Origin of the sequence: Amycolatopsis azurea DSM 43854 (assembly GCF_001995215.1) — a bacterium.
GTDB classification, from domain to species: Bacteria; Actinomycetota; Actinomycetes; order Mycobacteriales; family Pseudonocardiaceae; genus Amycolatopsis; species Amycolatopsis azurea.
In genome coordinates, this window is record NZ_MUXN01000006.1 from 225,146 (window position 1) to 266,515 (window position 41,370).

At 69.5% G+C, this 41,370-nt stretch carries 42 protein-coding genes and 1 pseudogene; 15 read left to right on the forward strand and 28 right to left on the reverse strand.

All coding sequences use genetic code 11. The features are described 5' to 3' along the window. The first annotated feature begins 54 nt into the window (after window positions 1-54). Window positions 55-540 carry a carboxymuconolactone decarboxylase family protein gene (locus B0293_RS10675; RefSeq protein WP_005156380.1) on the forward strand — a complete coding sequence of 162 codons (486 nt, stop codon included), beginning with the start codon at window positions 55-57 and terminating at the stop codon, window positions 538-540. A 60-nt stretch (window positions 541-600) separates the two neighbouring features. Here the strand turns inward: B0293_RS10675 and B0293_RS10680 are convergent, their stop codons facing one another. The 4 genes from B0293_RS10680 to rimO form a co-directional block, all read right to left on the reverse strand. Then, window positions 601-1,047 (reverse strand): helix-turn-helix domain-containing protein, encoded by a 447-nt coding sequence (locus B0293_RS10680; protein WP_039917637.1) that lies wholly within the window; start codon window positions 1,045-1,047, stop codon window positions 601-603. A 101-nt stretch (window positions 1,048-1,148) separates the two neighbouring features. Further along, window positions 1,149-1,610, reverse strand: a complete 462-nt coding sequence (locus B0293_RS10685) for a CinA family protein (protein ID WP_039917635.1) — start codon at window positions 1,608-1,610, stop codon at window positions 1,149-1,151. Then, window positions 1,607-2,248 (reverse strand): CDP-diacylglycerol--glycerol-3-phosphate 3-phosphatidyltransferase, encoded by a 642-nt coding sequence (pgsA, locus tag B0293_RS10690; protein WP_005156369.1) that lies wholly within the window; start codon window positions 2,246-2,248, stop codon window positions 1,607-1,609. The genes B0293_RS10685 and pgsA overlap by 4 nt, the downstream gene beginning before the upstream one ends. Then, window positions 2,245-3,693, reverse strand: coding sequence for a 30S ribosomal protein S12 methylthiotransferase RimO (gene rimO / locus B0293_RS10695; protein ID WP_005156368.1), 1,449 nt, complete (start codon window positions 3,691-3,693; stop codon window positions 2,245-2,247). The genes pgsA and rimO overlap by 4 nt, the downstream gene beginning before the upstream one ends. An 88-nt stretch (window positions 3,694-3,781) precedes the next feature. Here rimO and B0293_RS10700 point away from each other — a divergent pair, with 88 nt between their 5' ends. Beyond that, on the forward strand, window positions 3,782-4,309 hold the full coding sequence (locus B0293_RS10700; RefSeq protein ID WP_005156367.1) for an amino-acid N-acetyltransferase: 528 nt from the start codon (window positions 3,782-3,784) through the stop codon (window positions 4,307-4,309). A 268-nt stretch (window positions 4,310-4,577) separates the two neighbouring features. Here B0293_RS10700 and B0293_RS10705 read toward each other — a convergent pair whose 3' ends face one another. Beyond that, window positions 4,578-5,111, reverse strand: coding sequence for a CGNR zinc finger domain-containing protein (locus tag B0293_RS10705; RefSeq protein WP_005156366.1), 534 nt, complete (start codon window positions 5,109-5,111; stop codon window positions 4,578-4,580). Between the two features lie 58 nt (window positions 5,112-5,169). Here B0293_RS10705 and B0293_RS10710 point away from each other — a divergent pair, with 58 nt between their 5' ends. Both B0293_RS10710 and B0293_RS10715 read left to right on the forward strand, forming a co-directional pair. After that, window positions 5,170-6,015, forward strand: a complete 846-nt coding sequence (locus B0293_RS10710; protein ID WP_005156364.1) for an alpha/beta fold hydrolase — start codon at window positions 5,170-5,172, stop codon at window positions 6,013-6,015. 10 nt (window positions 6,016-6,025) lie between these two features. Then, complete coding sequence (locus B0293_RS10715; RefSeq protein WP_005156363.1) at window positions 6,026-6,667, forward strand: nitroreductase family protein; 642 nt, start codon at window positions 6,026-6,028, stop codon at window positions 6,665-6,667. A gap of 160 nt (window positions 6,668-6,827) precedes the next feature. On the opposite strand, the gene B0293_RS10720 is transcribed toward B0293_RS10715, so the two are convergent. The 4 genes from B0293_RS10720 to B0293_RS10735 all read right to left on the reverse strand — a co-directional run bounded on the left by B0293_RS10720 (window position 6,828) and on the right by B0293_RS10735 (window position 11,584). Further along, entirely contained in the window at window positions 6,828-7,322 is a 495-nt protein-coding gene (locus B0293_RS10720; protein WP_005156362.1) for a hypothetical protein, read from the reverse strand. A gap of 43 nt (window positions 7,323-7,365) precedes the next feature. Further along, a complete protein-coding gene (locus tag B0293_RS10725; RefSeq protein WP_005156361.1) occupies window positions 7,366-7,968 on the reverse strand; it encodes an RloB family protein in 603 nt (200 codons plus the stop codon). Further along, window positions 7,937-9,172 (reverse strand): AAA family ATPase, encoded by a 1,236-nt coding sequence (locus B0293_RS10730; RefSeq protein ID WP_005156360.1) that lies wholly within the window; start codon window positions 9,170-9,172, stop codon window positions 7,937-7,939. The genes B0293_RS10725 and B0293_RS10730 overlap by 32 nt, the downstream gene beginning before the upstream one ends. Before the next feature lie 84 nt (window positions 9,173-9,256). Beyond that, window positions 9,257-11,584 (reverse strand): FtsK/SpoIIIE family DNA translocase, encoded by a 2,328-nt coding sequence (locus B0293_RS10735; RefSeq protein ID WP_005156359.1) that lies wholly within the window; start codon window positions 11,582-11,584, stop codon window positions 9,257-9,259. 298 nt (window positions 11,585-11,882) lie between these two features. On the opposite strand from B0293_RS10735, the gene B0293_RS10740 reads away from it, so the two are divergent. From B0293_RS10740 to B0293_RS10765, 6 genes are all read left to right on the forward strand, one after another. Further along, window positions 11,883-12,692, forward strand: coding sequence for a lysophospholipid acyltransferase family protein (locus tag B0293_RS10740; protein ID WP_005156358.1), 810 nt, complete (start codon window positions 11,883-11,885; stop codon window positions 12,690-12,692). 49 nt (window positions 12,693-12,741) lie between these two features. Beyond that, on the forward strand, window positions 12,742-13,356 hold the full coding sequence (gene wrbA, locus B0293_RS10745; protein ID WP_005156357.1) for an NAD(P)H:quinone oxidoreductase: 615 nt from the start codon (window positions 12,742-12,744) through the stop codon (window positions 13,354-13,356). 70 nt (window positions 13,357-13,426) lie between these two features. After that, complete coding sequence (locus tag B0293_RS10750; RefSeq protein ID WP_005156349.1) at window positions 13,427-13,717, forward strand: hypothetical protein; 291 nt, start codon at window positions 13,427-13,429, stop codon at window positions 13,715-13,717. Then, entirely contained in the window at window positions 13,717-15,255 is a 1,539-nt protein-coding gene (locus B0293_RS10755) for an alpha/beta hydrolase (RefSeq protein WP_005156346.1), read from the forward strand. Before B0293_RS10750 ends, B0293_RS10755 begins: the two co-directional genes overlap by 1 nt. A gap of 68 nt (window positions 15,256-15,323) precedes the next feature. After that, complete coding sequence (locus B0293_RS10760; protein ID WP_039917632.1) at window positions 15,324-15,878, forward strand: hypothetical protein; 555 nt, start codon at window positions 15,324-15,326, stop codon at window positions 15,876-15,878. Window positions 15,879-16,035: 157 nt separating this feature from the next. Next, window positions 16,036-17,007: an EamA family transporter gene (locus B0293_RS10765; RefSeq protein WP_005156339.1), complete on the forward strand. Its 972-nt coding sequence runs from the start codon at window positions 16,036-16,038 to the stop codon at window positions 17,005-17,007. Here the strand turns inward: B0293_RS10765 and B0293_RS10770 are convergent. After that, a complete protein-coding gene (locus B0293_RS10770) occupies window positions 16,984-17,583 on the reverse strand; it encodes a DUF305 domain-containing protein (protein WP_005156336.1) in 600 nt (199 codons plus the stop codon). The two genes, B0293_RS10765 and B0293_RS10770, sit on opposite strands and share 24 nt — an antisense overlap. Before the next feature lie 153 nt (window positions 17,584-17,736). Here B0293_RS10770 and B0293_RS10775 point away from each other — a divergent pair, with 153 nt between their 5' ends. After that, window positions 17,737-19,158: an amino acid permease gene (locus B0293_RS10775; protein WP_005156332.1), complete on the forward strand. Its 1,422-nt coding sequence runs from the start codon at window positions 17,737-17,739 to the stop codon at window positions 19,156-19,158. Here the strand turns inward: B0293_RS10775 and B0293_RS10780 are convergent. From B0293_RS10780 to thyX, 7 genes are all read right to left on the reverse strand, one after another. Next, window positions 19,088-20,647 carry a VWA domain-containing protein gene (locus tag B0293_RS10780; RefSeq protein ID WP_063936635.1) on the reverse strand — a complete coding sequence of 520 codons (1,560 nt, stop codon included), beginning with the start codon at window positions 20,645-20,647 and terminating at the stop codon, window positions 19,088-19,090. The genes B0293_RS10775 and B0293_RS10780 overlap by 71 nt on opposite strands. 274 nt (window positions 20,648-20,921) lie before the next feature. Continuing rightward, window positions 20,922-21,698, reverse strand: a complete 777-nt coding sequence (locus tag B0293_RS10785; protein WP_039917628.1) for a pentapeptide repeat-containing protein — start codon at window positions 21,696-21,698, stop codon at window positions 20,922-20,924. Between the two features lie 66 nt (window positions 21,699-21,764). Next, window positions 21,765-23,462, reverse strand: a complete 1,698-nt coding sequence (locus B0293_RS10790; protein ID WP_005156324.1) for a ribonuclease J — start codon at window positions 23,460-23,462, stop codon at window positions 21,765-21,767. Next, complete coding sequence (dapA, locus tag B0293_RS10795) at window positions 23,459-24,472, reverse strand: 4-hydroxy-tetrahydrodipicolinate synthase (RefSeq protein ID WP_039917625.1); 1,014 nt, start codon at window positions 24,470-24,472, stop codon at window positions 23,459-23,461. Before dapA ends, B0293_RS10790 begins: the two co-directional genes overlap by 4 nt. Before the next feature lie 111 nt (window positions 24,473-24,583). Then, window positions 24,584-26,083: a serine/threonine-protein kinase gene (locus B0293_RS10800; protein ID WP_005156318.1), complete on the reverse strand. Its 1,500-nt coding sequence runs from the start codon at window positions 26,081-26,083 to the stop codon at window positions 24,584-24,586. Between the two features lie 83 nt (window positions 26,084-26,166). Then, window positions 26,167-26,559: an ACT domain-containing protein gene (locus B0293_RS10805; RefSeq protein WP_005156315.1), complete on the reverse strand. Its 393-nt coding sequence runs from the start codon at window positions 26,557-26,559 to the stop codon at window positions 26,167-26,169. After that, on the reverse strand, window positions 26,559-27,311 hold the full coding sequence (gene thyX, locus B0293_RS10810; RefSeq protein WP_005156312.1) for an FAD-dependent thymidylate synthase: 753 nt from the start codon (window positions 27,309-27,311) through the stop codon (window positions 26,559-26,561). The genes B0293_RS10805 and thyX overlap by 1 nt, the downstream gene beginning before the upstream one ends. Window positions 27,312-27,444: 133 nt before the next feature. Here thyX and B0293_RS10815 point away from each other — a divergent pair, with 133 nt between their 5' ends. Continuing rightward, entirely contained in the window at window positions 27,445-27,975 is a 531-nt protein-coding gene (locus tag B0293_RS10815) for a toxin-antitoxin system HicB family antitoxin (protein WP_005156309.1), read from the forward strand. Window positions 27,976-28,162: 187 nt separating this feature from the next. After that, a complete protein-coding gene (locus B0293_RS10820) occupies window positions 28,163-29,071 on the forward strand; it encodes a DUF4097 family beta strand repeat-containing protein (protein WP_005156308.1) in 909 nt (302 codons plus the stop codon). A 593-nt stretch (window positions 29,072-29,664) separates the two neighbouring features. On the opposite strand, the gene B0293_RS10825 is transcribed toward B0293_RS10820, so the two are convergent. Further along, on the reverse strand, window positions 29,665-30,885 hold the full coding sequence (locus B0293_RS10825; protein ID WP_039917621.1) for a winged helix-turn-helix domain-containing protein: 1,221 nt from the start codon (window positions 30,883-30,885) through the stop codon (window positions 29,665-29,667). 59 nt (window positions 30,886-30,944) lie between these two features. Between B0293_RS10825 and B0293_RS10830 the strand changes: the two genes are divergently transcribed. Next, window positions 30,945-31,505 carry a GNAT family N-acetyltransferase gene (locus B0293_RS10830; protein ID WP_077241292.1) on the forward strand — a complete coding sequence of 187 codons (561 nt, stop codon included), beginning with the start codon at window positions 30,945-30,947 and terminating at the stop codon, window positions 31,503-31,505. 18 nt (window positions 31,506-31,523) lie between these two features. On the opposite strand, the pseudogene B0293_RS44235 reads toward B0293_RS10830, so the two are convergent. After that, window positions 31,524-31,979, reverse strand: a pseudogene (locus B0293_RS44235) (GtrA family protein); the annotation flags it as partial. Window positions 31,980-32,128: 149 nt separating this feature from the next. Between B0293_RS44235 and B0293_RS10840 the strand changes: the two are divergent. Further along, window positions 32,129-32,650, forward strand: a complete 522-nt coding sequence (locus B0293_RS10840) for a YqaA family protein (RefSeq protein WP_005156303.1) — start codon at window positions 32,129-32,131, stop codon at window positions 32,648-32,650. A gap of 61 nt (window positions 32,651-32,711) precedes the next feature. On the opposite strand, the gene B0293_RS10845 is transcribed toward B0293_RS10840, so the two are convergent. The 9 genes from B0293_RS10845 to truB all read right to left on the reverse strand — a co-directional run bounded on the left by B0293_RS10845 (window position 32,712) and on the right by truB (window position 41,290). After that, window positions 32,712-33,161 (reverse strand): tetratricopeptide repeat protein, encoded by a 450-nt coding sequence (locus tag B0293_RS10845; RefSeq protein WP_005156301.1) that lies wholly within the window; start codon window positions 33,159-33,161, stop codon window positions 32,712-32,714. Then, the gene (gene dapB / locus B0293_RS10850; RefSeq protein ID WP_005156299.1) at window positions 33,158-33,904 is read right to left on the reverse strand and encodes a 4-hydroxy-tetrahydrodipicolinate reductase; all 747 of its coding nucleotides are present in this window, start codon (window positions 33,902-33,904) and stop codon (window positions 33,158-33,160) included. The genes B0293_RS10845 and dapB overlap by 4 nt, the downstream gene beginning before the upstream one ends. Continuing rightward, a complete protein-coding gene (locus B0293_RS10855; RefSeq protein ID WP_005156296.1) occupies window positions 33,901-35,265 on the reverse strand; it encodes a M16 family metallopeptidase in 1,365 nt (454 codons plus the stop codon). The genes dapB and B0293_RS10855 overlap by 4 nt, the downstream gene beginning before the upstream one ends. A 97-nt stretch (window positions 35,266-35,362) precedes the next feature. Next, on the reverse strand, window positions 35,363-37,621 hold the full coding sequence (locus B0293_RS10860; protein WP_005156293.1) for a polyribonucleotide nucleotidyltransferase: 2,259 nt from the start codon (window positions 37,619-37,621) through the stop codon (window positions 35,363-35,365). Between the two features lie 237 nt (window positions 37,622-37,858). Beyond that, window positions 37,859-38,128: a 30S ribosomal protein S15 gene (gene rpsO, locus B0293_RS10865; protein ID WP_003084034.1), complete on the reverse strand. Its 270-nt coding sequence runs from the start codon at window positions 38,126-38,128 to the stop codon at window positions 37,859-37,861. A gap of 128 nt (window positions 38,129-38,256) precedes the next feature. Then, a complete protein-coding gene (gene thpR / locus B0293_RS10870; protein ID WP_005156274.1) occupies window positions 38,257-38,766 on the reverse strand; it encodes an RNA 2',3'-cyclic phosphodiesterase in 510 nt (169 codons plus the stop codon). Window positions 38,767-38,768: 2 nt separating this feature from the next. Next, window positions 38,769-39,248, reverse strand: coding sequence for a helix-turn-helix domain-containing protein (locus B0293_RS10875; RefSeq protein ID WP_005156271.1), 480 nt, complete (start codon window positions 39,246-39,248; stop codon window positions 38,769-38,771). Between the two features lie 115 nt (window positions 39,249-39,363). After that, the gene (locus B0293_RS10880; protein ID WP_077241293.1) at window positions 39,364-40,326 is read right to left on the reverse strand and encodes a bifunctional riboflavin kinase/FAD synthetase; all 963 of its coding nucleotides are present in this window, start codon (window positions 40,324-40,326) and stop codon (window positions 39,364-39,366) included. Window positions 40,327-40,366: 40 nt separating this feature from the next. Next, window positions 40,367-41,290 (reverse strand): tRNA pseudouridine(55) synthase TruB, encoded by a 924-nt coding sequence (truB, locus tag B0293_RS10885; RefSeq protein ID WP_005156258.1) that lies wholly within the window; start codon window positions 41,288-41,290, stop codon window positions 40,367-40,369. Window positions 41,291-41,370: the final 80 nt, after the last annotated feature.

The window sequence follows — 41,370 nt, forward strand, 5'->3', positions numbered from 1 at the left end:
CCGGCATCTGGTGGTCGTTCGCTTCAGCAGACGACCACGAATGAGGACGAGATCATGGATTCCCGTTTCGATCTGAACAGCAACGACCTCGGCGCCAAGCTCGGCAAGCGCTTCGCGAACGTGAGCGTGGCCATCAAGGGGTCGACGCTGCCGAAGATCACCCAGGAGCTGGTGTCGCTGCGGGCCAGCCAGCTCAACGGCTGCGGCTACTGCGTCGACGCCCACGCCAAGGACCTGGCGGCCGCCGGCGAACCCGCGGTCCGCGTCAACCTGGTCGCCGCCTGGCGCGAGTCGACCGTGTTCACCGAGGCCGAGCAGGCCGCGCTGGCCTTCGCGGAGGAAGGCAGCCGCCTCGCCGACGCGCACCAGGGCGTCTCGGACGAAACCTGGGCACTGGTGCGCGAGCACTACGACGACGATCAGCTCGCCGCGCTGATCTACCTGGTCGCGATGATCAACGCCGCCAACCGGCTGCTCGTCATCACGCACACCAAGGGCGGCTCCTACCAGGCGGGCACGTTCGACAGTGCCGCGAGCTGACCCGGCGTACGAGAGAGGCCCCAGGCGATTCGCCTGGGGCCTTTCCCGTTCGGAGCTTTGCTAGGCGGCGACCATCTTCGGGGCGGAGATCGTCGTCCGCAGGGCGGGGCTCATCCGCGGCGGCGGCGAGATCCGCAGGTCGGCCAGGTCGTTGCCGATCAGCTCGGACACCAGGTGACCGCCCTCGAGGCCCGCTTCGGCGCTTTCCCGCTCCGGAGCGCGCCGCTTGCCCGCTTCGACCTTCTCGTCCACCGGGGCGACCTCGACGTTGTCCATCGCCGAGACGTCCGCCGCGACCTTGTGCAGGAGTTCGCCCAGCGGAAGGTCCAGGGCCTCGCAAATGGACGCCAGCAGCTCGCTGGACGCCTCCTTCTGCCCGCGCTCGACCTCGGAAAGGTAACCGAGGCTCACCCTGGCGGCGCGGGAGATGTCCCGCAGCGTTCGACGCTGGTTCGTGCGGGCGTGTCGGAGCCGGTCGCCGATCGCCTCGCGCAACAGCACGGTCATCACGCGCCTCCCTTCCAGGACTGACTACCCCCTACGTTACCCAGAGCGGCGCCCCGGGCGCAGGGGTTGACACGGCAATACGCCAAGGGCGAACGCGGCGATCATGCGAGATGTTCCCCCAGCAGGGCGAACGCGCCGCGGACCGCGCCGTCCCTGACCGAGGCTCGATCACCGCTCAACCGCAGCGTACGGACGGTGAGCACGTCCGGCCCGGCGAGCCCGACGTGGACGGTGCCGGGTGCCACGCCGTCCTGTCCGGCCGGGCCCGCGACTCCGGTCAGGCCGAGACCCCAGGTGGCACCGCACCGCTCACCGGCACCCGCGGCCAACTGTGCCGCGACCTCGGGATGGACGGCGCCGTGCGCGGCGAGGAGGTCCGCGTCGACCCCGGCGAGCGACGCCTTGAGGTCGGTGGCGTAGACGATCAGCCCGCCCCGGACGGCGGCACTCGATCCGGGGACCTCGGTCAGCGTCGCGCAGACCAGCCCGGCGGTCAGCGACTCGGCCGCCGCCACCGTCTCCCCTCGCTCGATCAGGTGAGTGATCAAGGTCTCAGCGTTCATGCGCCCGCGGCACGCCTTCCGGCCGAGCGCAGCCGCACCGCACGCACGACGTAGTCGAGGCCGGTCACGACGGTCAGCACGAGCGCGAGCCCCATCAGCACCCAGCGCACCGGCTCGGCGGACCCGGGCAACGGCAGCAGGTACGCGGTGATGGCCGCGATCTGCGCGAGCGTCTTGGCCTTGCCGCCCCGGCTGGCCGGGATGACGCCGTGCCGGATCACCCAGAACCGCAGCAGCGTCACGCCGATCTCGCGGACCGCGATGACGATGGTGACCCACCAGCCCAGTTCGCCGAGCACGCTCAGCCCGACCAGCGCGGCGCCGATCAGCGCCTTGTCCGCGATCGGGTCGGCGATCTTGCCGAAGTCGGTGATCAGCCCGTACTTGCGCGCGACCCAGCCGTCGACCTGGTCGGTGAACGACGCGATCGCGAACAGCGCGGTCGCGATCGCGCGCCAGAAGGTGTCCGCCCCGTCGCCGGTGAACAGCGCCATCACGAACAGCGGCACCAGCACCAGCCGCGACATCGTGAGCAGGTTCGCCAGGTTCAGGGTCGGGACCGGGGTGGCCTCGGGTACCCGGGCGTGCTCACCGCCCGTCCCCTCACCGGCCCCGGCGTCGCTCGGGGCGGCATTCACCGGTCGGCCTCGGGCGGCGCGGGCCGCACGATCAGGTCGACACCCTCGGAGTCGACGACCTCACAGCGCACGAAGTCCCCCACCGCCAGCGCGGGCAGGTCGTCCGTCTCGATCAGGACACATTCACCGTCGACCTCGGGGGCCTGGTGGGCGGCGCGGCCGATCGGGTCCTCGCCGTCCTCGGCCTGCTCGATCAGGACGTCGACGAAGTCCCCGATGCGGTCCTCGGCCCGCTGCGAGGTCAGCTCCTCGACCAGCGCCGAGATCCGCGCGACCCGCTCGTTCACCACGGACTCGTCGAGTTTGCCGTCGAAGGTCTCGGCCTCGGTGCCGTCCTCGTCCGAGTAGCCGAAGACGCCCACCGCGTCCAGGCGCGCGCCGGTCAGGAAGCGCTCCAGCTCGGCGACGTCCTCTTCGGTCTCGCCCGGGAACCCGACGATGACGTTGGTGCGGATGCCGGCGCCGGGCGAGAACTCGCGGATCTGGTCGCACAGCGCGAGGAACGAGTCCGTGGACCCGAAGCGGCGCATGCGGCGCAGCACGGTCTCGCTGGAGTGCTGGAAGGAGAGGTCGAAGTAGTCGGCGACGCCCGGCGTGGTCGCGATGGCCTTGACCAGGCCGGGGCGCGTCTCGGCGGGCTGCAGGTAGGAGACGCGGACGCGTTCGATGCCGGGCACCTCGGCCAGGCGCGGGACCAGCAGTTCCAGCGCGCGGGCGCCGTCGCGGCCGAAGTCCTTGCCGTAGGAGGTGGAGTTCTCCGAGACGAGGAAGACCTCCTTGACGCCGTTCTCCGCGAGCCACATCGCCTCGGCGACGATCTCGTCCGGCTGCCGCGACACGAAGGAGCCGCGGAACGACGGGATCGCGCAGAACGAGCAGCGGCGGTCACAGCCGGAGGCGATCTTCAGCGCGGCCACCGGGGAGGTGTCGAGCCGTGTCCGCAGCACACGCGGGCCCCAGCCGTGCTGCGCGTGCCCCGGCACCTCGACCGACTCGGCGGCCGTCGGCCGCTGGACCGGGCTGATCGGCAGAAGCTTGCGGCGGTCGGACGGCGTGTGGGACTCGACCTTCCGGCCCGCCACGACGTCGTCCAGACGCTCGGCGAGGTCGGCGTAGTGATCGAAACCGAGGACCGCGTCGGCCTCGGGCAGGCTCTCGGCCAGCTCGTTGCCGTAGCGCTCGGCCATGCAGCCGACGGCGACGACCTTCTTGCCCGTGTCGGACGCCGCGAGCAGGGTGTCGACCGAATCCTTCTTGGCGGACTCGACGAAGCCGCAGGTGTTGACGACCACGACGTCGGAATCCTCGGGCTCGGCGGCGAGCTCCCAGCCGCCCGCCGCCAGCCGTCCGGCGAGTTCCTCGGAATCGACCTCGTTGCGGGCGCAACCGAGGGTCAGCAAGGACACGCGGCGAGTGGCGACAGGATCAGTGGTGGGAGAAGGCACGTGCCTTAGGGTAGCTGGCCTGTTCGCCGGGTCGGCGATCGCTCGCTCGGGCGAGCCCTCGACCGGTCGCGGCCGCGCGGATGGCTTAATGGTGGATGTGCCGTCAGACCCTCTCCTTCGCCGCCGTCCCACCGTCCGCCGGGCCCGGATCGCGGACGTCCGCAAGATCAAGGCGCTGGTCGACTCCGACGCGGGGACCGTGCTGCTGGAGAAGGACCTCGTCACCCTCTACGAGAACGTCCAGGAGTTCTGGGTGGTCGAGGACGGTGACGACGTGCTCGGCTGCGGCGCGCTCCACGTGCTGTGGGAGGACATCGCCGAGCTGCGCACCATCGCGGTCGACAAGGACTCGCGAGGCCGCGGGATCGGGCACGCGCTGGTCGCCCAGCTGATCGGCTTCGCCCGCGAGATCGGGCTGAAACGGCTGTTCGTGCTGACCTTCGAGACCCACTTCTTCGCCAGGCACGGCTTCGTCGAGATCGACGGCACGCCGGTCACCCAAGAGGTCTACGAGGAGATGCGGCGCTCGGCCGACCCGGGCGTCGCGGAGTTCCTCGACCTGCCGTACGTGAAGCCGAACACCCTGGGCAACAGCCGGATGCTGCTGGAGTTCTAGCTGATGGGCGCCTTCGCCGCTTAGCTGCTGCGCGGCTGGGTATCCGGGTGTCCCCAATGTGGCATTGGGGACGTTGAGCGTCTCCAATGCCACATTGGGGACACCAGGACATGCGGACCGGCCCAGACCGCGAACACGCGCCTAGCGGACACCTTCCCCGCCCAGCTGCCCTAATGATTCCGCAGCTGGGGTTCCCAATGTCGCATTTGAGACGCTCGGCGCCCCTAACGCGACATTGGGGACACCCAGGCACCGGTGAAGGGAGCCTTCAGCCCTTCTTCGCGTGGCGGGCGACCCGCACCCGGTTGCCGCACAGCGACGGCGTGCACCAGACCCGCCTGCTGTTGGCGGCCACGAACAGCATCGAGCAGTCGTGCGCGCCGCATCGCCGCAGCTGAGCGGCGCGCGGCCCGGACACGAGGTCGATCGCGGCCACCGCGACGGCGGCGAGGGCGATCTCTCCACCGTCCTCGCCGTGCCAGGACATCTCGGCACCGTCGGCGGTCAACCGCGGGCTGGTCGGCACCGCGGCCGCGGCGGCGTTGACCCGCTCGACCGCCCACGCCTCGGGCTCCCGCTTGGCCACGGCCGCCTCCAGCACCTCCCGCACCGCCGACCGCAGCCTCCGCGTCTGCTCGGCCGAGGGCGGCCGGGCGCCTTCGGGCAGCAGGGACGCCTGAGTCGCCCAGAACCTGGCATGGCCGTCGTCGAGCAGATCGATCGACGGCGAGACGGCCAGCATGACGGTGTCGGCGAGGTTCACCGCGAGATCGTCACCGGGGAGCGAGTCGAGGTCGAGCATGCCTTGACACTATCAGGTACTAATGGTTCAAGACAGTTCTAACCATTAGGGAGTGTTCATGACGACCATCCGGCACCGTTCCGTCGTACTCGGCGACGTCGAGGTCTTCTACCGCGAGGCCGGCGATCCCGGCACGCCCGTGTTGCTCCTGCTGCACGGCTTCCCGACGTCGTCGCACCAGTTCACGCGGCTGATGCGCCGTCTCGCCGGACGGTGGCGGCTCGTCGCGCCGGACCTGCCCGGGTTCGGCGAGACCGTCACGCCCGAGGGTTTCGAGTTCACCTTCGACCGGCTGGCGGAGGTGGTCGGCGAGTTCGTCGACGCGCTGGAGCTGCGCCGGTACGCGCTCTACGTCTTCGATTTCGGCGCCCCGACGGGGCTGCGGCTGGCGGTCTCGCGGCCGTCCCAGATCACCGCGCTGATCACGCAGAACGGCAACGCCTACGTCGAGGGACTCGGGCCCGCGATGCCGGACTTCCCGTCCCTGACGGACGAAACCGAGGCGCGGCGCGGGTTCGAAGCGATCCTCGACCCGGCACAGATCCGGTACCAGTACACCGGCGCTCGCGATCCCGAGGCCATCGATCCCGCGAACTACCTGCTGGACCAGTACTTCCTCGAACGCCCCGGCCGCGCGGAGGCGATGATCGACCTGTTCTGGGACTACCGGAACAACCCGCCCGAGTACCCGAAGTTCCAGGCGTGGCTGCGGGAAGCGCAGCCGCCCGTGCTCGCCGTGTGGGGCCGCAACGACCCGTTCTTCATCCCGGCGGGAGCCGAAGCGTTCCGGAATGATGTTCCCTCGGCGGAGGTTCATCTCTTCGACACCGGGCATTTCGCGCTGGAAGAGGATCTCGAACCGATCAGCGAGCTGATCGACCGCTTCCTGGCGGCGCATCACTGAAAGGCGGCACATGGACACCTCGGTCACCGATCACCTGCTCAGCACGACGCGGGCGGTCCGCCGCAAGCTCGACCTGGACCGGCCGGTGGAACCCGAGGTGCTCGAAGAGTGCCTGCGGCTCGCGTTGCAGGCGCCCACACCGGGCAACCAGCAGGCGTGGCGCTGGCTCGTCGTCCGGGATCAAGGGGTGAAGGACCAGCTGTCCGAGCTGTTCCGGCGGGTCGGGAAGGCGTACCTGGAAACGAACGCGGCCGCGCTCGGCAAGGCGATCGACGAGCCTTCCGTGGCGCGGGCGTTCGCTTCGGGGCAGCACCTGATCGACGTGATCGACCGGGTCCCGGTGTACGTCATCCCGTGCCTGACCGGCAGGCCGAGCGGCGACAACGCGACCGATGCCGCGTTCTACGGCGGGATCTTCCCCGCGGTGTGGAACTTCCAGCTGGCGCTGCGGTCGCGGGGCCTCGGCTCGACGCTCACGACGTATCACCTGACACACGAAGCGGAGGCGGCCGAAATCCTCGGCATCCCCGCCGACGTCACGCAGGTCGGGCTGCTGCCGGTCGCCTACACGACGGTGCCGGACTTCAAACCCGCGTCGCGCGTGCCGCTGTCGGAGGTCGCGTACCTCGATGGCTGGGGGAACGCGCTTTAGGTGCTGTCCTGCAAGTCTGTTCGATGGGCTTCGTGATCCAGGTGGTTCCTGGCGGTGCGGGCGGATCGGCCTCGTACCGGGTCGTACTCGGCCGCATCCGTCCGTGCCGTCAGGGACCGCCTGGGCGCGAAGACCGCGAACATGACTTGCAGGACAGCGCCTAAGCCTTGGACACCCGCAGGGTGACCTGGTCGCCCCCCGAACTCACGGCGACCAGGTCCACCCGGCAGGCGGCGAACTCGACGGACTGCTTGCCGCTCCGGCCGGTGGAGGCGACTTCCGCCGTCGTCCGCTCCCCGCGTCCCGGTTCGGCCAGGGTCAGCTCGATCACGGCCTCCCCTTCCCAGACGCAGACCGTGCCCTGAGGGCAACGGGAATCGGACACCAGGCGAGCGAAGCGGATGCTGACGTCCTTCGACGCGACCTCGGTCGTGTCACCGACCTTGAGGACGACGGTCTCCCCCAGCTCGACGGTGCCTTTGGGCTTCTCTTGCGGCTTGGGGACCGGCTGCTGCGCCGGCGCGGGCTGGACCAGCGTCGGCTGGGTCACCGTGGGCTGGTCCGCCGCGGGTTGTTCACGCGCGGCCGAGCTGCCGGCTCCGCAGGCGAGGCCGACCAGGGCGCAGAGGACGACGAGCAGCTTCTTGGGGTCCACGGAGTCAGGACGTAACGGAGGCTCCGGTCCGTTGCATCGGTTCTCAGGTGATCTTTTCGACCAGGGCCCAGACGCCGGTGGATGGGTTGCGGCCGTGCTCGGAACCCAGCTCGACGCCGTGTTTCTTCGCGCGCTCGACCGCGGATCCGATCCCGCTCTCGTAGTCCGCGAACCGCAACGCCGACTTACTGAAGCCTGGAACATGCTTGACCAGGCGTTTCGCCACGTCGCCATAGCACGTCAACGGCGCCGAACACGCCTCGAAGTGCAGTAGCAACCAGAACTCGAAGCAAGGATTCGAGATCGCCAGATCGATGCCGAGCCTGCGCGCGGTCGCGGCCGCCTTGTCGAGGTCGAACTCGTCGACGTCGACCACGCACCACACCTCGTCGTGCGTTCCTTCCGCGCGGTCGCGCATCCCCGCCGCGTACTTGACCACGGCTTCCGGGTCGCCACGCTTCGCTTTGATCTTGATCGTGATGGCGGGGTTGCGACGAGCCCGTTTGAGCCCTTCGAAGTACGAGGGCTCCGTGGCCTCGGCGCCGCAGACGACGAGAACCGACGTCCGTTGCTCTCGAAAAGCCGGCCGCTCCGGCCGCTGTTCTCCCGGCGGGTCATCTGCCCAGCACTGCCTCGGCGAAGTCACCCAGCACCGGCACAGCCCCGTAGGCACCGGCGAGATAACGCCGTTCGGTGTTCTGGTCTTTGCGCGGTTTGAAGTCCGTGAGCGGGTAAAGCTCGCTGGCGCCTTCGGCGTTCTTGTCGACGAACCAGATCTGGTCCCGGTCCAGCACATTGTCACCGAGCATGGTGCCCAAGAGGCTCGTGTCGTGCGTGGTGAAGATGAGCTGGGCGCCGTGGGGATTGGTCTCTTCGGACTGGAAAAGCGAAGCGAGCTTCGCGGTGAGCATCGGATGCAAGCTGGCGTCGATTTCGTCCACCACGAGCACGCGCCCGTCATCGAGCACGTCGATCACAGTCGGAATGAGCCCGAGCCAGTTCCTTGTTCCCGCCGACTCGTCATGCAGCTCGAAAGGGTTGTCGGCGTCGCCGTGGCGAAAGCTGAGTCGCCAACGCTGTCTGTTGCGCGCGGGTCTCGCCGGGGTCCGCAACGTCGCGTAGGAATGGAATCCGCCACTCGCGGGCTCGTCGAGCCGCTCCGCGGCGACGTCCGTGATTCCGACATCCGCGGCCGACAACAGCGACAGCAGTCGCCTGGCGTTGCGCTCGTCCCTGTTCAGGAAATCTCCTACTCGGCCTTCCACCTGATGCGTCGACCACTGGTCCTCATGGAGCCGGATGCGCAGTCCCTGCGCGAACCACCGGTACACGGGCATCAACGGGCCGAGCTCAAGCCGCGAACAGAAGTTCAGAAGAAGCACGTCGTCTCGGATCAGCTCCTCCAGGGCGGCGAACTTGCCCTTCAGATCCGAGGACGTGGAGCCGAACCTGAAAGAACCCTGGCTCCGCTCGAAGATCACGCGTCGACGCTTCTCGGGATAGGCGTACAGCCACTCCTCACGAAGCGCCTCGCCGTCGACACTGAATCCGTAGGTGTAGCGAACTCCCTCGGCGAGGAGTTCGATCACGTAGGTCGACGGTCGCACCGCGCCGGTGTCGCCGAGCCGGAAGTACGGGCGTCCAGCCGTCCCGAGAGAACCGGACGCGAGCACTGCCATGCGCATGAACGCGAGCCCGTCGATCAGGTTCGACTTCCCGGAGGCGTTCGCCCCGTAGATCGCGGCCACCGGAACCGCCGCACGCTCGTCCCCCGGCATCGCGGGCATCAGGAGCAGCTCCTGCTCGTCGCGGAACGAACGATGGTTGCCCAACCGGAAGCTTCGGAGCATCCTGACCACCTCCCTGGCAAAGTTTCAGGCCGTTCCGTGCCAGTAAACCGCACAGAACGGCCTGAAGCATCATCCAGGGCAGGTTCAGTCGTCGGAGAGATCGCCGCCGTTCGCGTCCCCGCCACCGCGGATCATGAACAGCACCGACTCCAGCTCCTCCGGCTTGATCAGCACGTCCCGCGCCTTCGAACCCTCGGACGGGCCGACGACACCGCGGCTCTCCAGCAGGTCCATCAGGCGTCCGGCCTTGGCGAAGCCGACCCGCAGCTTCCGCTGCAGCATCGACGTCGAACCGAACTGCGAAGTGACGATCAGCTCGGCGGCCTGCAAGAGCACGTCGAGGTCGTCTCCGATGTCGGAGTCGATCTCCTTCTTCTCGCCCGCCTTCGCCGCGGTGACGCCGTCCTGATAGTCCGGCTGCGCTTGCTCCTTGGCGAAGTTCACCACCGCGGCGATCTCTTCGTCTCCGACGAAGGCGCCCTGGATGCGGACCGGTTTCCCGGCACCCATCGGCAGGTAGAGGGCGTCACCCATACCGATGAGCTTCTCCGCGCCGGGCTGGTCGAGGATGACCCGCGAGTCGGTGAGCGAGGAGGTCGCGAACGCCAGCCGCGACGGCACGTTGGTCTTGATCAGGCCGGTCACGACGTCGACGGACGGGCGCTGGGTCGCCAGGACCAGGTGGATACCGGCGGCACGCGCCTTCTGGGTGATCCGGACGATCGCGTCCTCGACGTCACGCGGGGCGGTCATCATCAGGTCGGCGAGCTCGTCGACGATCGCCATGATGTACGGGTACGGCGCGTACACGCGCTCGCTGCCCGGCGGCGCGGTGATCTCGCCCGAGCGCACCTTCTTGTTGTAGTCGTCGATGTGCCGGACCTTGTTGACCTGCATGTCCTGGTACCGCTGCTCCATCTCCTCCACCAGCCAGGCCAGCGCGGCGGCGGCCTTCTTCGGCTGGGTGATGATGGGCGTGATCAGGTGCGGGATGCCCTCGTACGGGGTCAGCTCGACCATCTTCGGGTCGATCAGGATCATCCGGCACTCGTCCGGCGTCGACCGCGCGAGCAGCGACACCAACATCGAGTTCACGAAGCTCGACTTACCGGAACCGGTGGACCCCGCCACCAGCAAGTGCGGCATCTTCGTCAGGTTCGCGGTGACGAAGTGGCCTTCGATGTCCTTGCCGAGCCCGATGACCATCGGGTGGTTGTCCTTGACCGTCGACGGCGCGCGCAGCACGTCGCCGAGGCGCACCATCTCGCGGTCGGAGTTCGGCACTTCGATGCCGACCGCGGATTTGCCGGGGATCGGCGCCAGCAGCCGGACGTTGTCGGTCGCCACCGCGTAGGCGATGTTCTTGGTCAGCGCGGTGATCTTCTCGACCTTCACACCCGGGCCGAGTTCGACCTCGTACCGGGTGACCGTCGGGCCCCGCGTGAAGCCGGTGACCTGCGCGTCGACGTTGAACTGCTCCAGCACGCCGGTGATCGCCTCGATCATGGCGTCGTTGGCCTTGCTGCGGGACTTCGGCGCGTCGCCGAGCTTCAGCAGATCCGGCGGCGGCAGCTTGTAGTCGCCCTCGACGGTCCTGGTGACCGCCAGCGGCGCCTCGGCCTTCTTCGGCTTCTTCTCTTCAACGGGCTTGGGTGCGGGCTTCGGCGGACGCAGCGGCGTCGGCGCTTCGGCCAGCGCGGCCTCGATGTCGAGTTGCTCGCCTTCCTGGTCGCCCGAAGCCTGGCGGCGCCGCGACGGCTTCCGCAGGCGGACCGACTTCGGGTCGGCTTCGGTGACGGCGTTGCGTTCGTCGTGGATGGCCTGGCGCTCGGCCTCGGCCTCTTCGATCTCTTCGGGGTCGAGGCCCCAGTTGCGCAGCCGGTGCGGGATCTCCCGGACCGGGGTCCCGGTGAACACGAGCGTGCCGAACAGCAGAGCCAGCACCAGCAGCGGAATGGCGACCCACGTCGTGACGCCCATCGTCAGCAGGCCGCCGGAGAACGCGCCGATCACCCCGCCGGCGTACATCCGGCCGTCGTTGGTCTCGGGCAGCGCGGTGAAGATGTGCAGCAGGCCGAGGACGGCCAGGACGACCAGGATGGTGCCGATGACCATCCGCGGCCGGGCCTCCGGCACCGGTTCCGAACGCATCAACGCGACGGCGACGACGGTGAGCACGAGCGGCAGCGTGACCGCACCGGCTCCCAGCAGCGAGCGGGTGCCGACCTCGACCCAGCCGCCGATCGGGCCCGCGGCTCGCCACCAGACGCCGAACGCGATGACCAGCGCCAGCGCGATCAGGCCGAGCGCGAGACCGTCGCGGCGGTGTTCGGGTTCGAGTTCGCGGCCGCGGCCGACTGTCCGCGCCAGGGTCCCGAGGCCCTTCGCGAGCAGGTTCCAGGTGCCGCGCACCCCTTTGGCGAACGTGCCGGACGACTTCTTTCGGGGCGCCGGACGCCGTGGAGCGGGCTTCCTCGCAGCCGTTGACCTGGGCTTCGCCGGGGTACGCGGCTTTCGCGCCGGCCCCTTGCTGCCGCCGCTTCGCGCCGTACTCCGCTTCCTGGTCGTCGACCCGCTAGCCATGCCTCCACGGTAACCGCCTCGACCCTCCAGCCCCGGCTGCCACTCGGAGCACATCCGGAACATTCGTCTCAGGTCACAGCTTGAGCGGCCATCCGGGTGAAAAGGGGTTCATGACATGCTCTGCCCCATGTTCGCGCTGCATCAGGATGAGAATTCGGCTCGCCGCGCCCCCGCGATCTGGCGCACGATGCTGAACATCGACCGGGGGCTGGTCAACCTCGTCGGCAAGCTCACCGTGACCGGCGGTGTTTCGGCCGAACTGCGCCGGAAGCCCCTGCTCATGACCGCCAACCACATCGGCGTGTTCGACGCGTTCGTGCTGATGGCCGCCTGCAAGCGGATCGGCATCAACCCGCGGTTCATGCTGGCGGGCGGCATCCTCGACGCGCCGGTCATCGGCCCCGCGCTGCGCGTCAGCGGTCACCTTCGGGTCGACCGCAAAGAGGCTTCGACGGCCATCGGGCAGTTCGCCGAAGCCGCCGAGGCGCTGCGGACCACCCGCGACCCGCTGATCGTGTACCCCGAGGGCCGGATCAGCCACGACCCCGGGCTCTGGCCGGAGCGGGGCAAGACCGGCGCCGCGCGGCTCGCGCTGGCGGCGGGCGTCCCGGTGATCCCGATCAGCCAGTGGGGTGCGCACGAAGCCGTCTACTGGGGCACGGAGACCGTCAACGGACCCGCCGACCTGCTGCCGCTCGCCAAGTCCGGGCTGAGCGCGCCCATGCGGCGTCCCCGGTTCAAGGTGCACTTCGGCGACCCGGTGGACCTCTCGGACGTCGAACCGGAGCGCCCGGGTGCCGGGGTCCGCGCGCACGCCAAGATCATGCAGGCGATCACCGACAGCATGGTCCCGTTGCGCCGCGACGAACTGGACAAGCCGCGTTTCCATGACCCGACGCGGCCGACGGACACGGTCAGCCCCTGGAAGAAGCACTGACGTTCCGGATCATGGGACGGGTGCTCACGCTCGCCTAAGGTCGGCGGACGTGAGCACCCGCATCCTCGTCGTCTACTACAGCGCGACAGGCAACACCGCGAAACTGGCGTCGGCGCTGGCCGACGGCGCTCGCGAGGCCGAAGCCGACGTCCGCGTCCGCACGGTTCCCGAAACCGCGCCGCCCGGCGCGGTGGCGAGCAATCCACGCTGGCAGGCGTGGGTGGACGCCGGGCCGCACCACGAGACAGCGACGCTGGAAGACCTGGAGTGGGCCGACGGTTTCGCCGCCGGGAGCCCGACCCGCTTCGGCGGCCCCGCCGCCCAGCTGAAGTCCTTTTTGGACAGCACCGGCGGCCTGTGGGCCAAGGGAAAGCTGGTGAACAAGGTCGCGACGTCGTTCACCACCGCGTCCACCGCGCACGGCGGGCTCGAATCGACGGTGCTGGCGACCAACAACATCTTCTATCACTGGGGCGCCATCGTCCTGCCGCTCGGCTACACCGATCCGCACCTGCTCGAGTCGGGCAATCCGTACGGCGGCTCGTTCGTGTCGCGCAAATCCGCCGAACCCGACGACCTGGCCCTGGACGCGCTCCGTCTGCAAGGCCGACGGCTCGCCACCGTCTCGCGCTACATCGCCGCCGGTCTTTTCAAGGACGGGTGAAGGGAACCGCGCGTCCGTCTCTCGCGTCGTAGGGTGGTCACACAGCGTCACTCCACGGGGAGGAAGCGGGATGGCCGGCGGGTACGAGGTGGTCCTGGAGGCGATCGGCGCCGCGTCAGGCGCGGCGAAACGGGCTTCGGACGACGTCGGGAAGGTGGACCTCGCGGCCACGCTCGCCGACGTCGCGGCCGGGTTGCCGGGTGGCGTGTCGGGTGAAGCGGCCCGGCTGCTCGCGGACGCCTGGGGCCGTGCGGTGCCGGGCTGGGTGGCGAACACGTCGGACTACGCCGCGCGGCTCGACGAAGCGGCCGTCCGCTACCGCTCGAACGAGCAGGCGGCGTCCCGGGAACTTCCCGTCTGATGCTCACGTGGGGCGAGGTGCGCCGGTGGGATCCGGCCGCGATCGGCCGGGTGGCCGACGCGCTCAACGACGGCTGCACTCGGATCATCGCCGCGAACGACGATGTCGAAGCCATGGCCCGCTTCACGGACTGGTCCGGAGACGCAGCCACCGCCGCGTCGACGCGGGGCGGATCGCTGACCTCCACTTTGGAGCGGCTCGTCGCCGAGGCGTCCGCGGTCCGGCGGGGCGCGCACGAGGTGCAGATCGCGCTGGACCGGATCGTCGCGTTCGTGCGGGAGACCGACGAACTCGCTTCCCGGCACGGCCTGGTCATCGACGCCGGTGGCGGGATCGCGCTTTCGAGTGGTCCCGCGCGGCCGGATCAGCCTCGCGTGAAGGCGGAGCTCGCCGACCGGATCGAGCAGCTTCTGCGCCGCGCCACCGACGTCGACGCCGACTTCGCCGACATCATGCGGCGGGCCCTACACGGTGAGATCACCGAGCAGGGTGGCAGCACCCTCGCGCAGGCGGCGGACGCCGGAGCCGCGCAAAGCGGCCTGTCGATCATCGGCCCGCCGGAGAACGGCTCCCCCGGCGACAACAAGGCGTGGTGGGCGAGCCTGTCGGACACGGCGAAAGTCGCTCTGCTGCAAGGAAATCCGGGACTCGTCGGCAATCTCGACGGCATCCCGGCGACCGACCGCGACGCCGCCAACCGCGCCGTCCTCGCCCGCGAGATCGCGCGGCTCCAGGGTGATCCCAAGCTCAGGGGCCTGGAAGCCATCCAGCAGCGGCTGGACCGATCGGACCCGCAGGCGTTCCTGCTGGGGCTGGACACCGGCGGCGACGGGAAGGCGATCGTTTCGGCGGGGAATCCCGACACGGCGGTGAATGTCGCGACGTATGTGCCGGGGACGGGTTCGGAGCTGTCGAAGATCGGCGGCGATCTCAACCGTTCCGACAAGATGTGGGCCGCGGCGACGACCTCGGGCTCCCCGTCGACCGCCGTGATCACCTGGCTCGGCTACGACGCGCCGAACGAGATCACCGACGCCGCGAGCGCCAAGTACGCCGACGGCGGCAAGGCGGCACTCGCCGGATTCCAAGACGGGCTGAGGGAAACGCACCAAGGACCGCCGTCGCACAACACGGTGATGGGCCACAGTTACGGCACCACCGTCGTCGGGCACGCGGCCGGCGACGGCGGTCTCGCCGCGGACGAACTCGTCTTCGTCGCGAGCCCCGGCGTCGGCGCGCACGACGTGAGCGAGCTGCACCTCGATGGGGTGGATCCGGGCGAGACCGGCAAGCACGTGCACGCGACGGTGGCCGAACACGACATGATCAATCTGGCCAACGTCGAGATCGCCGGATACGACCCGATCCTCGGGCAGGATCCGACCGACGCGGACTTCGGCGGGCAGGTGTTCACGTCGGCGCCGGGCACGGACGGGTGGGGCGGGTACAGCACGGAGGCGCACAGCGAATACTGGGAAGACAACAACCCGTCGTTGAACAACCTCGGCCAGATCATCGCCGGGAAACCGACGACGTGAAGCGCCGGGCACTTGCCTCGACCCTCGCCCTGCTGATGTTCTCGGCGGCCTGTTCATCTGGAGACGACATGAAAGCGACGATCACCGAACAGCAGGCTCGCGACAAGGTCGAGCAGTACATCCAGGGCGCGCTGTCGGCGTTGCCCGCCGCTGCCGAGCTGAAACCGTTCACACGCAACCGTTCGGAGTGCACGGACCCGACCGACAAGGGGCCGCAGGGCAGGTTCGAGATCTCCGCGACCTACGAGATCACCGGCCTGGACCCGGCGCACTTCCCCGAGAACTTCACGGCGGTCATCCAGTGGTGGGAGTCGCACGAGTTCAAGGTCCTCACCGACTCCCGGCCGACGGATCAGTACGTCTTCGCACGCAATACCGGTGACGCCTTCGACATGTCGATCAAGGCGAACGATCTCGGCAAGTTCTACGTCGGCGCGACCTCACCCTGCGTCTGGCCGAACGGCACCCCCGAACCCCAGGCGCTCGAAGCCGAGGAGCCCGAGCAGCAGATCGCCGCTCCCCCGGAGCCCGAACCGGAACCGGCGCGCAAGCCGCGTCGCGCCCCCGTCGACGACGAGGACTTCGCCCAGACCGACTGGACCGACGGCGGCACCTCCTACTGACCCCGGACTCGGACGGGCGCCAGACCGTGTCCGTCACGTGGGTCGTGAGTGGTAAGTCGCGTTCTAACGACACTTACCACTCACGACCACCCCGCGCGGGACCCAGCTGCTGGGAAAAGCGGTCGACCGGCAGGTAATCGGCCTCTACCCTCCGGCCGTGACCGCCGAACTCGCCGCCGCCCCCACGCACCACGTCGCGCATCGCGGACGGGGCATCACGCTGATCCTGCTCGCCGCGCTGTTCTTCGGAACCTCAGGCGTGCTGGGCAAACCGGCGATGCAGGCGGGACTGTCGCCGGAGCAGGTGGCGGCGATCCGCATCGGGCTGTCGGCGCTCGTGCTCCTCGGTCTGGTCGCGGTCTTCCGGCCGAAGCTGCTCAGGGTGACGAAGCGCGAGTGGCCGTTGCTGCTGGCATACGGCTCGCTCGGCGTGGCCGGCGTCCAGCTCATGTACTTCCTCGCGGCGGGCCGGATCCCGGTCGGGATCGCGATCCTGCTCGAGTTCACCTCACCGGTGCTGATCGCGCTGTGGGTGCGGTTCGTAAGGCGGGTGCGGTTGCCGAAGGCGATGTGGGCGGGGATCGCGCTCGCGATGACGGGGCTCGTGCTGGTCGCGCAGGTCTGGGAAGGCCTCAGCCTGGACGTCGTCGGGCTGATCGCCGGGCTGGGCGCGGCCGTCTGTTCGGCCGGCTACTTCCTGCTCGGGGAACGCGGCGTCGCGGACCGGGATCCGCTCGGCATGGTCACCTGGGGGATGACGATCGGCGCGGTCCTGGTCTGCGCGGTCGCCCCGCCGTGGACGATTCCGTGGGGCGTCCTCGGCGAAGCGACGGCGTTCGGGCCGTGGCAGCCGCCGGTGTGGTCGCTGCTGGTCGCGCTGGTGCTGATCGCGACCGTCCTCGCCTACGCGACGGGGATGGCGGCGCTGCGTCATCTCCCGGCGTCGGTGGCGAGCGTGGTGGGGCTGGTGGAGCCGTTGATCGCCGCCGCCGCGGCGTGGCTGCTGCTCGGCGAGGCGCTCAGCTGGGTTCAGGCCGCGGGCGCGGTCGTGCTGCTGACCGGCGCGTACATCGTCCAGTTGACCACGAACGTGGTCCAGACGGACTCAACCGTTCTGGAGGCCCCGTAGGTCGCTGATCTCCTGCTGCTGCGACCGCGAGGTCGTCGCGGCGAGATCGCGGGCGTCGGGGTTGCGGCCGTGCTGGGTTTCGGCGTCGGCGATGCGGACGCCCGCCTCGCGCTGGCGCAGCAGCCGGGTGACGAACTGACGGTCGAAGTCCTTTCCGGACAGTCCGGCCAGGTCCGCCATGTCCTCCGGGCCGATGTACCCGTCGCGCTGGACGTGCTCCATGTTCGGGTCGTCCGGCGCGGGCTGGGCCCAGGACTCGATGAGCCCGGACAGCCGCGCGATCTCCGGCTCGTGCGTGTCGATGATCCGCTTCGCGAGCACCTTCAGCCGGTCGTTCCCCGCGCGGGTTTCCGCCAGTGAAGCCAGATCCACGCCCTGCTGGTGATGCGCGAGGGCCTGCCTCGCGAACGTGAGGTCGGCGTCGTTGAACGGAACCGCCGCCTGCTGTGCCACGGGTGACGTCCCGGGAGGCGCCGTCTGCGACTGGGGTGCCTCGTCCGAACAGCCCGCGAGCACGACGGCGGCCAAGGCGGTGGCCAGAGCGACGGGCAGGGATCGGAGGACGGCGTGCGGCATCGAAGAGCTCCTCGGAACGCGCGGTGGAGGGACATAGGTTCGCAGAGTCCACTTCGGCCTGTTCACCGGGGGTTGCGCAAACACTTTTCCTCACGCCCTTGCGGTGCGACAATCCCGCGATCCGCCGTCACTCCGACAGGAGGTCACCGCGAAATGGGCGCAGAAACCACCCCCGAACGGACGACCGAGCGGGCGGGCCTGCGCCCGGACCTGCGACAACGCCACGTCCGGATGATCGCGCTCGGCGGGATCATCGGCGCGAGCCTGTTCATCGGCAGCGGCGCGGTCATCCACACCGTCGGCCCGGCGGCCGTCCTCTCCTACGCCATCGGCGGATTGATCGTCGTCCTGGTGATGCGGATGCTCGGCGAAATGGCGACAGCGGCGCCGTCGCAGGGTTCCTTCATGGAATACGCGCGGACTTCGCTCGGCGGCTGGGCGGGGTTCACCGTCGGCTGGTTGTACTGGTACTTCTGGGTCGGCGTGGTCGCGTTCGAGGCCGTCGCCGGGGCGAAGATCCTCCAGACCTGGATTCCCGTTGTACCGCAATGGATCTTCTCGCTGGTGCTGATGCTGCTGCTGACCGCGACCAACCTCGCCTCGGCCAAGTCGTTCGGGGAGACGGAGTTCTGGCTCGCGTCGGTCAAGATCGCCACGATCGTGGTGTTCCTCGTGGTGGGCATCCTGTTCGTGCTCGGGGCCTGGCCCGGCGGATCGTTCTCGGTCGGCAACATCGCGCAGGACGGCTTCCTGGCCAACGGCCCGTTTTCGGTCGTGCACGGGGTCGTGATCGTGATCTTCTCCTATTTCGGCGCGGAGATCGTCACCATCGCCGCCGCCGAATCACGGGAGCCCGAAACGGCCGTGCGCAAGGCGACCTCGTCGATCGTCTGGCGCGTCATCGTGTTCTACGTCGGTTCCGTGACGCTGCTGGTGATGATCACCGGCTGGCGGGACATCCCGACCACGACGAGCCCGTTCGCCGCCGCGTTCGGCCGGTTCGGCATCCCCGCCGCCGAGACGATCGTCAGCGCGGTGGTGCTGACCGCGGTGCTGTCGGTGCTGAATTCGGGGCTGTACACCGCTTCCCGCATGTTGTTCGCGTTGCACGGCAACGGCTGGGCACCGAAGTGGATCGCGGACACGAACCGGCGCGGTGTGCCGTGGAAGGCGATCCTGGTGTCCACTTCGGTCGGCTACGTGGCCGTGGTGATGAATTTCGTGTCACCGGACAAGATCTTCTACTTCATCATCAACTCCGCCGGCGCGGTCGCGTTGTTCGTCTACGCGATCATCGCGGGCTCGCAGCTGCGGATGCGGCACCGTCTGGAGGCCGAGGCACCGGAACGGCTGAAGCTGCGCATGTGGGGCTATCCGTGGCTGAGCCGGCTCACCCTCGCCGGGACGCTGGCCGTGGTCGCGTCGATGCTGTTCGTGGACGCGGACACCCGCGCCCAGCTGTACCTGAGCCTGATCAGCCTGGCGGTGATCCTCGGCGTCTACTTCATCCAGCGCCGGCGATCCGGCCGAGAGCCCCGTAAAACACCTCTCCGATCTTCGCGGGATCACGGCTGAGGAAGACCTGGCCATCTACGGGTGCGACGAGCTGCGCGAGTTCGGTCTCGTCGGCCTCCGGGCCGATCCCGATGGCGATCAAGGGCAGCGGACGGTCCGGATCGCGCAGCTTTCCCAGTTCCGCCTTCAGGTTCTCGCGACCGACGCCCTCGGGGTCGGTGTCGCGGCCGTCGGTCATCACGATGACGAGGTTCAGCTTCCCCTGCGCCCATTCCTTGCGCGCCAGCCGATAGACGTCGAGGACACTGTCGTTGAGCCCGGTCCGCCCGTCGGGCACGGCGCGGACCGCGCGCAGCCGGTCCACCGCGGCCAGCTGCTGCCCGACCGGCGCCATCGGCAGGATCTCCCGGTAGTCACGCTCACCGTCCATTTTGGTCGCGAAGGCCAGGAAACGGATCTGTGACGTGGGTTTGAACAAGTGCAGCGCGTTCTCCGCGGCCTCCAGCGTGACCTGCAGACGGGACTTGCCGGTTCCCGGGACCGGCGCGCTCATCGATCCGGAGACGTCGATGAGCACCTGGGCCCGCGCGCTCACGTTCACCCCGGCCCATTGGGTGAGCGCTTTGTCGACTTCGGCGGCGTCCGGGATCTCGATACTGCGCTGCCCTCGCGCCTCGACGCGCTGATCGGTTTCGGTCAGCCGCAACGCCTGCCCGCCCGGCGCACGGAGACCGGACCACGTGCTGGTCGCCGCGCCTTGGAGCAGGGCACGCTTCAGCGCGGCGACGGCCCGGCCCTGCTGCTCGGTCGCGCTCGCGGTCTCCACGAACGGGTAGTCGAGCGACAGGGACGCGGGCGAATACGCGGCCACCAGCGCGGTTTCGCCGCTGGAAAGCTCCGCGTTGTGCCGCAGCACCTCGTTCTCCGACGTGGGGAACACCGTCGCGCCGGAAGTGGTGGCGGCGAACTTCCGGAGCAGGGCCACGTACGCGCCGGTGGGATCCGTGGCGTCCCGCGCGACGTCGGCCAGTGCCAGCAGCGCGGAAACACCGACGGGATCGCGCACGGGATCCGGCATCCCCGCCACGATTCCGGCGCTGCCCAGCACTTCCGGCCAGGTCAGCTGCTTGCGAGGCCAGCCGAGCCCGCCGGCGAGCGGCTCCGCGACCGCGAGCACCACCGGCGAACTGGCCACCGACGGCCCGGACACGGGAACCCCGCCCGCACGCCGCAGGAACAGCGTCGAGGACGGGATCCAGGCCTGTGGCCGGGGCGCGGTTCCGGACAGCTCGTCCGCCATCTGAAGGGAATCCCGGGGCTGGACGTCGAAGGCGACACAGACGAGCCGCAGGTCGCGGGCGGTCCGGGCGACGGCGGGGGCGATGTCGGGCGACGCGGCGACGACCACCCGGGCGGGCTCGCAACCGGGGTCGGATCGCGCCCGGGCCACGGCCACCCAGGTGGCCGCGCCGAGCACGGCGGCCAGCGCGAGCGCCAGCAGCGGGATCAGCATCCGTCTTCGGGTCCGGGCGGTGGCGTGGCGGCCCATCGACTCTCCCGGCATGGGGGTTCGAGGAGCGTCCGAGGGTACGCCGCCCGCACCCCTAGGGGAAGGCTGCGACTTTCGTCGGAGAAGAACCCCACCAAGGCGGGAGGTGTCCGAGATCGGGTCACGGAACACTTGCCCCGTAAGGAAAACACTCGAAACCGGGGGAATCCGTGATGAACCGTCCCACTCGTGCGGAGCAACGCAAAGCGCGCAACGCCCTCTTCGGTCAGGCGGTCACGGTCGTCTTCGCCCTGCTGATAGCGGCTGCTTCCCGTTAGCCCTCACGCGGCACGAGGCGTCCCTGCGCGACCGGCGAAGCCACCCAGACCTGCCAGGGTGACGGCCACGAGTGCGCCGCGTCCGGCTTCTCCACCCGCGCGTCGGCGAAGTCCACGCGGTCCTCGAACTCGGCCCCGGCGAAGGTGGTCGTCCCACTGAACATCGCCTCGGCGAAGCTGGTGAACCGGGGGAAGGCGGCCGCGCGGAAGTCGGTGACGCCGGTGAACCACACCCTGTCGAAGTTCGCGAAACGCCAGAACCGGGCACCCTGGAAGTCCCCGCCGACGATCACTCCGTCACGGAAGTCGGCACCGCTGAGGTCACAGTCCGCGAAGTCCGGCTCGACGAGGACCGCGTCCTGGAGATCCAGCTCCTCCCGGTGTTCGAGGATCCCGGGCCGCCGGAGACACCGGGTCAGCAGACCTTGCGCGGCCCGCCGGATCACCAACTCGTCCTCGTCCTCGACCGGGAACCTGAACGGCTTGCGCAGGTAGGTGCAGGTCAGCTCGATGGCGTCTTCGCGCGCGTCAGGTTCTTCGCGTACGTATCGCTCCAGGTCCGTGAAGCTCGCGAGCCGTTCCGCGGGGTCCTCACTGTCCATCTTCTCGACGACGCGTTCCCAGCGATCAAGCCGGAGCCCGGCGGCGACGAGCCCGGGCCGCAGCCGCCGGTCGCGCCGGATCCCCTCGAACGCGATCCAGCCCCCGTAGACCGCGCCGACCCCCAGCGCGACGCCCGCGAGCGCCGCCACGACGTACACCCCCACCATCATGTGGTGATTATGCGCGCGAAGGCCCCCTGGCTCGACTGAGTAAGGGGGCCTTTACGCGCGTTCGAGCTACACGGGGATGACCGTCGGCACGATCATCGGGCGGCGCCGGTAGGTGTCGGCGACCCAGCGGCCGACGACACGGCGCACGGCCTGCGCGATGCGGTGCGTGTCGGTGATGCCCTCGGCCTCGGTCCTCGCGAGCTCCATCTCCACCATGGGGAGCACCGCGTCGAGCGCCTTGGGGTCGTCGGAGAACCCGCGCCCGGACACCGTCGGACGGGTCACCGCCCGACCGGTGTTGGTGTCCACGGCGACGGTGATGGCGATGAAGCCGCCCTCGCCGAGCACGAGCCTGTCGGACAGCGTCGACTCGCCGACGTCGCCGACCGAGAGGCCGTCGACGTACACGTGCCCGACCTCGACCCGGCCGGTCCGCGAAGCCTTGCCGTCGACGAGGTCGACCACGACACCGTCTTCGGCGATGACCACGTTCTCCGGCGCGACACCGGTGCGCACGGCCAGCTCGCCGTTGGCGCGCAGGTGCTTCCACTCGCCGTGCACCGGCATGACGTTGCTGGGGCGCACCGCGTTGTACAGGTACAGCAGCTCGCCCGCCGACGCGTGCCCGGACACGTGCACCTTGGCGTTGCCCTGGTGCACGACGTTCGCGCCGAGCCGGGTGAGGCCGTTGACGACGCCGAAGACCGCGGTCTCGTTGCCCGGGATCATCGAGCTGGCCAGGACGACCGTGTCGCCGGAGCGGATCGAGATCTGCCGGTGCTCGCCGCGCGCCATCCGCGACAGCGCCGACAGCGGCTCGCCCTGCGAACCGGTCGACACGAACAGCACCTTGCTCTCGGGCAGGTCGCCCGCCTGGTCGAGGTTGACCAGCAGGCCGTCGGGCACGTTCAGCAGGCCGAGGTCGGCGGCGATGCCCATGTTCCGGACCATCGACCGGCCGACGAACGCGACCCGGCGCCCGTGCCGCACGGCGGCGTCGAGCACCTGCTGGACGCGGTGCACGTGGCTGGCGAAGCAGGCGACGATGACGCGCTGGTCGACCTTGCGGACGACGTCGTCGAGCACCGGGCCGATGTCGCGCTCCGGCATGACGAACCCGGGCACCTCGGCGTTGGTCGAGTCGACGCAGAACAGGTCCACGCCCTCGTCGCCGAGCCGGGAGAACCCGGCGAGGTCGGTCAGCCTGCCGTCGAGCGGGAGCTGGTCGAGCTTGATGTCGCCGGTGTGCAGCACGACGCCCGCGGGGGTGCGGATGGCCACCGCGAGCGCGTCCGGGATCGAGTGGTTGACCGCGAAGAACTCGAGGTCGAACGCGCCGACCTTGCGGTGCTCGCCCTCACGGACCTCGATCAGGTTCGGCCTCTGGCGGTGTTCCTTGGCCTTGGCCGCGAGCAGCGCGTTCGTGAACCGGGAGCCGTAGATCTTCAGGTCCGGCACGAGCCGCAGCAGGAACGGGACGGCGCCGATGTGGTCTTCGTGCCCGTGGGTGAGGACGAGGCCGTCGATGTCCTCCAGGCGGTCTTCGATCGCGCGGAAGTCGGGCAGGATCAGGTCGACACCGGGCTGGTCGTCTTCGGGGAACAGGACCCCGCAGTCGACGATCAGCAGACGGCCGCCGAATTCGAAGACGGTCATGTTGCGGCCGACTTCGCCGATCCCGCCGAGCGCGACCACGCGCAAGGCGCCTTCGGGCAGCGCCGGCGGCGGGGTGGTCGGTCCGGGTCCGGTTGGCAATGAACTCACCGAGGCATGGTCCCTACGCTGGTATGTGAAGTCGGCGCCGTATAGGCCGCCGCTGAATCTGCTTGTGCCACTCGTGCACCATGCCAGGCACTGGCATCGCTGTCGCCGAGCGGCACGCCCCCCTGGGCGAGATCGGCGGAAATCGCCTGGAGCTGGTCTTCGCTCGCGGCCACGATGGGCAGCCGCGGGTCGCCGATGTCGAATCCGCGCAGCCGCAGGGCCGCCTTCGAGAAGGCGACGCCGCCGACGCGGGACATCGCCCGCAGGACCGGCAGCATCCCGCGGTGGTTGGTGCGCGCGGTGGAGGTGTCACCGGATTCGTAGGCGTCCATCATGCCGCGGATGCGGCCCGCGACGACGTGCCCGATCACGCTGACCACGCCCGCGCCGCCGACGGAGACCCACGGCAGGTTGAGGCCGTCGTCACCGGAGTAGTAGGCGAGCTGCGAGTTCGCGATGACCTCGGAGCCGGCGATCAGGTCGCCCTTGGCGTCCTTGACCGCGAGGATGCGCGGGTGCTCGGCGAGCCGCAGCAGCGTGTCGACCTCGATGGGGACGATCGAGCGCGGCGGGATGTCGTAGAGCATCACCGGCAGGCCACTGGCGTCGGCGACCGTGGTGAAGTGCGCGTAGAGCCCGGCCTGGCTGGGCCGCGAGTAGTACGGCGTGACGACGAGGATGCCGTGGGCGCCCGCCGCTTCGGCCTGCTTCGCCTGCTCGATGCTGTGCGCGGTGTTGTTCGTGCCCGCCCCGGCGACGATCGTCGCGCGGTCGCCGACCGCTTCGACGACGGCGCGGACCAGCTCGGCCTTTTCGGCGTCGGTCGTGGTCGGGCTCTCCCCGGTCGTGCCGTTCACGACGAGACCGTCGTTGCCCAGATCCACGAGGTGTTCGGCCAGCTCCTGCGCCCGCTTCAGGTCCAGCGCGCCGTCGGCGTCGAAGGGGGTGGCCATCGCGGTGAGCACGCGCCCGAACGGTCTTCCCGGCGCTGCGGTGGGTGGAGTGGACATGCTGTGAAGGTACCTCCTGCGAGTGCCGAACCCCTTGCCGACGTGGTCGTCCCCTACGAATGCGGGAGATTTTCCGCGACGAAGGCGAACTCGGCGCAAACTCTCTGTGACCTATTTGACCTTGGTCGTGATCTGGGACGGGATCTGGCCGCCGTCGGTCTTGGCGAGCAGGCAGTAGAACCCGCGCGAGTAGTCGCGGGCCTCCTCGGTGGGCGGACGCTTCCACTCGGCCTCGGTCGGGACGACCGCCCGCCAGGTCAGCGTGGCCCGCTGCGCGGCGGGCACGACGTTCGAGTTGAAGGTCGCGGCGCACACCGTCTCGGCGATCCGGTTGACCGTTTCCACGCCCGGATACTCGGCGATCTGCGCGTCGTCGTCGCTGTAGGACTCCACGTCGAGCAGGGCACGTTTGGCGAAGATCTCCAGCAGGTGGTCTTTGTCGCAGCTGACCCCGTCGTTCAGGTTGATGCCCTCTCTGAGCGGCACGTTGTAGCAGTCCCCGGAGGACCCTAGCTTGACCTGGCCGTTGATGCCGTAGGTGAGCGTCGCCTGTGCCTGCGTGTTCCCCGCGGGCGCGGCCATCCAGCGGCCCAGGAAGATCCCGCCGACCAGGGCTCCGATCACGGCGACGGCGGCGAGGCTCAGCCACAGCGGCCGAAGGTTGCGTTTGGCGGGGGCGGGCGCGAGCCGGGTCATCGGCTGGCCGGGCTGCATCATCGCCGTGCCGCCCGAGGGCGGGGTCGGCTGGGCCTGGACGCCCTGCGCCGCCGAGAGCAGGCTGCGCACCTGGTCATACGACATCCGCGCTTCGGGCTTGGTGACCAGGAGACCGAGGATCGCGGCGGCCAGCGGGCCCTGGACGCGGGTCAGATACGGCGCCTCGGTCATGATCGCGTGCAGCGTGGCCGCGGTGGTCGACCGTTCGAACGCGACGATGCCCTCGGCGGCGAAGAACAGCGTCGTGCCCAGGGACCAGAGGTCCGATTCGGGCATCGCGTCGCGGCCCTCGACCCGTTCCGGCGCCATGAACGCGGGTGAGCCGACGATCATGCCGCTGGTGGTCAGGCGCGGGTCGTCGGCGGCGTGGGCGATGCCGAAGTCGGTGAGTTTCACGCGGCCGTCCGGCGCGACCATGATGTTCGCCGGTTTGACGTCGCGGTGCACGATCCCGGCGGCGTGCGCGGCCCGCAGCGCGGACAGCACCCGCTCCCCCACCTGCGCGACCTGCTGCGCGGGCAGGGGTCCGCGTTCGCGGACCAGGTCGGCCAAAGTCGGCGCCTCGACCAGCTCCATCACGATGTACGTCGCGCCGTTCTCGGTGACGACGTCGTACACGGTGACCACGGCCGGGTCGTTGAGGCGGCCGCCGGAACGTACCTCGCGCAGCATCCGCTCCGAAAGCACCGAGGCGTCCTCGGGCGCGTTCGGGAACTTCAGCTCCTTGATCGCCACCTGGCGGCCGATCACCTGGTCCTGTGCACGCCAGACGATCCCCATCCCGCCGCGGCCGAGCTCGCCCAGCAGGGCGTACCGTCCGGCGACGATCCGCCCGACGGCGGCCTGGTGCGTCTGCTGGGGCGGCCCGTACGGACGGGTCTGTTCGTCGGTCAAGGTTCGGTGCTCCTTCGGTTCGCGCAGGATGCTAACTCGGACCCGTTCGCGTACCGGAAGGTTCCTCGGACCCGCTTAGTGAATCAGACCGTGACCTCGTGCCCGGACTCCTGGAGCGCCTTCACCGCACGCTCCAGTTCGGACCCCCGGACCAGCACGTGGTCGGTGTCGAAAGTGGACAGCGAGAACAGCGCCACCCCGGCGGCGGCCAGCTCGCTCGACAGCGCCGCGATGATGCCGGTCAGCGTGAACGCCAGCGGCCCGCGGACCGACAGCAGTCGCCAGCCGTCCTCGACGGTGGCCCCGGCCGGCGCGAGACCGGCCGGGCAGATCACCGACAGTTCTTCGGGCGTCCGTGTGACGGAGATCAGCACGGGCTCGCCGGGGTCGAGCAGGTTCGCCGGAACCGGCGCGTCCGGGGCGAGGCGGGCGACCGCGTATTCGCCGGGCCGGACGTCGATCGCGAGGCGTCGCATCAGCCTTCGAGGACCTTCGGGCTGGACGCGACCTCGGTGCCGTCGGGCAGCGCGGAGATGGTGAAGTCCGCGAACACGTTGCCCGAGGCCTTCTGCAGCTCGCGCAGGCAGTCGATGGCCAGGGCGCGGATCTCGACGTCGGCGTGTTCGGTGGCGCGCATGGCGATGAAGTGCCGCCAGGCGCGGTAGTTGCCGGTGACCACGATGCGGGTCTCGGTCGCGTTCGGCAGCACCGCGCGGGCGGCCTGGCGGGCCTGCTTGCGGCGCAGGGTCGCGCTCGGCACGTCGGCGAACTTCTCCTCCAGGCCGGCGAGGAGCTCGGTGTAGGCGTCGACGGCGGCCTGGGAGGCGGCGAGGAACTTCGCGTGCAGCTCCGGGTCCTGCGCGATGACGTCGGGCTCGACGAACGCGGCGTCGCGCTCCGGCACGTAGCGCTGCGAGAGCTGCGAGTAGGAGAAGTGGCGGTGGCGGATCAGCTCGTGCGTCAGCGAGCGGGAGATCCCGGTGATGTAGAAGCTGACGGACCCGTGCTCCAGCACCGACAGGTGGCCGACGTCGATGATGTGCTCGAGGTAGCCGGCGTTGGTGGCCGTCTTCGGGTTCGGCTTCTTCCAGGACTGGTAGCAGGCCCGGCCCGCGAATTCGGCCAGCGCCTCACCACCGTCGGCATCGGTCGACCACGGTACGTCCGACGGCGGGAAGAACTCCGTCTTCGCGATCAGTTGAACCTTGGGTGACACGGTCTCGGCCACGTTCGCACTCCCTTTCGACCCCTGCTCCACGACTCCAAGCAGCGTAACCGCAGCCCTCCCTGACACCCCGCCGACATCACGGTGACGTCATGGGCTCCTTGACTGACATCACAAGTGACGTCATAGTGGTGTCATGGATCTGACGCCGTACATCACAAGCCTTCGCGAGGACCTCGCGAACACGGCTTCGGCCGGCGACGAGCAGACGCGGCGCGCTGCCGCGCTGCTGTCGTCGGCGCTGGAGCCCGCCGCCCGCCTGACCATCATGAACGCCCTCGCCGACCTCGCCGCCGAAGTGACTTCGGCACTGCCGGGGCACGTCGTCGACGTCCGGCTCGACGGCCGCGACGTGCGCGTCGTCGTCACCGGCTCCGGCTCCGCCGAGGGCGCCGAGCAGTCCGCGCCCCGCCAGGAGGCGCCGCGGGAGGCCCCGCGCGCGCCCAAGGTGGACACGGGCGACATCACCCGCATCACGCTGCGCCTGTTCGAGCAGGTCAAGGGCCAGGCGGAAGCCGCGGCCGCCTCTCAGGGCGTTTCGCTGAACACGTTCGTCTCGCAGGCCGTCCAGGGGGCGCTGGGCAAGAGCGGCGGCGAGCACTGGCAGCACAAGCAGAAGCCTGGCGGCGGTGCCGGTTCGCACCTGCACGGCTGGGTCCAGGGCTGAGTCTCCTGTGGGCGGAGCTGAGGACGCACCTCAAAAGCAACCAAACGCGTGAACCCGCCCCGGCCGAAGGCCCCGCTATCGCGGTGGCAGGGCGCCCTGGTCCGCCATCGTGACGGGGAAGACCAGGCAGCGTCCTGCCGACGTCGATCGCGGTCGCGGGTTCACCACCAGACACTGAGGGACGGAAATGACCGAGGAGAACACCCCCGCGGGTGAAGAGATCGTGCGCGTCGAAGACTTCGACGCCGAGGGTCCGATCGAGATCGACGTGAGCGTGGCCATCGGCCGGGTGACCATCGAACTGACCGGCGAGAACGGCGTCCACGCCGAGGTCCGCCGGGACGGCGGCGAGCAGCAGCCGTGGGTGGACGGGATGACGAGCCTGCTCAGCTGGGTCGGGGAACGCTTCGGCGACCAGCTCGGCGCCGATCCGCGCACCTCGGTGGGCGACGCCGTGGCGCAGACGCGGATCGAGAAGGTCGGCAACCGGCTGGTCGTCCAGGCGCCGAAGGCCTGGCAGCTGAAGAACGTCCCGCTCGCCGTGACCGTCCGGGCACCCGCCGGTTCGCATCTGGAGGTGCGGGCCGGAGCGGCCGACGTCACGGTGACCGGTGCCGCCGGGCGCGCCGACCTCCTCACCGGCGCCGGCAAGATCGGCCTGGAGCGGGCCGACGGCTCGGCGATCGTCCGCACCGGCACCGGCGACATCAAACTCGGGCCGACGCTGTCCGGTCTGCAACTGCGCACCGGCAGCGGCTCCGTCGAAGCGGCCTCGGTGAACGGCTCGGCCACGGTCGCGACCGGCACCGGCGACGTCTGGCTCGGCGAGGTCGCGGGCGAGGTCCTGGCGCGCACCGGCAGCGGCGACCTCTCGGTGGCCGACGCCGCCTCCGGGTCGCTGGAGCTGACCACCGGATCGGGCGAGGTCCGGGTCGGGATCCGCGGCGGCGTCCAGGCGGAGATCGACCTTTCGTCGACGACCGGCGCCGTGTCGAGCGAGCTGGATGTCGCGGAGACCGCTCCCGCCGAGGTCTCGCTCAAGGTGCGGGCGCGCACCGGCACCGGCGACGCGAAGGTGACCAGCGCGGCCCGCTGAGGCCGTGGACCACAGGGGGATCGAGGGACCTTTGCTCTCACTTTTCCACGGGGGTGGGAGCAAAGGTCCCTTGCTCGGTTCAGGTGCTCGCGGACGGCCGCCAGGTGCTCGTCGGTGATCCCGGTGTGCGGATCGACCCGCACCAGGCCTGTGGCCTTCCCCGACAGGGTGTCCGCCTGGTGGGCCCAGACCAGCTCCGCGTCCCCGGCTGCTTCGAGCAGCGCCGTCCCGTGACCGGGGTCGAGCCAACATCCGCAGCGGATGTTTCCGGTTCCAGCCGCGGAGCCGGAACTTGTGCTCGGCGAAACCCGGCGGCTTGGGCCCCAGCGAGCGGCTTGACCTCGTGAGTGGTGAGGACGGTTAGAGCGGACCGGTATTTGCCTACCTACCCCTGACCAGGGGACGGTGGCGTTTCGGGAGAGTGCTGGGTCGACGATGCCGCCGACGGCCGAGCGGGGAAGCCAGATGTGGCGGACCTCTGGTGCCGACTGTGTGGATTTTGGTGCGTTGGACGCACAGAAATCCACACAGTCCCGCGTGACCGGTCCGGTCATGACCCCTCACCCTCAGTGACACCTCGCCACGAGGCTCGCCTAGCGCACGAGGCGGGAGAGCACGGGAGCGAGATCGCCCCGCTCCCCCACCGCGACCCCGTCCAGCCCCTGCCACTCCGCCATCAGCCGCAGCTCGCCCGCCAGCTCACTCGCGACCCGCGCGACGTCCACCCCGGGCTCGGCGAAGGCACCCTGGACGCGAAGCACGCCGGCGGCCCGGTCGCATTTGAGGTCGACCCGGCCGACGAGTTCGCCGTCGAGCAGGAACGGGAACACGTAGTACCCGTAGATCCGCTTCGGCTCGGGGACGTAGATCTCGATGCGGTAGAAGAAGTCGAAGATGCGCTCGGTCCGGGCGCGTTCCCAGATCAGCGGGTCGAACGGCGACAGCAGCGCGCGGCCGGTGACCGTACGAGGCGCCTTCGCCGCGACATGCCGGTACGCCGGGGCGGGCCAGCCGTCCACGGTCACCGGTTCCAGCACACCCGCGTCGACCAGTTCGGCCACCGCCCGCTTGCTGACGTCGGGGCCGAGCCGGTAGTAGTCCCGCAGATCCGGTTCGGTGCCGATGCCCAGCGCGACGGCCGCGCGGGTGATCAGTTCGCGGGCGCCCTCCTCCGGGCTCACCCGCCGCGACAGGATCTCCGGCGGCACGACGCGTTCGGTCAGGTCGTACAGCCGCTCGAACGACCGGCGCGTGCCGGTGGTCAGCTGCCCCATGCCGAACAGCCACTCGCAGGCCTTCTTGACCTCCGACCGCTCCCACCACGAGCCGGGCTTGTAGCCGCCGGAATCACTTTCCAGGGCACGCTCGATGCCGCCCGCGCCGATCGGTCCCTGTTCCTTGACCACGGCGAGGATGTCGTCCACCAGCTGAGGCGTCTGCTCCAGCACGCGCGCGTAGTTCGTCCACCAGCCCATGCGCTTCGCCCCGGACCGCAGCAGCGGCCAGTCCGCCACCGGCAGCAGGCTCGCCTCGTGTGCCCAGGATTCGACCAGCATCCGGGGCTTGCGCGCGGAATGGGACCACGCCGCGTCGTCCACCAGCGTGGGCTCGTACGCGCCGAGCCGGGAGAACAGCGGCATGTAGTGCGCGCGGACCGCGACGTTCACCGAATCCAGTTGCAGCAACTGGATTCGCGACAGCACGCGTTGCAGATGCCGTCTCGTCACCGCACCGCTCGGACGTGCTTCGGAGAATCCCTGCGCGGCCAGGGCGATCCGGCGCGCGACCGGACCGCTGATGGTCGAAGTGCTCATCGTCGGAATGGTGCCATCCGCCACCGACAGTTTCCGGCGACCACGATAAATTGCCTGCCATGGCCGCCGCCGAAGTCCGCCCCGCAGTCGTGTCCGACGCCCCCGAGATCGCCCGCATCCAGCGCGATACCTGGCGAAGCGCCTACACGGAACTGCTCGGCGAAGCGGCCGTCGCCGAGCTCGACGTCGTGGAGCTCGAAAAGACGTGGGCCGAAACGATCGAGTACCCGGGCACGCACGTCTTCCTCGCCACCGAAGGCGAGTTCACCGTCGGTTTCTGCGTCGCCGGCCGGGCTCCGGAGAGCGAAGTGGCCACCGCCGACGGATCGCTGCCCGACGACGCCGCGACGACGGCGCTCATCGCCTCGCTGCTGGTCGAGCCCCGCTGGGGACGGCGCGGGCACGCGGGACGCCTGCTGGCGAACGCGTCCGCCTGGCTGCGTGAGGACGGCGCCACCCGCGGGATCAGCTGGGTCGCCCAGACCGATCACGCGTCACTGGGTTTCTTCCGCCGCGCGGGCTGGTCCCCCGACGGCACCGTCCGCATCCTCGACACCGGAAGCACGAACGTGCGCGAAGTCCGGCTCACCGGCGGCCTCGACCTCGAGCTCACTCCCTGACTTCGCGAACACGACCCAGCGCATCACCGAGTACATGAAGACGCCTTCGCACGCCCCGGCGATGAGCCGGGACAAGCGGTAGTCGACGCCCAGCGCGGCCAGTCCCGCGCCGACGCCGAGCAGGAACGCCAGGTAGTTGATGACGATCGCGACGACGTACAGCACCGCCTGCCTGCCGACGGGCGCGTGCGAGCGGAAGTTCATGCTGCGGTTGAGCACGAAGCTCAGCCCGAACGCCACCCCGTAGGCGAGCGTGATCGCCAGCCACACCGGCAGCCCGAGCCAGCCGCGAAGCAGAGTCAGCAGCAGCAGGTCGACCCCGAAGGTGAACCCGTTGATGAGCGCGAAACCGAGGAAACTCGGCGCCACCAGCCGGGAAAGCCCGAAGGGGAGGCGCCGGACCACGGCCGCGCAGAAGTCGTCGAAGCGATCCGCGAAACCCTTGCCGCGGACCGCGTCGTGCACGTCGGCCACTCGTTCAGCATGGCAGCGGCAGGTGGCCGCCAGCCGACGTGCAGGTGATCTTCTGGTGCGCGCCCGAGTCCGGTAACGGGGGCTGGCCCCAGTGCGACCCGTATTTCAGCTGATAACTTGGAGAGAACGAAGATAACGGGGAGGCAACGATGGTGGGCTGGTTGCTCCTGTCGTTCGGCGTCGCCTTCGGCTCGGCGATCCTCCCCGTGGTCAGCATCGAGATGTTCCTCATCGGCCTCTGCGCGAGTGAGCCGACACTGCCATGGCTGCTGCTCGGCGCCGTCGTCGCGGCCGGTCAGGTCGGCGGGAAGACGCTCTACTACCTCGCCGCGAAGGGCACGATCAAGCTGCCGAAACCCCTGCACGACCGGCTGCACCGGGAGCGGCCGCCCACCCCGCGCCGGGAACGGTGGCGGGCGCGCACCAAGAAGATGCGGGCCCGGCTCGACGCCCTGCGCGAACGCTGCCACCGGCATCCGCACTGGATGGCGGGCACGTACGGGGTGAGTTCGATCCTCGGGCTGCCGCCGTACATGGCCACGAGCGTGCTCGCGGGGCTGGTGAAGATGCCGCTGGCGAGCTTCCTGGCCACCGGTTTCCTGGGCCGCTGGCTGCGGTTCAGCCTGCTGGCCGCTTCACCCGCCCTGTTCGCCGGCTGGTTCCACTACTGACCTCACGCATTTAGTCCTCTGAATGCGGTGGTTCGCGCTCCCAACTACCGCGTTCAGTCCTCTAAGTGCGGGACTTTCCTTCGAGTTCGACGGCACGCCGCATGGTCGCGCGGGCCCGCTTCCGGTCCCCGGCGATCTCGTACGCGTACGCCAGCCGGTACCAGACGCGCCAATTCTCCTGATCGGCCTCGACCTCGGCGCGGCGCTCGTCGAACCAGGCGTCCGCGGCGTCGCGATCCACCCGGCCCGAAGGCCGCCGCGGCAGGTCGGACACGTCGGGCAGGCCGCCTTCTTCGTCCAGCCGCCGTGAAAGCCGCTGGATCTGGACGCCGGATCGCCAGGTGGTCACGATGATCCAGATCCCGAGCAGCGGCAGCAGCAGGACACCGATGCCGAAGATCACCGGCACCGTCTCGCCGGTGCCCAGCAACGCGATCCCCCGGCCGGCCAGCAGGACGACGTAGACCGCGAGGGCCGCCGTCATCACCAGCGCGAAATTGCGGGCCCTCACAGGTCGAGGATGTTCTCGAGACCGACCGTCAGGCCGGGCCGCGTGAGCACCGAGCGCACGCCGAGCAGCACACCGGGCATGAACGACGTGCGGTGCAGCGAGTCGTGCCGGATGGTCAGGGTCTCCCCCTCACCGCCGAACAGGATCTCCTCGTGCGCCACCAGACCGGGCAGCCGGACCGAATGCACGCGGACGTCGTCGACGAGCGCGCCGCGGGCACCGTCCACTTCGGACGTCGTCGCGTCTTCACCGGGCGCGAGACCGGCTTCCGCACGGGCCTCGGAGATCAGCCGGGCGGTGTGCGCGGCGGTACCGGACGGCGCGTCGGCCTTGCGGTTGTGGTGCAGCTCGATGACCTCGGCCGAGTTGTAGAACCGGGCCGCCTGCTGGGCGAAACGCATCGCCAGCACCGCGCCGAGGGCGAAGTTCGGCGCGATGAGCACGCCGAGCGACGGGTCGGCGGCGAGCCACGAACGCAGCTTCTCCAGCCGCTCCCCGCTGAACCCGGTGGTGCCGACCACGGCGTGGATCCCGTTGCCGGTCAGGAACTCCAGGTTGTCCATCACCGCGTCGGGATGGGTGAAGTCGACGACGACCTGTGCCTGCTTGAGCGCCGAGAAGTCATCACCGGCGTCGAGCGCGGCGACGAGCTCCATGTCGTCGGCGCCGTTGACGGCGTTGACCACTTCCTGGCCCATCCGGCCGCGTGCGCCCAGCACACCGACGCGAATTCCAGCGGTCATGATGCGATCACCTCGTGCAGATCGTCCGGCAGGTCGTCGGCGTGAGCGTACGGCCCGACGACCGCCGCCGCCGACACGCCACCAGGGCGACGCAGCAGAGTGCGAGCGAGCGCACAGACCTCTTCGGTGGTGACGGCGTCGATCCGCGCCACCGTGTCGTCGACGCCGAGATAGCGGCCGTAGTTCAGTTCGTTCTTGCCGATTCGCGACATCCGCGACGAGGTGTCCTCCAGGCCGAGCACGAGCCCGCCCCGCAACTGCCCCTTCGCCCGCGCGACCTCGGCTTCGCTCAGCCCGTCCTTGCCGACGAGTTCGAGCACCTCGCGGATCACCCCGGCGACCTCGCCGAGCTTCTCCGGCTGGCAGCCCGCGTACACGGCCATGTGCCCGGCGTCGGCGTAGCTCGCGACGGACGAATACACCTGGTACGCCAGCCCGCGCTTCTCGCGGACCTCCTGGAACAGCCGCGAGCTCATCCCGCCGCCGAGCGCGGCGTTCAGCACCGACTGCGCGAACCGCCGGTCGTCGTGCCGCGGCAGCGAACGCAGGCCGAGCATCACGTGCGCCTGCTCGGTGTCGTCGGTGTGCAGCGCGAGCTTCGGCGCCATCGCGATCCGCGCGCGGCCGCCACGCGGCGCCACCGGCGTCGCCGACCCGGTCAGCCTGTTCCGCAAAGCCTTGCGCACCAAGCGAAGCACCTGGCCGTGCTCGATGTTTCCGGCGACCGCGAGCACCATCCGCGGCAGCGTGTAGCGGCGCCGGTAGAACCCGCGCAACGCCGACGCCGACATCTCGATGATGGACTTCTCGCTGCCGAGCACCGGACGTCCCAGCGCGTGATCGCCCAGGATAGCGCCGACGAAGGTCTCGTGCAGCAGGTCTTCCGGGTCGTCGTCCCGCATCGAGATCTCTTCGAGCACGACACTGCGCTCGGTCTCGACGTCCTTGTCCGTGCACAACGCCTCGAACACGACGTCGGTGACGAGATCCATCGCGAGCGGCAGGTCCTCGTCGAGCACCTGCGCGTAGTAGCAGGTGTGTTCCTTCGCGGTGAACGCGTTGAACTCCCCGCCGACCGCGTCGATCTCCTCGGCGATCTGGGTGGCGTCGCGGTTCGTGGTGCCCTTGAACAGCAGGTGTTCGAGGTAGTGCGCCGCGCCTTCGACCGACGACGGCTCATCCCGCGATCCGACGCCGACCCACAGTCCGACCGTCACCGACCGGGACGCGGGAACGTGCTCGGTGATGACCCGGAGGCCACCGGCCAGCACACTGCGCTTGACCACCGCACCGTCCGAAGAGGACTCGAGCGTACGGGTGCTGCCGATGGGCTGTTCGTGCCCGGAGATCTGACGAGCCAACGGATCCCTTACTCACATGTCATGAAAGGGCCGTTCAGGACAACGAGTGCCCCGAACGACCCTTTCACGGCGTTTCACATCGGTCTAGCCAGGACTACTACGCGTCGGCCTTCGGGGCCTCGGCCTTGTCACCCTCGGCGGGCTTCTCGGCGGCGTCGGCGGCGTCGTCTTCCTTGACCACGATCAGGCTGATCTTGCCGCGGTTGTCGATGTCGGCGATCTCGACGCGGAGCTTGTCGCCCACGTTGACCACGTCCTCGACCTTGGCGATCCGCTTGCCGTTGCCCAGCTTCGAGATGTGCACCAGGCCGTCCTTGCCCGGCAGCAGCGAGACGAACGCGCCGAACGCGGCCGTCTTCACCACGGTGCCGAGGAAGCGCTCGCCGACCTTGGGCAGCTGCGGGTTGGCGATGGCGTTGATCTTGTCGATCGCCGCCTCCGCCGACGGGCCGTCGGCCGCGCCCACGTAGATCGTGCCGTCGTCCTCGATGGAGATGTCGGCGCCGGTCTCCTCGGTGATCGAGTTGATCATCTTGCCCTTCGGGCCGATGACCTCGCCGATCTTGTCCACCGGGATCTTCACGCTGGTGACGCGCGGGGCGTACGGGCTCATCTCGTCCGGGCCGTCGATCGCCTCGGCGATGACCTCCAGGATGGTGAGGCGAGCGTCCTTCGCCTGCTTCAGCGCGGCCGCGAGGACCTCCGACGGGATGCCGTCGAGCTTCGTGTCGAGCTGGAGCGCGGTGATGATGTCCTTGGTGCCGGCGACCTTGAAGTCCATGTCGCCCATGGCGTCTTCGGCACCGAGGATGTCGGTCAGCGCGACGTAGCGGGTCTCGCCGTCGACCTCGTCGGAGATGAGGCCCATGGCGATGCCGGCGACCGGCGCCTTCAGCGGGACACCCGCGTTCAGCAGACCCATGGTCGAGGCGCAGACCGAGCCCATCGAGGTGGAGCCGTTGGAGCCCAGCGCCTCGGAGACCTGGCGGATCGCGTACGGGAACTCGTCCCGCTTCGGCAGAACCGGGACCAGGGCGCGCTCGGCGAGCATGCCGTGGCCGATCTCGCGCCGCTTCGGCGAACCGACGCGGCCGGTCTCGCCGGTGGAGAACGGCGGGAAGTTGTAGTGGTGCAGGTACCGCTTCGTGGTCTCCGGGGAGAGCGAGTCGATCTGCTGCTCCATGCGGAGCATGTTCAGCGTGGTGACGCCCAGGATCTGGGTCTCACCGCGCTCGAACAGCGCGGAACCGTGCGCCCGCGGGATCACGGCGACCTCGGCGGCGAGCGACCGGATGTCGGTCAGGCCGCGGCCGTCCATGCGGATCTTGTCCGTGAGGACGCGCTTGCGCATGATCTTCTTCGACAGGGCCTTGAACGCCGCGCCGATCTCCTTCTCGCGGCCCTGGAAGGCTTCGCCCTCGCCCAGGCCGACCTTCTCCAGCACCGCGGCCTTGACCTGGTCGGTCGCGTTCTCACGGTCCTGCTTGCCCGCGATGGTCAGGGCGTTCGCGAGGTCGTCGGTCGCGATGGCGGCGACGGCGTCGAAAGCGTCCTGCTCGTAGGCCAGGAAGACCGGGAACTCACCGGTCGGCTTGGCGGCGAGCTCGGCCAGCTGCTGCTGGGCCTCGCACAGCACCTTGATGAACGGCTTGGCGGCTTCGAGGCCCTCGGCGACGGCGATCTCGTCCGGCGCCTTGCCGCCGTCGGCGATCAGGTCGAGCGTGCGCTCGGTGCCCTCGGCCTCGACCATCATGATCGCGACGTCGTCACCGACGATGCGACCGGCGACCACCATGTTGAAGGTGGCGTCTTCGAGCTGCTTCCAGGTCGGGAACGCGACCCACTGGCCCTCGATCAGCGCGACGCGGACGCCGCCGACCGGGCCCGAGAACGGCAGGCCGGCGATCTGGGTCGAGGCCGAGGCCGCGTTGATCGCGAGCACGTCGTACGGGTCGTCCGGGTTGAGGCTCTGGACGGTGATGACGACCTGGATCTCGTTGCGGAGACCGTCGGCGAACGACGGGCGCAGCGGCCGGTCGATCAGGCGGCAGGTCAGGATCGCGTCGGTCGACGGGCGACCTTCGCGGCGGAAGAACGCGCCGGGGATGCGTCCGGCGGCGTACATCCGCTCCTCGACGTCCACGGTCAGCGGGAAGAAGTCGAAGTGGTCCTTCGGGTGCTTCGACGCGGTGGTCGCCGAGAGCAGCATGGTCTCTTCGTCGAGGTACGCGACGACGGCGCCGGCGGCCTGACGGGCCAGGCGGCCGGTCTCGAAGCGGACGGTGCGGGTGCCGAAACGGCCGTTGTCGATCACGGCTTCGGTTTCGTGCACGGTGACTCCGGTGGAGTCGGTCATAGGGTGTATCTCCTCTTTTGATCCTCTGTAACGGCGCGAGTCTCCCACCCTGGGACCTGTTTCGCCTGCGGACGCTCGAGGAGTGAGGCCGGTCTTCGATCGAAGCCCCCGGGCCGTTGCCCGGGAACCACTACCGAGGACCGGCGGACGGTTCCCCGGGCGCGCTCGCGCCGCGTGTTCTCTGGTACTTGGACCGAGGGGGAGCGACCGACGTGGTCACTCCCCCTCGGGTTCAAGCTATCGGCGAAGGCCGAGACGCTGGATCAGCGCACGGTAACGCTCGATGTCCACCTTCATCACGTAGTTCAGCAGCCGGCGGCGACGGCCGACCAGCAGCAGGAGCCCGCGACGGGAGTGGTGGTCGTGCTTGTGAGCCTTGAGGTGCTCGGTGAGGCCGACGATGCGCTTGGTCAGCAGCGCGACCTGGGCCTCGGGAGATCCGGTGTCCGAGTCGTGCACGCCGTACTCGGCAAGGATCGACTTCTTTTCTTCGGTGGACAAAGCCACAGTGGTGCTCCTAGATATTCTGTGCCGTGCGGCCCGGACGATGCTTCACGCCGGGTGAGACGGTCACGGCCGCCACGGACTGCAGCCGGACCCAATCGTCGAGGCTACCAGCCTCGTGATCAGCGGCTTCAGTCGCGGGCGCGGTTCAACGCGTACGACCGGATCACCCGGTAGTGCGACAGGCCTTGCTCACGGTCACTGCTCATCAGAACGGCTTCGGTCGCCGTCCAAGTCTCACTGGTGAACCCGGCCAACCGCTCCTCCCACGCGCTCGCGGCTTCCGGCCGGTCGCGGGGGAAGCGGGCCAGTGTCAGGTGGGCCACGTACGGCCTGCCCTCACTCCCCGCGCCTGCCTTCTCGGCCAGCTCGTGGAGCCCGGTTCCGAGAACACTCAACCACAGGACCCCGGGGAATGTCGCGGCCTTTTCCAGCCGGAGGTCGATCGCCTCCGCGCCGGCCAGCCTTCCGGCCAGCCATTCGCCCCGCTCGGCCGCGTCGTCCGCACCGTGGAAACCGAGGGTGATGTGCCAGTTCTCACGCGCTGACCAGCGGAAATCGCCGTCCTCGGGCGCGCCGAGCGCGGCGGCGACCTGGTCGAGGACGCCGTCCGGCGGGATCAAAGCACTGAAAAGCGGCATCGTCAGGCGTGCTTGGCCGCCCGGCGAAGCAGGTCCGCCAGTGACGGGAAGTCGTCGTCGAGCAGCTTCGCCGCTTCGGTGAGGTCTTCGTCCTCGCCGATGTCCCGCAGCGCCACGAGCACACCCTGGTCGTCGGCGACGGCGCCGACCGGGATGCTGTCCCTGCCCACCGTCGGCCGCGAATCGCGGACGTCTTCGAGCGCCTCCTGCATGGCCTTCCGGTCCCCCGCGGCGACCGCCGGGACCAGCACCTTGCGCTCCAGCATGATCATCTTGGCGAGCACGACCGGGTTGCCGATCTTCGCCCGCCGCCCGCTCATCACCTGGCTGAGCATGGGCGCGCTGATTCCGAGCACCTCGGCGAGGAAGGCCTGGGAGATGTCGAAGGCGACGACCAGTCTCCGCACCCGATCGCCGAGCGGCTCCCCGTACCACTCCCTCTGCAGCGCGATGTTCCGCTGGACGATCTTGTGGTCCTCCACCTGGTCCGCTCCCCTAACCCCGTCGAACGCCCCGCGCGGTCCGTGACATCTTGCCACCTGAACGCACCGTGACGGGCGTGTTTGTAGATTCTCGTCCGGCCCCGTCCGGTGCCGGTCAGTCCCGCTCGCCCAGCATTTCCCTCGTCCGCGCGACGTCCTCGTCGATCTGCTTCACCAGACCTTCCGACGTCGGGAAACGGACCTGATCCCGCAGCTTGGCGACGAAATCGAGCGCGACGTGCTGCCCGTAGAAATCCTCGTCGATGTCGAGGACGAAGGCCTCGACGGTGCGTTCCCGCCCCGAGAACGTCGGGTTGGTCCCGACCGAGACGGCGGCGCGAAGCCGTCGGCCAGGATCCGACGAACGGGTGAACCAAGCGCTGTAGACCCCGTCGGCGGGCACGGCGGCGAACCGCGGCGTCGACAGGTTCGCCGTCGGGTAGCCGAGGTCGTGCCCCCGGCGGTCGCCCCGGACGACGATGCCCTCCAGCCGGTGCGGCCTGCCGAGCGCCTCGGACGCCGCGACGACGTCGCCCGCGTCGATGCACGAGCGCACGTAGGTCGAGGAGAAGGTGATCTCGTTGTCCGCCTGCTCCTGCGCGAGCAGCCCTTGCAGTTCCGCCCCGTGCGCCACGAAACCGAACCGCTTCCCCAGCGTGCGCAGCAGATTGACGTCACCGGCGGCCTTCGCGCCGAACGTGAAGTTCTCCCCCACGATCACCGCGGCCGCGTGCAGTTTGTCCACCAGGACCTCGTGCACGAACTCGTGCGCGGTCAGCCGCGACAGTTCGAGGGTGAACGGCAGCACGCAGAAGACGTCCACGCCCAGGCCCTCGACCAGTTCCGCCTTGCGGCGCAACGTGGTCAGCTGCGCGGGATGACTGCCCGGCCGGATCACCTCCGACGGATGCGGGTCGAAGGTCAGCACCACACTCGGCACGCCGCGTTCGGCGGCGGCGCGGACCGTCCTCGAGATCAGCTCCTGATGTCCGCGGTGCACGCCGTCGAAGACGCCGATCGTCACCACGCACCGTCCCCAGCTCCCGGGAAGGTCACCCAAACCACGCCAACGCTGCACTTGTAGCCCCGTCTCCTCCAGGCCTGCTCCGAACACCACCCTAGGCCGGGAGCAACACGACCACCGACCGGGCCAGTTCGCCTTCGTCCGCGGCGAGGGCGAGCACCCGGCCGTCCGGTCCGAACATCCCGTAGGTGCCTTCGATCCCGGCCGAGGGCACCCTCTGTCCATATCGGACCGCCTGCGCCGTGCGGGCGTCCAGATCGCGGCGCGGGAACGCGGCCGCGACGGCGGCGTCGAGGTCGAGCGACAGCTCCGGCTTGTCTTCGAGCTGATCGAGCGTGCGGGCCTTGGCGAGCGTGAACGGACCGACCGTGGTGCGCCGCAACGCGAGCAGATGCCCGCCGACACCGAGCCCGGCACCGAGGTCCCGGGCGAGCGCCCGGACATAGGTCCCTGACGAACACTCGACGACTGCGTCGAGTTCGATCCGGCCGGCCTCACGGCGGGTGGCGAGCAGATCGAAGCGGTGCACGGTGACCGGACGCGGCGGGATGACGACCTCTTCGCCGGCGCGGACGCGGGCGTACGCGCGTTTGCCGTCGATCTTGACCGCGCTGACCGCGCTCGGCACCTGCTGGATGTCGCCGGTCAGCGCGGCGATCCCGGCGGCGATCTGGTCGTCGGCGATCTTCTCGACGGCGTCCGCGGCGGCTTCGGCGATCGGCTCGCCCTCGGCGTCGTCGGTCGTGGTCGACAGTCCCAAAGAGAGGGTCGCGAGGTAGGTCTTGCGGTCCAGGGCGAGATGGCCGAGGAGCTTCGTCGCGCGTTCGATGCCGAGCACCAGGACGCCGGTGGCCATCGGGTCGAGGGTGCCGGCGTGCCCGACCTTGCGGGTGCCCATGAAGCGCCGCGCCCTGGCGACGACGTCGTGGGAGGTCATCCCGGACGGCTTGTCGACGATGACGAGACCGGGCGGCGGGGCGGGACGTTTCTTGGCAGAAGCCTGATTGGGGCGCGACACGGGCCGAACCCTATCTTTCGGTGCCGCGAGGGGCTGAAGGGGACTTTCCCCGCGTCTGACGCGGTGAAGGGCGGGCGGTC

Excerpts from the sequence above, each read along its gene's own strand:
- B0293_RS10675 (WP_005156380.1), top strand. The coding sequence starts at position 55 with ATGGATTCCCGTTTCGATCTGAACAGCAACGACCTCGGCGCCAAGCTC.
- B0293_RS10680 (WP_039917637.1), bottom strand. The coding sequence starts at position 1,047 with ATGACCGTGCTGTTGCGCGAGGCGATCGGCGACCGGCTCCGACACGCC.
- B0293_RS10685 (WP_039917635.1), bottom strand. The coding sequence starts at position 1,610 with ATGAACGCTGAGACCTTGATCACTCACCTGATCGAGCGAGGGGAGACG.
- B0293_RS10700 (WP_005156367.1), top strand. The coding sequence starts at position 3,782 with ATGGTGGATGTGCCGTCAGACCCTCTCCTTCGCCGCCGTCCCACCGTC.
- B0293_RS10705 (WP_005156366.1), bottom strand. The coding sequence starts at position 5,111 with ATGCTCGACCTCGACTCGCTCCCCGGTGACGATCTCGCGGTGAACCTC.
- B0293_RS10710 (WP_005156364.1), top strand. The coding sequence starts at position 5,170 with ATGACGACCATCCGGCACCGTTCCGTCGTACTCGGCGACGTCGAGGTC.
- B0293_RS10715 (WP_005156363.1), top strand. The coding sequence starts at position 6,026 with ATGGACACCTCGGTCACCGATCACCTGCTCAGCACGACGCGGGCGGTC.
- B0293_RS10730 (WP_005156360.1), bottom strand. The coding sequence starts at position 9,172 with ATGCTCCGAAGCTTCCGGTTGGGCAACCATCGTTCGTTCCGCGACGAG.
- B0293_RS10740 (WP_005156358.1), top strand. The coding sequence starts at position 11,883 with ATGTTCGCGCTGCATCAGGATGAGAATTCGGCTCGCCGCGCCCCCGCG.
- B0293_RS10750 (WP_005156349.1), top strand. The coding sequence starts at position 13,427 with ATGGCCGGCGGGTACGAGGTGGTCCTGGAGGCGATCGGCGCCGCGTCA.
- B0293_RS10755 (WP_005156346.1), top strand. The coding sequence starts at position 13,717 with ATGCTCACGTGGGGCGAGGTGCGCCGGTGGGATCCGGCCGCGATCGGC.
- B0293_RS10760 (WP_039917632.1), top strand. The coding sequence starts at position 15,324 with ATGAAAGCGACGATCACCGAACAGCAGGCTCGCGACAAGGTCGAGCAG.
- B0293_RS10770 (WP_005156336.1), bottom strand. The coding sequence starts at position 17,583 with ATGCCGCACGCCGTCCTCCGATCCCTGCCCGTCGCTCTGGCCACCGCC.
- B0293_RS10775 (WP_005156332.1), top strand. The coding sequence starts at position 17,737 with ATGGGCGCAGAAACCACCCCCGAACGGACGACCGAGCGGGCGGGCCTG.
- B0293_RS10780 (WP_063936635.1), bottom strand. The coding sequence starts at position 20,647 with ATGGGCCGCCACGCCACCGCCCGGACCCGAAGACGGATGCTGATCCCG.
- B0293_RS10785 (WP_039917628.1), bottom strand. The coding sequence starts at position 21,698 with ATGATGGTGGGGGTGTACGTCGTGGCGGCGCTCGCGGGCGTCGCGCTG.
- dapA (WP_039917625.1), bottom strand. The coding sequence starts at position 24,472 with ATGTCCACTCCACCCACCGCAGCGCCGGGAAGACCGTTCGGGCGCGTG.
- B0293_RS10805 (WP_005156315.1), bottom strand. The coding sequence starts at position 26,559 with ATGCGACGCCTCGCGATCGACGTCCGGCCCGGCGAATACGCGGTCGCC.
- B0293_RS10815 (WP_005156309.1), top strand. The coding sequence starts at position 27,445 with ATGGATCTGACGCCGTACATCACAAGCCTTCGCGAGGACCTCGCGAAC.
- B0293_RS10820 (WP_005156308.1), top strand. The coding sequence starts at position 28,163 with ATGACCGAGGAGAACACCCCCGCGGGTGAAGAGATCGTGCGCGTCGAA.
- B0293_RS10825 (WP_039917621.1), bottom strand. The coding sequence starts at position 30,885 with ATGAGCACTTCGACCATCAGCGGTCCGGTCGCGCGCCGGATCGCCCTG.
- B0293_RS10830 (WP_077241292.1), top strand. The coding sequence starts at position 30,945 with ATGGCCGCCGCCGAAGTCCGCCCCGCAGTCGTGTCCGACGCCCCCGAG.
- B0293_RS10840 (WP_005156303.1), top strand. The coding sequence starts at position 32,129 with ATGGTGGGCTGGTTGCTCCTGTCGTTCGGCGTCGCCTTCGGCTCGGCG.
- dapB (WP_005156299.1), bottom strand. The coding sequence starts at position 33,904 with ATGACCGCTGGAATTCGCGTCGGTGTGCTGGGCGCACGCGGCCGGATG.
- B0293_RS10860 (WP_005156293.1), bottom strand. The coding sequence starts at position 37,621 with ATGACCGACTCCACCGGAGTCACCGTGCACGAAACCGAAGCCGTGATC.
- thpR (WP_005156274.1), bottom strand. The coding sequence starts at position 38,766 with ATGCCGCTTTTCAGTGCTTTGATCCCGCCGGACGGCGTCCTCGACCAG.